Here is a 56,756-nt window from a genome sequence, read left to right as displayed (position 1 = left end):
AAGCGAGAAAACAGATGCAGGAACTCAAGACATTCCGCGGGCCGGTCTTCCGGGTAGCCGGCTCGCCCGAGGCGATCGGCCGGCAGCTAGGCGCACACGTGAAGCCGATCTTTGCCGACTACATGGCGCAAAGCAGCGCCTGGCAGGCGGTGAGCCTCTGGCGCGGCAGTGCATTCGCGCAGCAGTTGCGCGCCGCAGCCACACACCATTTCGCGGCCTATGTCGCGGAAATCGACGCAATGGCGCATGCGCTGGACTGGTCCGCGGACGACCTGTTCCTCTGGAATTGCCGCGGCGAACTGATCCACAACGCGCCGGACGGCTGCACGACGCTTGCAGTGTGCACGCCGGACGCAGGCCTCATTGCGCACAACGAAGACGGCGACCCTTGGCTGCATGGCCGCTGCGGCCTGGTTGAGGTGCAACCCGAAGGAAAGCCCGGTTTCGTGAGCTTCTACTACCCGGGCTCGCTGCCTGGGCATACCTTCGCGGCCACGCGCGCGGGACTTGCGCAAGCAATCAACAACGTGCGCATTCGCGAACCGCGCGTGGGCGTGCCGCGCATGATTCTCGCGCGCGCCGTGCTCGATTGCGCGACGCTGGGAGAAGCCCTCGCGCTGCTGCGCGACACGCCGCGCGCGAGCGGCTTCCACCACACGATCGGTGGGACCGACGAGGCGGGCGAGGCGCGTGTATATAGCGTCGAAGCGACCGCGCAGCGTTCTTCGGCGCGTGAAGTGAGCACGCCCTCGGGACATGCGAATCACCTCATCCACACGGGTTGCGAGCGTGAGGTGCAGATCGTCACCGATTCGTCGCGCGATCGTCAGGCCCGTCTCGCCGAACTGTTGCCCGCGCTTGGCGCGCAGCCCGGCGGCGCGGCCTTCGTGCAGGTGCTGCAGGATCGCGCGGGCGCTGGCCTGCCGATCTTCCGCGACGACCCGCACGACCCCGACGGCGAAAACACGCTCGCCACCGCCTGCATGCGCGTCGAGCCGCGCGGCGTGGCGTTCGACGTCTGGCAGGGCGGCGAGCGCACGCTCGGCCGCTTTATCGATTCGAACGCGCGCCATGTAGACGGCGCGACTCGTTAATCATTCACGGACTTGATCGAGGACACATATGACCAAGGTGTTTCACCGGTTGCCAAAGCTTACCTTGCCCGTCGCGGTCGCGGGCGAAGGCATCGAAATCATCGATTCCGGCGGCAAGCGCTACATCGATGCAAGCGGCGGCGCCGCTGTCTCATGCCTCGGCCACAGCAACCAGCGCGTGATCGACGCGATCAAGCGTCAGGCGCAGCAACTGCCGTACGCGCACACCTCGTTCTTCACGACCGAGGCCTCGGAGCAACTGGCAGATCACCTCATCGCCGCCGCGCCCAAAGGGCTCGACCATGTGTACTTCGTGTCGGGCGGTTCGGAGGCGATCGAGGCTGCGCTCAAGCTCGCGCGCCAGTACTTCGTGGAGAAAGGCGAACTCGCGCGCCGGCACTTCGTCGCGCGCCGCCAGAGCTATCACGGCAACACGCTCGGCGCGCTCGCGATCGGCGGCAATGCGTGGCGCCGCGAGCCGTTCCTGCCGATCCTGATCGAATCGCATCACGTGAGCCCGTGCTATGCGTACCGCGAGCGCAACGAGGACGAAACCGACGAGGCCTACGCCCAGCGTCTTGCCGACGAACTCGAGCAGAAGTTTCTGGAACTCGGCCCGGAGACGGTCGCGGCTTTCGTCGCGGAGACCGTGGTGGGCGCAACGGCCGGCGCGGTGCCGCCCGTGCGCGAGTACTTCCGCAAGATCCGTGCGGTGTGCGACCGCTACGGCGTGCTGCTGATCCTCGACGAGATCATGTCGGGCATGGGCCGCACCGGGCATCTGTTCGCCTGCGAAGAGGACGGCGTTGCACCGGACCTGCTGACGATCGCGAAGGGCCTGGGCGCAGGCTACCAGCCGATCGGCGCGGCGCTCGTGAGCCAGCGCATCTACGAGACGATCGTGGGCGGCAGCGGCTACTTCCAGCACGGCCACACCTATATCGGCCACGCCACGGCATGCGCGGCGGCGCTCGAAGTGCAGCGCGTGATCGCCGAAGAGAAGCTGCTCGATAACGTGCTCGCCCGTGGCGAGCAACTGCGCGCGCGTCTGCGCGAGCGTTATGCGGACCATCCGTACGTGGGCGATGTGCGCGGTCGCGGCCTTTTCGTGGGCGTCGAGCTGGTGAGGGACCGCGCCACGAAGGCGACCTTCGACCCGGCGCTCAAGCTGCACGCGGCGATCAAGCGCGAGGCGTTCGCGCGCGGCCTGATGGTTTATCCGATGGGCGGCACCGTGGACGGGCGCAACGGCGACCATGTGCTGCTCGCGCCGCCTTACATCTGCACGGAGCAGAACATCGACGCAATCGTCGAGCGGCTTGCCGCCGCGCTCGACGGTGCGCTCGACGCAACGGGTGTGAAGCGTCCGGCATAAGCTTTGCCATATGGCATTGAAGTGCAACTAACTGTCAGCCGCGCGCGGCAACCGCAGTCGCGGCGACCGCAAACGGTCGCACGCGACCTGCCATGACCTCCAACGGAGTCCTTCCATGACGCAAAATCCGACCTCGCGGCTTCCCGCATTCGACGCTGCCCAGGCTTCGCCGGGACAGAAGGCGGTGCTGGACGAGATTCTTTCGGGTCCGCGCGGCAACCTGAACGGCCCGTTCCTGGGCTGGATCCACAGCCCGGAACTGGCGCAGCATGCGCAGCGCCTTGGCGCGTTCTGCCGCTACCAGACGGGCCTGCCGCTGCGCCTTTCCGAGCTGGCGATTCTCGTCACGGCCGCGCGCTGGCAGGCGCAGGCCGAGTGGTACATCCACTATCCCATTGCGCTGAGGGCGGGCGTGCCCGGGGCGCTGGCCGAGCAGATCCGCATGGGCGTAACGCCCCAGTTCGACGAGCCCGACGACGCGCTGATCTATGCGTTCACGACCGAGCTGTACGACGCGAAGCGTGTGTCCGACGCGACCTATGCGCGTGCCGTCGAGCGCTTTGGCCACGAAACCACGATCAATCTGGTCGGACTGCTTGGCTACTACGCACTCGTTGCGATGACGCTCAACGTCTTCGGCATGCGCGCCGAAGGCCAGACGACGTTGCCGTTTGCCGAATAAGCGCGGCCGACCGCGCCCTGCACACGCGCCGCCCCATCCGGTTTTGCCGGATGGGGCTTTTTTTGCACTGCAATTCCATTTAAGTAAGTGACAGCCGTATTTCAACCGCATGAATTTTGCGGCCACCGGGTAAAACATGAGGATTTGCCCGCAGACAGGCAGTTCGAGTGCGGCGCGAGCGAATTAATCGAACGGACGGTTTATTGGTGCAGAAAACGTTTCCACTCGCTGTGACCGGGCTTACGGGTTCTGGACGAAATCGTTAATGCAATCGCCGCATGCCATGTTTATTGCCGCTGCATTGCGGTATTTTGTGGCCGAGGATTCGAAATAATATGACTGTTTCGTGGAGAAACCTTGCCCGGTAGCTTTTGCCAGCCATGTGCGGCTTTCCGCGTAAATTGTGCGGGACGGGATTAAACGGCTGTTTCACCGTGCGTCGAATAACAGGGTTTTCAGCAGGTTTAATGAAAACCACTTGCGCGCATTAATTCGAGTTGTTAGTCTTGCCAAACTTATTAATGACCGCGCCATTCTCATTATCGAAAGGGCGGTAGGAAGCCGGGGTGCTAACCCGCGCCCGGTTTTTTTCTCTGTGCGACTTTTTTAACGGGGAACATCATGCTTGATACGACCATCGACGTAGCCGAAAAGCCGCTCGCTGCCATGGCCGGAATTGGCGACGTTGTCACCCTGAAATCGGGCGGCCCGCGCATGACCGTCATGTATGCCGGTCCGGTTGGCTTTGCCAGCGGTCACTGGCTGATCTGCCAGTGGTTCGACGAGCACGGCGAACTGCGCCAGGACATGTTCGCTCAGGACATGGTGCAGATCGAGCCGCGCTCGATTCCTGCGGCGTTCGTCAAGATGCGCAGTCCGGCTGGCGGAAGGGCCGTCGGCGGGATCTGAGGCAGACCCCGAGACGGACCTGCGAACGCGCGCACGCGTCGCAGGCGTGCCAAATACGGACAGAGGCAGACGAACCAGCGGCCGGGCCAGAAGCGCCCGGCCGTTTGCTTTATCGCTGGCCTTCGGCGGCGATACGCACGGCGAGTCCGGCCAGCACCGTACCCATGAGCCAGCGTTGAAGCTTGAGCCAGCCCGGCCGGTTGCCGAGAAACGTTGCTATCGTGCCCGCCGTCATCGCAACGGCTGCATTCACGCTGATCGAAAGCGCGATCTGCACGCTGCCGAGCGCGATGGACTGCGCGAGCACGCTGCCGTGCTGCGGGTCGATGAACTGCGGCAGCAGCGACAGATACAGAATCGCGATTTTCGGATTCAGCAGGTTCGTGACGAACCCCATCAGAAAGAGCTTGCGCGGGCGGTCGGCGGGCAGCTCGCGCACCTGGAACGGCGAGCGGCCGCCGGGCTTGAGCGCCTGCCACGCAAGCCAGAACAGGTAGAGTGCGCCGCCCAGGCGCAGCGCGTCGTAGGCGAACGGCACGGCCATGACCAACGCGGTAATGCCGAAGGCGGCGCACAGCATGTAGAAGACGAAGCCGAGCGCGACCCCGCCCAGGGAAATCAGACCTGCCTTGCGGCCCTGGCAGATCGAGCGCGAGATCAGGTAGATCATGTTGGGTCCGGGCGTGAGCGCCATGCCGAGTGCGACGGCGGCAAAGGCGAGCAGCGGGGCGGCGTGTGGCATGACGGGGCTCCGTGTCGAGGGTTGCTGGGGTTGCTGTCAGGTGCAGGGTGACTCGAGCTGTGGGTGCAGGCTTGTGCGCTTCAGCGTCACATTGCGCGATTAAAGCGGCGCCGCCAATGCAGCTTGATTCCCGGTGATTATTTCATGCGACGGCGGCGCTTGCGCGCCATGGCCTGCAACGTTGGCCAAACGGATAAGCCGCGACAGCCTCAATGCGGAGAACGCTTGCTTTCGGCGGCGCGCGTTTCACGCGCCTGGACCCGATCGTCGAGCCGGCGCGAGAAGAGCAGCATGCCTAGCCGGCGGCTGCGCACCCTGGTCTGGCCGCCGAGATCCTTCGGCGGATTCGGCTGAAGCGACCAAAAGAGCGCCAGCAGCCAGCCGAGCAGCGTCCATCCGAGCACGGCATTGAAGACCGCGATGACCAGCAGGTCGTGACGCTGGCGCCTGTCGGCGATCAGCGCCGGGAGAAAGTAGAGCGCGACCACCGCTGCGAGAACGACGATCTCGAAGACGGAACGGCTCACCATATTTCCATTCTCCAGAAAAAAGGGCGGAATATGTCCGATTCATCATTGTCGCGCGGATTGGCCTTGAGCGCACGCCATGTCCTGGCCGAACGGCCGACGTTGGGCGCGAGGGCTGTCGGCGGGCAGGGGTTCGGGTCTATCATCGGGTTTTTCATCGCTGGGAACCCATACCATGATCACCGACTCGTCCGAGGCTACCCGCCAACTCGACCACGACGAATTGCGCGCCTTCGTCGAACGCAAATGGCATGACGAGATCGTGCCCGCGTTGACCGACTACATCGCGGTGCCCGCCAAGAGTCCGGCATTCGACCCGCAATGGGCGCAGCACGGCTATCTCGAGCGCGTCGTGCAGGAGGCCGCGAAGTGGGCGGAGCAGCAGCCGGTGCGCGGCCTGAAGCTGGAGATCGTGCGCTTGCCGGGCCGCACGCCGGTGATTTTCTTCGAGGCGCCTGCCACGCGCTCGGGAAGCAGCGAGACGGTCGTGCTCTACGGCCACCTCGACAAGCAGCCGGAATTCGCAGGCTGGCGCAACGACCTCGGCCCGTGGACACCGAAGCTCGAAGACGGCCGCCTGTACGGTCGCGGCGGTGCTGACGACGGCTACGCGATCTACGCGAGCGTCACGGCGCTCGCCGCGCTCGACGCGCAAGGCATCGAGCGTCCGCGCTGCGTGGGTCTCATCGAAACCTGCGAGGAGTCGGGCAGCTACGACCTGCTCCCTTATGTCGATGCGCTGCGCGAGCGGCTCGGCAACGTCGGTCTCGTCGTCTGTCTCGATTCGGGTGCGGGTAACTACGACCAGCTATGGCTTACCACGTCGCTGCGCGGGCTCGTGGCGGGCGACCTCGAAGTCGAGGTGCTCGAGGAGGGCATTCACTCGGGCTCTTATGGAGGCATTGCGCCGTCCAGCTTCCGCGTGATGCGGCAGCTCTTCGAGCGTCTCGAAGACGCCGCGAGCGGCACGCTGCTGCCCAAGGGTTTCCATTGCGCGATTCCCGCGCAACGCTTGAGCGAAGCCGAGGCCACGGCGAAGATCCTTGGCGAGAGCGTCTGGAAGGGCCTGCCTTGGGCATGCGGCCAGGACGGCCGGCGCGTGTTGCCCACCACCACGGACCCGCAGCAGGCGCTGCTCGATTCCACATGGCGGCCCTCGCTTTCGGTCACGGGCGCGGCGGGCCTGCCGGCGCTCGCCGACGCCGGCAACGTGCTGCGGCCGCGCACGGCGTTCAAGCTCTCGCTGCGTTTGCCGCCGCTAGTCGAGGCTTCGAAGGCCGTGGCCGAACTGAAGGCGCTGCTCGAACTCGATCCGCCGTATAACGCGAAGGTCACCTTCAAGCCCGACGCGGGCGCGGCCAACGGCTGGAGCGCGCCGGAACTCGCGCCGTGGCTCACCGAAGCGCTCAACGCCGCCTCGCGCACGCATTTCGGCGCAGACTGCGCTTATCTCGGCCAAGGCGGCACGATTCCGCTCATGAACGTGCTGCAGGCAGGGTTCCCCAAGTCCCAGTTCATGGTGTGCGGCGTGCTCGGCCCGAAGTCCAACGCGCACGGGCCGAACGAGTTCCTGCATGTTCCCTATGCGAAGAAACTCACGGCTACGGTGGCCGAAGTGATCGCCGCGGCGCCTTGACTGGCCCTTGACTGGCCCTTGAGCGGCTAGTGGCGGTTAGGGGAAAAGCGCGCCGTCTGCAGGCGGCGCGTCCTGTGCAGCGTGGCCGTCGCCATGGCATGAGCAGCTTTCCTCGTCGATAGGCTGTTCGAGGCTCTTCATGATCCCGCACTCCGCGCTGCTGCTCTGGTGGGCATGGCAACTCTCGCGTAGCGAGCGCAATTGCTGCTCGAGTACGCGCATCGCTTCGATCTGTTGATGAATGCTCTCGATCTGGCTGTCGATCAATTCGTTGACTTCGTCGCAGGGCTGGCTGGGATCGGCCTGGAAGCGGCGCAGCATGCGGATGTCCGCGAGCCCGATGCCCAGCGAGCGGCAATGGCGGATGAAGCTGAGTTGCGTGGCGTGCATGGCCGTGTAACTGCGGTATCCGTTGGTTTCGCGCGCGGGCTCGTCCAGCAGGCCTTCGCGCTCGTAAAAGCGCACCGTTTCGACGTCGCAGTGCGCGCGGCGCGCCAATTCACCGATTCGCATGGTCGCGGCTCTCCCAGATGACTTGACCCTGTAGTGGCTACAGGCTGTCCAATGATTGTGTCATTTTTGGGAGAACCCGGCTATGAACCAGAGCAACGCGTCGCGGCCCGGCATTGCGCAGCGCCTGCGCGCGCGTGACGAGGAACGGACGGTGGGCGGCGCTCACGGGGCTGGCGGCGTGGAGAGCGCGTGCGGCGGTCATGAGTGTCAGCACGAGCACGACCATGGCACAGATCAACGACACGCCCATGACCACGGACACCATGGACAACCTGGGCCGGAAGGTCACGCACACGCTCACGGTTGCTGTCACGGCGGCGCGGCGCACAGCACTCCGCCGCACGGTCGGCGCAATGCGGACCCGGCGCCCGAGGGCACGCGCCGCGCGCGCTGGCGCATCGAAAACATGGATTGCCCGACCGAGGAGCGTCTGATCCGCAACCGGCTCGAGCCCATGCCGGGCGTCGTGCGCCTCGACTTCGACCTGCTCGCGCGCGAGCTGACCGTGCATCATCGGCTCGACGATACGCAGCCTGTCGTCGCCGCGCTGCGCGCGCTCGACATGGCGCCGCGTGCGCTGGACGACAGTACATCCGCGCAAGCCGCCGCCCCTGCGCCGGCCGGTCTCGCGCTGCGCCAGAAGCTGCTGCTGGCGGTGAGCGGCGTGGCAGCCGCAGGCGCCGAGGTGCTCGCCTGGAGCACTGGCCGGGAAACCAGCCTGCTGGTACTCGCCTGTGCAGTCATCTCGATCGTGTGCGCGGGTTTGCCCACGCTGCGCAAGGGCTGGATCGCACTGCGCAATGTCACGATCAATATTTATTTCCTGATGTCGCTTGCGTTGATCGGCGCCGTTGCCATCGGCAAGTGGCCTGAAGCGGCGATGGTGGTCTTCCTGTTCGCCCTCGCGGAGGAAATCGAGGCGCTGTCGCTCGAACGCGCCCGTCAGGCCATCCGCTCGCTGACCGCGCTCGCGCCTGAAGCCGCCGAAGTCTGGCAAGCCGGCGATGGCGCACCCGGGCAAGGCCAATGGCGCGAATCCGCCGTGGGCGAAGTGGCTGTCGGCAGCCGTATTCGCGTGCGTACCGGCCAGCGCGTGCCGCTCGACGCGCGCGTGATCGCGGGCCGGGCCGCGCTCGATCAGGCGCCGATCACGGGCGAAAGCCTGCCCGTCGACAAGGAGACCGGCGCGGTGCTGTACGCGGGCAGCATCGTCGTCGATGGCGTGGTCGAGGCGCTCGTCACCGCGGGCGCGAAGGACAGCACGCTCGCGCGCATCGCCGCGGCGGTGCAGGAGGCGCAGGCGCAGCGCGCGCCCACGCAGCGCTTCGTCGACCAGTTCGCGCGCTACTACACGCCGGCCGTGGTCGTGCTCGCCGTGGCGGTGGCGCTTGCCGGGCCGCTCGTGTTCGGCGGCGCGTGGAGTGCGTGGCTCTACAAGGCGCTCGTGCTGCTCGTGATCGCCTGCCCGTGCGCGCTCGTCGTCTCGACGCCGGTGACGGTCGTGAGCGGCCTTGCCGCCGCCGCGCGCCACGGCATGCTCGTGAAGGGCGGCGTGTGGCTCGAACGCGGCCGGCTGCTCAAGGCCGTCGCGCTCGACAAGACCGGCACGCTCACGCGCGGCGAACCTGTCCTGACCGACTCGCTCGCGGCGCCCGTTCGGGTGCTGGCCACCGCTGGTCAGTCCTGCGAGGCGCCGCTTTCGCCGCAAGAGGCGCTGCGCATTGCCGCGAGCCTGGACGATGCAAGCACGCACCCCGTCGCCCGTGCGGTGGTCGAAGGCTGGCGGGCGAGTGCGCCCAACGCGCGCTTGCTCGCGGTCGATCAGTTCGCTGTGCTGAACGGCCGCGGCGTGCAGGGCCGCATCGACGGCACGCTCTGGAGTCTCGGCAATCATCGTCTGGTGGAGGAGCTTGGTTTGTGCTCGCCCGAACTCGAAGCCCAACTGGCAACGCTGGAACGGGCGGGCAAGACGGCGATCGTGCTGTGCGCGCCGCAGGAGGCCGTCGCCGTGTTCGCCGTGGCCGACGCGCTGCGTACGGAAAGCGCACCGGCCGTGCGCGCCTTGCGCGCGCTCGGCGTGACGCCCGTCATGCTGACCGGCGACAACGTGTCGACCGCGCGGGCGATTGCCGGTCAACTCGGCATCGACGACGCGCGCGGCAATCTGCTGCCTCAGGACAAGCAGGACGCGATCGCCGCGCTCTCGAAGCAGTACGGCATGGCGGCAATGGTCGGCGACGGCGTGAACGACGCGCCCGCGCTCGCGCGCGCCGATATCGGCTTCGCGATGGGCGCGGCGGGCACCGCGACCGCACTCGAAACCGCCGACGTTGCGATCATGGACGACGATCCGCGCAAGATCGCCGCGTTCATCGGCCTCTCGCGCAAGACCGCCGGCGTGCTCAAGCAGAACATCGCGCTTGCGCTCGGCATCAAGGCCGTATTTCTCGTGCTCGCGATGGCGGGCGAGGCTACGCTCTGGATGGCCGTGTTCGCCGACGTCGGCGCAAGTCTGCTCGTCGTGGCGAACGGTCTGCGCGTGCGCCGGCATTTCGACGGCACGCGCAACGTGATGAAGCCTTCCGCGTAAGTGCGTAACGCAACTAACTGCCAACCCCATCCGCGCTCGTCCAGCGCGCTTCACCAGGGTTTGGCGAGCCGCGCGCGGAGTTCGGCGCGCGTGCTCTCGTCGAACTCGCCGAGAAAGCCGAAGCGGCCGGCAATCAGGGTGGCGGCCGGCATGCCGTCGCGGAACACGATGCGGTTGCCGGCGAGCGCGGGCACTTTCTCGCCGGGCAGCAGCGTGCCGAGGAGATTGAGCGGATCGGCGGCGCTCACGCAGACGAGCACGCCGCCTTCGCCTTCGCCTTGCGCCGCCGCGCGCCGCCGCACGTCGCGCAGCAGCGCCACGGCTTCGGGCAGCGCGAACTGTTCGCCCGAAATTCCGGTGACGAAGCGTCCGCCTCGCACCTCGCCGCGCGCCTCCATGCGATGCAGCACGCGCAGCAGATCGCGCCAGGGCGGCAGCCACGCGGCCTCTCGACCGAGCAGGTGCCAACTGACCACGCCGTAACGTCGCAGCAGCACATTGGCGACGTGCTCCAGCAGATCCGGGGCGGCGGGCGGGCGGCGCGCGGCGCCGGCGGCCGTTTGCCTTGCACGCGCAAGCGCCTGCGAGCGCGAGCCCGCTGCTGCGCCCGAATTCGATACAGCCGATCCCGTCTCGACGAGCGCGGCTTCATCGTCCAGATCCGCGAGCGGAGCGGCCAACGAACTGGCCAACGAATCGGCCAACGAATCGGCCATCGCATCGGCCTGCGGATTGGCCCGCTCGACGCGCCGCAGCGTCGCCCAGCGCCCCGCGTCGGCCATGCCGCCCGCGAGCGGCCCGAAGCCGCGCGGCCGGCGTCTGCCGTGATGCGCGCTGCGCTGAGCCGCCGGTTTCACGAGCGCGCGCAGCCCGGCAAAGCTGTCTGCGTTGACGAGGCCCGCCGCCACCAGTTCGCCGAGCGCGTTCTCCAGTTCGACGCCTAGCAAGTGCGCGTCGGCGGCCAGTTCGTCGAAGAACATCGCCCCGTGCCGCAGCAGGGCCTCGTAGACGCGCTGCGCGCGCGCCGACAGACCGGCCGTGTCGGTCGTTTCGACGAGCGCCATCCAGCGCGCCAGCTCGCGGCGCGCGAGCAGCACGACCGGTGTGCTGCGCACCGTCGACGCGGCCCCCGCGCGCGCCGGCAGGCGCGCCCAGGCGAGGCGCCCGGAGCGGCACAGCTCGTCGAGCAGCATGGGCGTGTAATCGTCGATGCGCGCCGGCAGGATTTCGTCCTCCCACGCGAGCGCCGAGGCTTCCCAGCCTTCGAGCTGGTCGAGCACGGCGGCCAGCGCGTCGCGGCCCGAGCCGCGCGCGCCGGGCGCCACGCGCTGCCATTCGAACAGGAAGCGCATGAAGTCGTGACGCTCGACCGGCTCGATTTCGCGCCGCAGCTTGCGCACCGTGTAGCGGTGGATGCGCGCGAGCAGATGGCGTTCGCACCATTCTTCCTGGCCGCCGCCCATCGCTTGCGGCGTGAAGCGCCCGCGCATCACGGTGCCTTCGGTTTCGAGGCGCGTGAGCGCGAGCGCCGCCACGCTCGCCTCCAGCGCGAGCGGCCGCGCCACCTGCGCGACCGTGAGCGGCCCGAAGCCCGACAGGCGCGCGCGCACAATCTCGACGAGCGCCGCGTCCTCGGTCCACGTCTCTGCGTATTCAGGCGGCGGCGTGAGCGGCGGCTCGCACCGCGCCTGCGGATAGATGGCCTGCACGCACGCAAGCCGCTCGATGCCCACCCACAGCGCGTCGCGGTCCGCAACCGGCAGCCGCGTTGCGCGGCCCGCCGCCGCCAGATCGGCGAGCCATGCGAGCCACTGCGGCTCTTGCTGCGCCTCGCTTTCGGCCAGCGCGCCGAGGCTCGTGAGCGCGTCGTGCATTTCGTCGGCGTCGCGCACTTGCGGCCAGGCTTCTTCGCGCACGCTCGCAATCGCTTCGGGGTCCAGCGCGCCGAGATCGTCGGTGGATTCGGGGTCGCTCCAGCGGCGCGACAGCACGGCCTGGGTGCGGCGTTCTTCGATTGGGGCGTCGTCGAGGAACGCATACGGGCGCGCGGTGAGGATTTCGGCCGCGAGCGGCGAGGGCGCGGGCAGTTCGCGCACCACGAGCTTCAGGTCGCCCGCCTCGATGCGGCGCAGCAGCGCGACCCATGCTTCGGTATCCATGGCATCGTGCAGGCAGTCGTCGAGCGTCTGGTCGACGAGCGGATGGCGCGGCACTTCGCGCTCGCCCGCGATGTTTTCGACGCACGCCACCTGGTCGGGAAACACGGCCGCGAGCAGGTCTTCGCTGCGCATGCGCTGGATCTGCGGCGGCGTCTTGCGCCCGCCGGTCTGACGCGGCAGCGCGAGCGACGTGGTCGCATTCCAGCGCCAGCGCACGCCGAACAGCGGCGCGTCGAGCAGCGCCTGCACGAGCAGATGCTCTGCGGAGTTCGAATGGAGATAGCGCCACACCTCGTCCAGCGCGAAACTGTGTGCGCCGGTGAGCGAGAGGATGATGGCGTCCTCGGTCGCGGCCGCCTGCAATTCGAAGTTGAACTGACGGCAAAAACGCTTGCGCAGCGCGAGACCCCACGCGCGGTTCAGGCGGCTGCCGAACGGCGTGTGGATCACGAGCTGCGTGCCGCCCGCCTCGTCGAAAAAGCGCTCCATGACGAGCGTGTCCTGGGTGGGCAGCACCGTGAGCGCGGCGCGGGCGCGCGCAAGATATTCGACGATCTGGCGTGCGGCGGCATCGTCGATCTCGAGGGCAGCGGCGAGCGCCGCCGTGGCGCGATCGACGACGGCGCTCGCCGCGGCGTCATCCGTCGCGCCGGCGTTTGCGCCCGCGTCGATCAACGCGGCTTCCACCTGCTTGCGCAGCCGCGAAATCGCGAACGAAAGCTCGTCGCTGCGGCCCGGCGCCTCGCCGAGCCAGAACGGAATGTTGGGCGGCTGCCCCTGGGCGTCCTCCACGCGCACGCGGCCCGCCTCGATGCGCAGGATCCGGTACGAGGCGTTGCCGAGCTGGAACACATCGCCCGCCAGGCTTTCGATGGCGAAGTCCTCGTTGACGGTGCCGATCTGCACGCCCTGCGGTTCGAGCAGCACCGAGTAGTCGGCGTTGTCGGGAATCGTGCCGCCCGATGTGAGCGCGATGAGCCGCGCACCGCGCCGCGCGCGCAGCGTGTGGCTCACCACGTCGCGATGCAGGTAGGCGGCGCGCGGCCCGTGACGGCTCGTATAGCCCTCGGCGAGCATGCGCAGCACGGCGTCGAACTGCGCGCGCCCGAGCGCGGCCCACGGCGTCGCGCGCTTCACGAGCGCGTAGAGCGCATCTTCCTCCCACGCCTCGCAGGCGACTTCCGCGACGATCTGCTGCGCGAGCACATCGAGCGGCGCCTGCGGTAGTGCGAGACGATCGAGTTCGCCGCGCCGCACGCTATCCAGCAGCGCCGCGCATTCGATCAGGTCGTCGCGCGATGTGGGGAAGATCCGTCCTTTCGGCACGCCGCCGACCTGGTGGCCGGAGCGCCCGACGCGCTGCAGGAAGGCTGCGATCGAGCGCGGCGAGCCGATCTGGCACACGAGGTCGACATCGCCGATATCGATGCCCAGTTCGAGCGACGCCGTCGCCACGAGCACGCGCAGATCGCCGCTCTTGAGCCGCTGCTCGGCGAGAAAACGATGCTCGCGCGCGAGGCTGCCGTGGTGCGCGGCCACGGCTTCGGCGCCCAGACGGTCGGTGAGATGGCGCGCCACGCGCTCGGCCATGCGGCGCGTGTTGACGAACACGAGCGTCGTGCGGTGCATGGCGACGAGTTCGGCCATGCGGTCGTACACGCGCTCCCACACGTCGTTCGCCATCACGGCTTCCAGCGGCACGGGCGGTATTTCTATCGCAAGGTCGCGCGTGCGCGTATGGCCCACATCGACGATCTCGCACGCGGGTGGGTTCGCGTCCCGATCCTGCGCCGCGTTACCCATGCCCACCAGAAAGCGCGCGACGGTCTCGATCGGCTTTTGTGTGGCCGACAGCCCGATGCGCAGCAGGCGTGAGCCGCACAGCGCGTCGAGCCGCTCGAGGCTCAGGGCGAGATGGCAGCCGCGCTTGTTGCCCGCGAGCGCGTGAATCTCGTCGACGATCACGCTGCGCGTGCTCGCCAGCATGCGGCGGCCCGATTCGGAGCCGAGCAGCACGTAGAGCGATTCGGGCGTCGTGACGAGAATGTGCGGCGCGCGTTTTCGGAGCGCCGCGCGCTCGGGCTGCGGCGTATCGCCAGTGCGCACCGCGGTGCGGATTTCGACTGGCGGCAAGCCAAGTCGCGCGAGTTCCTCGCCGATACCTTCGAGCGGCCGTTCGAGATTGAGCCGGATGTCGTTGGAGAGCGCCTTGAGCGGCGACACGTAGACGACGAGCGTCGTGTCGGGCAGCGCGCCGCCGTTCGCGAGGCCTTCTCGCACCAGTTCGTCGAGCGCGGCGAGAAAGGCGGTGAGCGTCTTGCCCGAGCCGGTCGGGGCGGCCACCAGCGTCGCGCGCCGGCTCGCGATGAGCGGCCACGCGGCGCATTGCGCGGCAGTGGGCGCGTCGAAGCTGCGCCGGAACCAGCCGGCCACGGCCGGATGGAAGCGCGCGAGCACGCCGCTTTGCGCGCCGTCGGGATTGGCGGCGGCTTCAGACGCTTGCGGATCGGATGCGGGCGAAGGCGTTGTCATGCGGGCGGTGTGCGGCAAAAAAAGCGGCAGAGAAGGCGGCATTGCACGTCTGCCAGTCTCGCAGCTTTCGTGCGCGTCTGCCTGGCGCGGGGCGGGCCGGGTGCGGGCGTTGCGGTGCGCAAGCAGGAAGGTACGGCCGCCTTGCGGCGTTTCAAGCCGTGGCGGCCGTCGGGCAGGCGCGGCGCGAACGCAGTATCCTCGCCGCGTTGGGCTTTCCCTCGAACCACGACGGAGTCACACCATGCGTTACAACCCCCTGGGCCGCACCGGCCTGTTCGTTTCCGAACTCTGCCTCGGCACGATGACCTTCGGCGGCGGCGCCGGCATCTGGAACCAGATCGGCGATCTCCAGCAGTCCGACGCCGAACGGCTCGTTGGCCGCGCGCTGGATGCAGGCGTCAATTTCATCGATACCGCCGACGTCTACTCGCAAGGCGTTTCCGAGCAGATCACCGGGCAGGCGCTCAGGAACCTCAAGATCCCGCGCGAGCAGGTGGTGATCGCGACCAAGGTGTTCGGCGAAATGGGCGCGTCGCCGAACGAGCGCGGCGCCACGCGCTATCACATCATGGACGGCGTGAAGGCGAGCTTGAAGCGCCTGCAGCTCGACCATATCGACCTCTATCAGATTCACGCCTTCGACCCCGTCACCCCGATCGAGGAAACGGTGCGCGCGCTCGATACGCTCGTGCAGCAGGGACATGTGCGCTACGCCGGCGTTTCGAACTGGGCGGCCTGGCAGATCGTGAAGGCGCTCGGCATCGCGCAGCGCGAAGGGCTCGCGCGCTTCGAGTCGCTGCAAGCCTATTACACCATCGCCGGGCGCGATCTCGAACGCGAGCTCGTGCCGATGCTGGAAAGCGAGGGGCTCGGCCTGATGGTCTGGAGTCCGCTCGCGGGCGGGCTCCTGAGCGGCAAGTACGGACGCGACCAGCAAGGCGAGGCGGGCAGCCGCCGCACGACGTTCGATTTTCCGCCCGTGAACCGCGAGCGCGCATGGGACTGCGTGGACGCGATGCGGCCGATCGCGCAGGCCAAAGGCGTGTCGGTCGCGCAGATCGCGCTCGCCTGGCTGCTGCATCAGAAGGCGGTCACATCGGTGATCGTCGGCGCCAAACGCGTGGACCAGCTCGACGACAACATCGCCGCGACGAAAGTCAAGCTCAGTGCCGAAGAGCTCGGCGTGCTGGGCGAGGCGAGCGGACTGCCCGCGGAGTATCCGGGCTGGATGCTCGCGCGCCAGGGCGAGCAGCGGCGCGCGCAGCTCAGACAATTGCGGCAGGAAGAGGTGTGACGCGGGAATGAGGCAAGGACGGAGAGGGGGATGAGAAGCGCCGGCGGTGAAAGCCGCCGGCGCGGTCTGGCCTGAGGCTGGATCGATCCGGTTGCCGGCGGACCGGTCAGCTCGCCGCCGAGACTTTCAGATGGTTCTTCACCGAGGTCACGCCCGAGACGCCTTCCACGACCTGTTTGGCGTTGTCGCGGTCCTCGGCGCTCGGCACGGTGCCGGTGAGCGAGACCACGCCCTTACGCGTCTTCACGTGGATGTGCTCCGACTTCACGTTCTTCGCGCCGAGCAGTTCGGCCTTGACCTTGGTCGTGATGGTTGCGTCGTCAACGTGCTGGCCCACGGATTCCGAACTGGCCGCAGGCGCGGAGCCGTTCGTCGTGGTCTGCGCACCGGCGACCAGTGCGAACGTCATGCAGGCGGCGCCAGCCGCGGTCTTGAGGATCAGGATGCGCTTCATGGTGACTCCCTTTCTGGTTGTGGTCGCGGCATCTGTCCGCAAGATGCGTACCTCGCCGCGTCCGTGCTCGCTGCGCGCAACGTTGAAAGCCTGCTGGAAGCCGCTTGCGCGCCCACTATGCGGGATCGCGGCCGATTCTCGCGGCCACGGTTTTCCCGACCGGCACGCGCAAAATTTTTTCCGCACCGTTGTAAAAATCTCCACGGTGGGGTCGGAAAAGAGGCTCGTGTAACCTGCGTTGCAAATGCCGATCCCGTTTCAAAACAGTGCGTTGTAAAAACTGGCATGGCTGTTGCATGAGGGGGTTACCACTCAATTCAACAAAACGGGATTGCCATGCCTTCCATCGCGTTACACGCGCGCCAGCATCTGGCGCTCACGCCGCGTCTTCAGCAAGCGGTGAGGCTGCTGCAACTGTCGTCGCTCGAATTCCAGCAGGAGCTGCGCGAGGCGCTCGACACCAATCCGTTCCTCGAATATGTCCCGCCTGCTTCGGAGACCGGCGAGGCTGCCGAAGCGGCCGACGGCGCGGCGGGCATCGGCACCGCGGCTTCGCCCGCGGGCGAAGCCCCCGCCATGGCGGCGGAAGGCACGGGCGAGTCCGGCCTCGATGCCGGCATGGCGCAGGAAACGTCCCCCTACGCCGAGAATTCGTACGCCGAGTCCAGCTACAGCGACGAAGGCTCGGGCTATACCGCCGAGATGCCAACGCCCGGCGCGTTGCGCACGTCGAGCTATCGCGGCGGCGAGGACGGCGATTCCGAGGCCTCCGACTGGGTGCGCGTGCCGGTCACGCTGCGCGAGCAGTTGCATGAGGCGCTGCGCCTCTCGCCGCTCGACGACCTTGACCGGATCGCAACGCAGATCGTCATCGAGGCGCTCGACGACGACGGCTACCTGCGCCAGGACCTCGCCGATCTCGCCGACGGAGAGGGCGCGGGCGACACGCCGGGCGAAACGCTAGACGAAGACCGCCTGCGTGTGGCGTTGCGCGTGGTGCAGACGCTCGATCGCCCCGGCATCGGTGCACGTTCGCTTTCCGAATGCCTCGCGCTTCAGCTCGAGGCGATGCCGCACGACACCCCGCATCGCGAACTGGCCATGCAGATCGTCTCGCAGCATCTCGAACGCCTCGCGCGCCGCGAGCACGGCGAGCTGCAGCGCCAGCTCGGCTGCGACGCCGCCTCCCTGCAAGCCGCGAGTGCGCTCGTGCGCCGCCTCGATCCGAAACCGGGCAATCACTATGGGCGCGCGGACGGCGGCTATGTCATTCCTGACGTGATCGTGCGCCAGGTGCGCGGCAAGTGGGTGGTGAGCGTGAACCCGGCCATCGAGCCGCGGGCGCGCATCCACAAGCTCTATGCGGAGATGTTCGCGCGCTCGGATCAGACGAGCCGCTCGCCGCTTGCCCAGCAGTTGCAGGAAGCGCGCTGGCTGATCCGCAACGCGCACAAGCGCTGCGAGACGATCCTGCGCGTTGGCGAGTGCATCGTCGCGCGTCAGAAGGCGTTTTTCCAGTACGGCGAAATCGCGCTGCGGCCCATGCTGCTGCGCGACGTCGCCGACGAACTGGGCCTGCACGAGTCGACCGTCTCGCGCGCCACGGGCAACAAGTACATGGCTACGCCGCGGGGCATCTTCGAGTTCAAGCGCTTCTTCCCGCGCGAGCTGGAGACGCGAACGGGCGGCACGTGCTCGGCGGCTGCGGTGCGCGCGCTCATCAAGGAAATGATCAACGCCGAAGATCCGCGCGATCCGCTTTCCGACGTCATTCTCACGCAGGAACTCGAAAAGCAGGGCGTGCAGGTGGCGCGCCGCACGGTCACGAAGTATCGGCAGATGATGAAGTTGCCGGCGGCGGAAATGCGTCGGCAGATTTGAGGCACGCTTCAAGGCGATTTCCGGCGCGCGCGGCTAGTTCGCGCCGATGCGTTCGATCAGCGCCATCGCTGCCGCAGGGTTGCGTTCCTTGAAGCCGCTGATGACGTAGAGATACACGTCCCGGCCGGCTTTCCCGGCGAGCGGTTGCGCGTAGGTGGCGAGATCGTCGGGTGTTTCGCCGCGCGACCAGGCGAGCGCGCGCGCCGCCCAAAGGTCGAGGTCGGCGGGAGCATAGCCCTGCGGGTGATCCTGCGCGGTTCCCATGATGCGGGCGTAGACGAACGGCGCGCTTGCATCGCCGATCAGCGGGTAGCCGGAATCGCCGCTGACGACGATCGCCGCCTTGTGCTTGCGCGCGAGCGCGACGAATTCCGGCGTGCAAAAGCTCTTGTCGCGCACTTCGAGCGCATGGCGCAGCGGGCGGCCTTCGGCCTCGTCTGGCAGCAGTTCGAGAAATCGTGCGTAGTCCTCGGGATCGAAGCGCTTGCCTGGCGTGAGCTGCCAGTTGATCGGCCCGAGCTTGTCGCGCAGGTTCAGCACGCCGCCACTCAGAAAGCGCTCGATCGTGGCCCCGGCTTCGGCCAGCACACGGCGATTCATCGCAAAGCGCGGGGCTTTGAGCGAGAACACGAAGTCTTCGGGGGTTTCGTCGTGCCAGCGCGTGAAGCTTTCCGGGCGCTGTGCGCCGTAATATGTGCTGTTGATTTCCAGCGTCGAGAGATGACGGCTTGCATATTCCAGTTCGCGGCGCTGCGCAAGCCCGCCGGGATAGAACGCGCCGCGCCACGGCGCATAGATCCAGCCGCCCACGCCGACGCGAATCCGGCCGTGCCGGGCTTTTGAAGTGGATGAAGGCGCCATGGGAAATCCGCCGTCGAAGCCTGAATCGCGCAGTGTAGCGCAGCACCGGCTGCGGCCGCGGGTTAGCGTGCGGATTCCGGACTCGCGAGTTCATCTCGATTTTTAGGCATAGTCCGATATTTTCTTGTTCGTTGTGAGGCTACTTTAGTCCTTTCGTGTCAGATAACCTCACAGGGACCATCAGATGTCTTCCCGCATATCTCCGGAACTCACCGATGCACAGTGGCGCAGCATCGCGCCCATCTTTCACGAAATCCGCGTTGACGGTCGTCGCGGTCGTCCGGCGCACAATCCGCGTCACGTTTTCGCGGGCATTCTTTGGATTCTGGTCACCGGTTCGGTCTGGTCGAAGCTGCCCGAGCAGTATCCCGATTTCCGCACCTGCCATCGCCGCTTCAAGCTGTGGTTCGACGCCGGTCTCGTGCATCACGCCATGGAGCGTCTGCACGGCGAGCAAGGCCTCGCCCTGTGCGCGGCCATGGCCGCACGCATGCAGCCGTGGCGCGCGCCGGCCGGCCGCAAGCCGCGCTTTCCGGTGGCGTCCTCGCTGCGCTGGCCGCTCGCGCGGCCTTTCGTGGAACGGTGAGCGGGCACGCAGATTTTTCGCGGCCGATCACGTGTGCGCCGCAGAATCAGATCTCCCCATCCTCCCCACGCATGCGTTCGAACAGCGGTGCCCACCATCGCTCGCGCGAGAACGCCTCGATTTCCACGTCGGTATCGAGATCGACGGTGCGTTGCCGCTCTCGCGCATCGAGTGGATCCGCTTGCGCAAACTGTGCGGCGAGCACGTCGGCACCGGCGTCGGAAGCGTCGCGCGGCCCGTGCTCGCGGGCATCGACACGTTCTGCGAGCCGCGCTTGCGGCGCGTGGAAGTTCAGGATCAGCATTGGCCGGTTCAGCTCACGCGCGAGCGCCGCGAAACGTGCGCGATGCGCCGCCTTGAGAAACGTCGCATCCACTAGCGCCGTATAGCCCGCGTTCAGCACGTCGCGCACATCGGCGACGAGGCGTTCGTAATGCGCGTCGAGCGCGGCTTGCGTGTAGGCGCTTGCCGGCAGGGCGTCGAGCGAGGGTGGCGCGAAGGGTTCGAGCCGCTTGCGTTCGAGGTCGCTCGACACACGGATCGCCCCGCTCAATTCGGCGAGCGCGCGGCTCGCAGCCGACTTTCCCGACCCGGAAAAGCCGTGGCACAGCAAAAGCCAGGGCGCGGGCTCGCGCATGGCGCGCGCTTCGCTGGCCGCGAGCGCCAGGTAGCGCGAAGCGGTGCCTGCGCTCGCTTGCGCGTCGGACCGCGCGGGCGAGTGCGCCTTGAGCATCGCTACCAGGGCCCGCACCAGCGCGCGATAAACGATATAAAGCCGCAACGCAGCGAGCCCCGTGAATTCGCCTGTCGCGTCGAGGTAGCGATTGAGCAGACGGTGGGCATATGCCGCGTGGCCACGCGCGCGCAGATCCATCAGCAGGAACGCAAGATCGCAGGTCACGTCGATCCAGCGCAGTGCGTCGCTGAACTCGATGCAATCGAACATCAGCGCGCGCCGCCCGTCCCGCACGATGTTGTCGAGATGCAGGTCGCCGTGGCAGGCGCGCACGAATCCGTTTGCGCGGCGTGCGTCGAGGTGTGGCGCGAGACGGGCGAGTTCGCTTTCGCAAGTTGCGCGCAACGCGGCGCTTTCCACCGCGTGCGCCGTGCTCGGATCCGCTTCGAGGGGCGCGAGCGCCGCGAGCACCTGTTCGCGCAGCAGTGCTGCCGAGCCGAGGCGCGCCGCGGGTGCCGTCGGCCCGCGTCCGGCCCGGCGCGCATGCCGATGGCTCGCGGCGAGGCTGACTGCGGCCGCATCGATATCGGCCGTGCCCAGTTCGCCGTGCGCGAGCAGGTTCGAGAACAGCAGACGCTGATCGAAGCGGCGCATACGAACCGCGTAGTCGATGACGCTGGCGTTGCCGCGCCCGCCGCGCCTGAGCCTGCAGCGCCGACCGTCAATCAATAGTTCGCTGGTGTCGCGATAAATCGATCCCGCGAAGGGCGCATTCAGACGAATCTCGGCTTCGCAGCAGCGGCGCCGGGCATCGAGCCGCACAAAATTGACGAAGCCGAAATCGACGGGCTTCATGATCTTGTACGCGTACCGCCCGGCGAGAAACACCACGGAAATATGGGTTTCGATGCGCACGATGCGCCCGGCCGGGTGCGCGTAAGTGCAGGCGCGCGAGAGCGCGGCGTCCACGAGGCGGCTGTGGCGGCGCGCCGCGCGCTGACGGTTGAGGACATGGCGTGAGGTCGGCGTTTCCGGCATGGCTATCGTGGGAATCGTGGGCTACGGGGCGATACGCATGAAGGCCAGCATAGCGCGAGCCAGCGCGGGAAGACCGTTGCGCGGCATGTCAAGGCCCTGATCGAAACGGCCTGCATGGGCCTCGGCGGATTGCACGTTTTGTGTAATCCACCGAGGCTGCGCGATACTGTCATGTTCAACCCAATGGAATCTCGGAGACATGGCGCATTTCGACGTATTCAACGGCGACGCAGACGGCATCTGCGCGCTGCATCAACTGCGGCTTGCAAGGCCGCGCGAGGCGACGCTCATCACCGGCGCGAAGCGCGACATCGCACTCGTCGAGCGCGTGAGCGCCCAGCCAGGCGACTCGCTCACGGTGCTCGACATTTCGTTCGACGTGAATCGCAAGGCGCTCACCGCGCTGCTCGCGAAGGACGTCGCGATCGAATATTTCGACCATCACCACGCCGGCGATCTGCCTGTGAACAGGAATCTCGTCGCGCACATCGACACCACGGCGCAGGTCTGCACGAGCGTGCTCGTCGACCGGCATCTCGCCGGCCGCTACCGGCCGTGGGCGATTGCGGCGGCCTGGGGCGACAATCTGCGCGACACGGCGCAGGCGCTCGCACAGCAGGCCGGGCTCGACACCGCGCAGGCCGGACAGCTGCGCGAGCTTGGCGAGTCGATCAACTACAACGCTTACGGCGACTGCGTCGAAGATCTCATGATCGCGCCGCTCGATCTGTACGCGGCGATGAAGCCTTATGCCGACCCGTTCGATTTCATTGTGTCGGAGCCCATCGTCGGGCAGCTCGCCCGTTGCCGTCACGGCGATCTCGAACTGGCCCAGGCTATCGCGCCGCTCGTCGCGCTCCAGTACGGCAGCGTTTGCGTGTTGCCCGACGAGCCATGGGCGCGCCGCGTGCGCGGCGTGTTCGCCAACGTGCTCGCGAACGAGGAACCCTCGCGCGCTCACGCGGTGCTGAGCGTGAACGGGGACGGCAACTACGCGGTGAGCGTGCGCGCGCCGCTCGAGGCACCGCGCGGCGCGGACGAACTCTGCCGCGCGTTCCCTGGCGGAAACGGCCGGGTAGGCGCGGCGGGCATCGACTGTCTCGAATCGAACCGGCTCGACGCGTTCGTCACCGCGTTCGCGCGCGTGTTCGGGCGCGCGAAGCCGGCTTCGGCATGAGCGGCACAAGGCGCGGTTAAGCCGTTTCGCCTGAGCCCTGCGCGGCGCGCGGCGCCGGCCAGCGCCAGTTACGGATTTCGGGCATGTCGTCGCCGTACTCGTCCACGTAGCGGCGGTGCGCGGCCAGCTTGTCGTGCAGTGTCTGGCGCAGGTGCGCCGCGCGCTGCGCGAGGCCGTCCACGCGGTCGATCACGGCTTCGCACAGGTGGTAGCGATCGAGCCGGTTGAGCACCGTCATGTCGAACGGCGTGGTCGTCGTGCCTTCCTCGATGAAGCCGTGCACGTGAATGTTCGCGTGATTGGCGCGCCGGTACGTGAGCCGGTGGATCAGCGAAGGATAGCTGTGGTGCGCGAAGATGACGGGCTTGCCGGTCGTGAAGAGCGCGTTGAAGTCGGCGTCCGGCAAGCCATGCGGATGGCGGTCGGCGGGTTCGAGCGTCATCAGGTCGACCACGTTCACCACGCGGATCTTCAGGTCGGGCAGGCAGGTGCGCAGCAGGTCCACGGCGGCTAGCGTCTCCATGGTCGGGACGTCGCCGGCGCAGGCCATGACCACGTCGGGCTCGCCGCCGTCATCGTTGCTCGCCCATTGCCAGATGCCGATGCCGTCCGCGCAGTGGCGAATGGCCGCGTCCATGTCGAGCCACTGCGCCTGCGGCTGCTTGCCTGCCACGACGATGTTGATACGGTTCCACGTGCGCAGCACGTGGTCGGTCACGGCGAGCAGCGTGTTGGCGTCGGGCGGCAGATACACGCGCACGGTGTCCGACTTCTTGTTCACCGCATAGTCGATGAAGCCCGGGTCCTGATGGCTGAAGCCGTTATGGTCCTGGCGCCACACGTGCGAGGTGAGCAGATAGTTGAGCGAGGGAAGCGGCCGCCGCCACGGAATCTCGCGGATCACCTTCAGCCATTTCGCGTGCTGGTTGAACATCGAATCGATGATGTGGATGAACGCCTCGTAGCACGACATGAAACCGTGGCGGCCCGTGAGCAGATAGCCTTCCAGCCAGCCCTGGCAGGTGTGCTCGGAGAGGATTTCCATCACGCGGCCGTTGGTGGCGAGCTGGATGTCGTCGGGCGTGACCTCCGCGAGCCAGGTGCGCGACGTCACGTCGAATACGTCGCTCCAGCGGTTCGACGCGGTTTCGTCGGGCCCGAAGATGCGGAAGTTGTGCGTGGCGTCGTTCACACGCATCACTTCGCGCAGGAACGCGCCCATCACGCGCGTGGCTTCGGCGTCCACCTGGCCGGGTGCGGGCACATCCACGGCGTGGTGCTCGAAGGGCGGCACGCGCAGCTCGCGCACGCGGCCGCCGCCGTTCGAGCGCGGGTTCGCACTCATGCGCTTTTCGCCTTGCGGCGCGAGCGCGGCGATGTCGGGCACGAGGCGGCCTTGCGCGTCGAAGAGTTCCTCGGGCTTGTAACTGCGCATCCAGCTTTCCAGCAGCGCGAGATGCCCGGGCTTCGAGATGTTGGCGAGCGGCACCTGGTGCGAGCGCCACGAGCCTTCGGTTTTCTGGCCATCCACGGTCTTCGGGCCCGTCCAGCCCTTGGGCGTGCGCAGGACGATCATCGGCCAGCGCGGGCGCACGTAGCCGGGCGGCAGGTTGCCGTGTTCGTCCGCGAGTTCGCGTGCAGTCTTCTGGATGCGCGCGATGTCGTCGAACGCCGTGTCGAACGCGGCGGCCATCAGGCGATGCGCCACGTCCGGCTCCTCGGCCTCCACGAAGATCGGTTCGTGGCCATAGCCCTTCATGAGCGAGGCGAGTTCGTCGTCGCCGATACGCGCAAGCACGGTCGGCCCCGCGATCTTGTAGCCGTTCAGATGGAGAATGGGCAGCACCGCGCCATCGGTGGCGGGATTGAGGAACTTGTTGGAGTGCCAGGCGGTGGCGAGCGGACCCGTTTCGGCTTCGCCGTCGCCCACCACGCAGGCGACGATCAGATCCGGGTTGTCGAACACCGCGCCGTAGGCATGCGAAAGCGCGTAGCCGAGTTCGCCGCCTTCGTGGATGGACCCCGGCGTTTGCGGCGCGACGTGGCTCGGAATACCGCCCGGAAAGCTGAACTGCTTGAAGAGCGCGGCCATGCCCTCGACGTCCAGCGGCACGTTCGGCCAGGTCTCGCTGTAGGTGCCTTCCAGCCAGGTGTTCGCGACGACGGCCGGCCCGCCGTGGCCCGGCCCCGCGAGAAACAGCACGTCGAGATCGCGTGCGTTGATGACGCGGTTCAGGTGCGTGTAGAGGAAGTTCAGGCCCGGCGTGGTGCCCCAGTGGCCGAGCAGGCGCGGCTTCACGTGCGCGAGTTGCAGCGGCTCGCGCAATAGCGGATTGGCGAGCAGATAAATCTGGCCAACCGAGAGATAGTTGGCCGCGCGCCACCAGGCGTCCATGCGGCGCAGCAGGTCGTCGGAGAGCGGCGGGTAGGCAGGGGTGTCGGCAGCGTTCATGCGGGGCTCCGGTTGCGCAGCGGCGGAAGGCGGACCGAGGCGGACTGCGTGCGCGGCGCGACGGCGCGCGTGGCGCGAGCGAGCGGCCCGCACGGCGGACGTACTCCGCACGCGTGGCCGGGCGGCAGCCCTCGTGGTCCTGTGGGATGTCTTATGGTGCCACGATCGCGCGGCGCGCCACGCGTGGATGTCCTGCGGCCGTGAGTCACATCGGGCCGTGGGCTGCCGTGTCGCTGCGCCGCAGCGCGCAATGCACGGCAGCGCGCGGCCCGATTGCATAACATGGCTTTATGCTGATCGATGCGGCGCGTCAGCCGCGTTCTGACGAGGAGGATGGCGATGCGGGCAATGCTGTTCGATGGCGAGAATCCGCGGCTGCGCGAAGCCGATCTGCCCGACCCGGCGCCGGGCGCGGGCGAACTGCTGATCGATGTGCGCGCGTGCGGCGTGTGCCGCACCGACCTGCACGTCGTGGACGGCGATCTCGATCACCCGAAAAGGCCGGTCATTCCCGGCCACGAGATCGTCGGCACCGTCGCCGCGATCGGGGCGGGCGTGACGGGTTTCACGCCCGGCGACCGCGTGGGCGTGCCGTGGCTCGGCCATACCTGCGGCCATTGCCGCTTTTGCGCCGACGGGCGCGAGAACCTCTGCGACGCGCCCGGCTTCACCGGCTATACGATCGACGGCGGCTATGCCACGCGCACCGTCGCCGACGCCCGCTACTGCTTCCATCTGCCGCGCCAGTACAGCGACGTCGAGGCCGCGCCGCTCCTCTGCGCGGGACTCATCGGCTATCGCTCGCTCGCGATGGCGGGCGATGCACGGCGCATCGGCATCTACGGCTTCGGCGCGGCGGCGCATATCGTTGCGCAGGTCGCTCGCCACCAGGGGCGCACGGTCTACGCCTTCACGCGTCCGGGTGACGCTGCGGCGCAGCAGTTCGCGCGGCGTCTCGGTGCAACGTGGGCCGGCGGCAGCGACGAGCGCGCGCCGGAGGAACTCGACGCGGCCCTGCTGTTCGCGCCGGTCGGTGCGCTCGTGCCCGCGGCGCTGCGGGCGCTGGCGAAGGGCGGCACGGTCGTGTGCGGCGGCATCCACATGAGCGACATTCCTTCGTTTCCTTACGCATGGCTGTGGGAAGAGCGGCGCATCGTCTCCGTGGCGAATCTCACGCGCGAAGACGGCGCGACCTTCATGGCGATCGCCGCGCGACACAAGCTCGAAATCGAGACCACGCCGTACCCGCTCGCGCGCGCGAACGAGGCGCTGGCCGATTTGCGCGAGGGACGGCTCACGGGAGCGGCGGTGTTGACGATGCGCTGAACGGGTCAGGTGGATCACGCTGCCGGCGCCGGGGAGACAACGGGTCGCAATGACGAAGGCGCGCATCCGTACCCAAATGCGCTACAACGATTTATGTAGATAGCGCGCGCCGGGAGCCGGTGCGCGCCCCGCAACGGCCGGCTGTCCGCCGCGCGCGACGCTTACCCGGCACGCGCGCGGCAATCATGCCGCGCAACATGGGCAACGCCCGGGAGGTCCATGATGTACAAGCAGATTCTGGTAGCGGTCGATGGCAGCCGCAGCGGCCGGCGCGCGCTCGAGGAGGGCGTGAAGATCGCGAAGGCGACGGGCGGTGCCGTTCAGGCGCTGTGTGTCGTGCGGCATCCGGCGCGGCTCGTGGACGTGAGTTCGGGCTTCGCCGAGGAGCAGGCGCGCCACTCGGCGGAAAACGACGCGGCCACGGCGGCGCTCGAAGAAGCGAAACGGGTGTTCGCCGAGGCTCAGGTGCCGGGCTCCACGCGCGCAGCGGATGCGAGCGGCGAGGAGATTGCCGCGGTGATCTCGCGCATCGCCGCCGAGGACGGCGCGGACCTCGTCGTGATGGGTACGCGTGGTTTGTCGGGCATGAAGCGCCTGTTGCTCGGCAGCGTGGCCGAATCGTTCCTGCGCATGGCGGACCGGCCGGTGATGCTGGTGCGCGACGAAGAGGCGCCTGCCGCCTGACCGGGGCGCCCCGGTTCCAACGGCCGGTCAGCGGCGAGGGCGCGATCGGGCGACCCGCGCTCCCGCCCCTACCGCCCTTAGGATACGTCGCGAAATACCCGCAATAGCAGGCCTGGTCTTGATTCGCTGCGCATCAACTATCTCGAAATGTGACGCCGATCAAGCGGCAAAATCGCCCATTCGTCGCGCGGCAGGCCGTCTTCCTGCCTATGATGTTGGCTTGAGCCGGCTGTCTTGCGAACACACGGCACTCCGAAGCATCCCGTTCTCCATCGTCGCGCGTGAAGCGCTCTCATTTCGCTCGCCGCAGCCCGCGTCCCTTCGCGGTCCACCGCGGTCCCTTTGGCAGCAAACGTATCCGGCCGCGCCGGGCGAAAGCTACATAAGGAGGAGATTGACCATGGCAACCGCTTCCCATCCCTCATTCGATGCCGTCTCGCCAGGCAACGCGGTGGGCGCCTCTTTCGACGCGTACCGTGCCAACACGTCGGCTGCGCTGCGCTTGCTCGTCGGGCAGCAGCAATGGCGCGAGCAGCTGTTGAAGCTGGAGCAGCGCCGCGTCGCGCGTGACCGCGAGGCGGTCGAAGGTCTGCTCGAATCGCTGCGCACCGCGCGCGACTGGACCGACTTCGCGGTCGCCACGCAATCGGTCTGGCGCGACTATCTCGGCGCGAGCACCACGCTCTGGCAAGAAGGTGTCGCGGCGGCGATCCAGGGCGCGAGTACCTGGTCCGACAGTGCGCGCGACTTCACTCAGCAGTGGCAAGAGGCCTGCGCGGGCGCGCAAGCCGGTGCGTCCAGGGCGCCTGGCGCACTGCCGATGCGCGAGTGGATGAACGCCTTCGAACGTGCAATGAGCGGCGCCGCCAACGGCGCCGCTCATCCGGGCAAGGCGGCGGGCGCAGCCCGCGCGCAGGGCGCGAGCGTGGGCGGAGGCCAGCATGGCCACTAAGCGCGTTGCTTTCGTCACGGGCGGCATGGGCGGACTAGGCGAGGCGATCAGCCGGCGCCTGCACGACGCGGGCATGACCGTCGCGGTTTCCTGCTCGGCGGCGAACACGCGCGCCGATGCCTGGCTTGCAGCCGAACGCGCGGCGGGCCGCGACTTCGGCTGCCACCAGATGAACGTCGCCGATTGCGACGCCTGCGAGCGTGCGGCGCAGCAGGCGCTCGACGATCTAGGCCACGTTGACGTGCTCATCAACAATGCGGGCATTACGTGCGACCGCAGCTTCGTGAAGATGTCGAAAGCCGACTGGGATTCCGTGCTGCGCACGGATCTCGACGCGCTCTTTAACGTCACGAAGCCGTTTTTGCCCGGCATGATCGAGCGCGGCTTCGGGCGCATCATCAATATCGGGTCGGTCAACGGCTCGCGCGGCGCTTTCGGGCAGACCAACTATTCGGCGGCGAAAGCGGGCATGCATGGCTTCACGAAGGCGCTCGCACTGGAAGTGGCGAAGAAAGGCGTGACAGTGAACACCGTGTCGCCGGGCTACCTCGCCACGCAAATGGTGGAAGCCGTGCCGAAAGACGTGCTGGATGCGCGCATCCTCCCGCAGATTCCGGTAGGCCGTCTCGGCCAGCCGAACGAGGTCGCGGCATTGGTGGCGTTCCTCTGCTCGGACGACGCCGCGTTCATCACCGGCGCCGATATCGCGATCAACGGCGGCATGCACATGCAATGACCCGCCGCGCTGCGACACAAAAATTTCGCACGCGGAAAAAAAGGGTCTTGCAAACGCGCGAGGCGCCTTCATGTTGGAACGGTAAGCGGCAGCGACCGCGCCGCGCGAGCGGCGCGCTTCGTTACAGGCCATTCTCCGTCGTAAGCCGCAGAGGCGTCATGCATCTGCACCGACTGGCGGGGAATTTAGGAATCCCACGCAATATCGCCATTGCGTGGATACGCAAAACGTTCAGCCCATGGAGGCATCAATGAGCACTATCTCGCGTTACGATCCGTTTTCGATTGAAGGTGTGCCCGATCTGTTTCACGGGCTGTTCCGGCCGGTGCGTGCTGCGGGCGGCGTGCAAGGGCAGGCGGCCAGTATCCGGATCGACGTGACGGAAGACGAGGCCGGTTTCACCGTGAAGGCTGAAATGCCCGGCATCGACCGCAAGGACATCGACGTGAAAATCGATGGCAATCTCGTTTCGATTGCCGCGAAAGTCGAGCGCGGGAGCGAGTTGAAGGAAGGCGAGCGCGTGGTGCGTCGCGAGCGCTATGCGGGCAGCGTGAGCCGCGCGTTCACGCTCGCCGCGGAAATCGACGATGAAAAGGCGAGCGCGCAATACAAGGATGGCGTGCTGACGCTGACGCTACCGAAGCGCGCTGCAGGCGCGAGTAAGCGCCTCGAAATCAACTAAGGCTGAAGAGGGGGGTGAGCGAGCGGTGCGCAAGCTGCACATCGTGCAGTTGCGCACCGCTTTTTTGCTTCAGATACCGCACGTAACACAGCGAAACACGACTGTAGCGAAACTGTACGATTGACTCGCTATGCTGGGGTGACTCAAGCCCACGGCCCTTCGGTCGATTGCTTTTCGGGCATGTGGCCGGAATCGGCGCCCGCGCCTCGACTCCGGCCAACAACTGGAGAGACCTGATGCTCAGCCACCACGAACTAGCGACATTGCTCCTGATCCGTGATACAGATGCGCCGATTCAGATGCTCGATTCCGATTTCCGGGCGCTTCAGCACTACCGTCTCGTCGAAATGGACGAGGCGGGCGGCGACCCCACGCTGCGCCTCACCACCCGAGGTCGCGAACTGCTGCGCCGTCTTACGCACGAAGAGGGGGGCGAACCCGCCATTTGAGCGGCCGCCGCGACCCGGTCTTGTGCAGCAGGGCTGTCAAGAGCGTTTTATCGGGCGCTACGTCCGTTACATCCGTGTAATACGCCGCGGAACACTCTGCGATACAGTGCTGGCTTTTGATTTCACCCACCGCTGTTTTCACACGCAAGAGCCGAGTCATGAACGCCGTCATCAAGCCCGTTGTCCGCCTGTTCGCCCTGATTTCCTGCGCCGCGCTTTTCGCGCCGCTCGCTGCTGTCGCCCAGCCGTATCACCACGAGGTGTGCCACATCGAGCACGTTCACCATCACGCTGAGCGCGTCTGCCACCACGTGCGCTGATATTGCGCCGATTGCGAAGCAGGCTGCAGGAAAACGCCGCACTTTTTGTGCGGCGTTGCTTTTTTTATCTCCTAATTAGGATGGCGAAATAAAGACCGGAAATTTATGCTGCGCCATCCCGTAATTAATTGAAAGAGCGAGGTCACGCGTTATAGCCGCGATACGGACGTGATCCTGGGTGGTATCGGCTATCGGTTCTGAGCGACGGTGACGTAGCCAGCGCAGGCATGCCGTGACCTGGCACGACTTGCCCGCGCGCGAGTCGCGACGTTAGCTACCCTGAGGCGGACGGCCACCACCTGGGCCACCGCCACCACCTGGGCTGCCACCGCCACCAGGGCCACCACCACCACCAGGGCCGCCACCGCCGCCACCGCCTCCCTGCGGTCGATTATTCCCGCCACCGGACGGTCGCCCGCCGCCTTGCCCCTGCGGCCGGCCGCCGCCTTGGCCAGGCGGACGTGCATTTCCTTGGCCAGGCGGCCGGGCATGTCCTTGTCCCGGAGGCCGTGCGTTCCCTTGTCCGGGCGGCCGCGCGTTGTTGTTGGGCGGGCGGTGCCCGCCGCCCTGGTTAGGCGGCCGTGTGCCGCTCGGCGGACGACCGACGGGCGGACGCGGCCGCACGGGCGGCGGCGGCACGGGGCGCGGCCCTGGATGGCGCGCCCAGCGCGATTGATTGGAATACCACGGCCGGTCGCGGTAATGAAGGCCCCAGTACGTACCGAGCGAGAACGTGACGATGGGCAGACCGATGCGTGGGCCATAGCTCATGACCGGCACACGCTGTCCTTGCCATGGATAGCTGATGAAGGTGCCGTAGACCCAGCCTCGCAGACCCGGAAAGCCGATATCGCACCAGCTAAAACCGGCGACGCAGCCCCACACTGTGACGGCCACGCCACCCGGTATCTGGGCGACGATAGGGAAATCGGCGGCCGGCCCGGCGTAGAGATTGACGGTCTGATTCGTGAATGCCTGCGACTGCGCGTGCGCGGGCGGCGACACCACGAATATGCCGGCTAGCGCGGCGAGCACGACACCGAGAAACTGCTTGCGCATTGCTGCCTCCCGCTGGGCGGAACCACCCGGAGATTTATTGAGATAGCAACCGTAACGGTAGCAGATAAGACTTTTTAGGGCGCGTAGAGGTATGTAACGGCTTATTTCGTGCGGGCGCACAATCACCGGTCGGGCGTGACGTCCAGCGTGCGTTCGGCGCGCATTCGGCAAATTGCCGGCGGGGCGCACGCATTGTGCCGCGCTGTGCAAGAATCGCGGCCTCGGTTCGCAAAGAAGAAAACAGGCGGCCGATTCCGTATCAGCAGACGAGGAGCAGACCACCGTGATTCAGCGTATTTCCCAATTCTTTACCGGCGTAGTGCATCGGATCTTGCCGGACCCGCTCATCTTCGCCATTCTCCTCACCGTCGCGACCTTCGTGCTGGCGTTCGCGCTCACGCCGCAGCCGCCCGAAGCGCTCGTCATGATGTGGGGTTCGGGCTTCTGGAACCTGCTCGCGTTCGCGATGCAGATGGTCCTGATTCTCGTGACCGGCCACGCGCTCGCCAGCTCCGGCCCGGTCAAGCGCATGCTGGTCGCGCTGGCGAGTTGCGCGCGCACGCCGGCCCAGGGCGTGATGCTGGTTGCGTTCGTGGGCGCGATTGCCTGCGCGATCAACTGGGGCTTCGGCCTCGTGCTCGGCGCGATGTTCTCGCGCGAAGTAGCGCGGCGGGTGCGCGGCGCGGATTACCGGCTGCTCGTTGCCGCCGCGTACATGGGCTTTCTCACGTGGCACGGCGGCCTTTCCGGCTCGGTGCCGCTTGTCGCGGCCACGAAGGGCAACCCTATGGAAAAGGCCGTCGGCCTGATCCCGGTCTCGCAGACCATCTTCACGGGCTATAACGCGTTCATCACGATCGGCCTGATCGTGCTGCTGCCGATACTCGTGCGTCTCATGATGCCGAAGCCCGAAGATGTCGTCTCGGTCGACCCTGCGCTGCTCGAAGATCCGCCGAGCGTCGAGCGCAAGCTCGGTCCGGGCGCGACCTTCGCCGAGCGCATCGAGGAAAGCCGCGCGCTCTCGCTGCTCGTGGCGGCGCTGTGTTTCGTGTTCCTCGGCTTGCGCTTTCACACGAAGGGCTTCGCGCTCGACATCGACACCGTCAACCTCGTGTTCCTCGCGGCGGGCCTCGTGCTGCACAAAACGCCCATGGCCTACGCGCGCGCCGTGGCGGGCGCCGCAAAGGGCGCCTCGGGCATCATGATCCAGTTCCCCTTCTACGCAGGCATTCAGGCGCTCATGGACCACTCGGGTCTGGCGGGCGTCATCACGAAGTGGTTCGTCGATATCGCGAACGTGCACACGTTTCCGCTGCTCGTGTTTCTCAGCTCGGCGTTGATCAACTTCGCGGTGCCTTCGGGCGGCGGCCATTGGGTCGTGCAGGGGCCGTTCGTGATGCCGGCGGCGCAGGCGCTCGGCGCGGACCTCGGCAAGTCGGCGATGGCGATCGCTTACGGCGAGGCCTGGACCAACATGGCGCAGCCGTTCTGGGCGCTGCCCGCGCTCGCGATCGCTGGCCTTGGCGTGCGCGACATCATGGGTTACTGCGTGACCACGTTGCTGTTTTCGGGCGTGGTATTCGTCGCGGGAATGTATCTCTTCTGAGCCTGAAACGGGCGGCGCCCGCGCGCCGTCCACTCAATTGTGCTTCACGTGCTTCGCCAGATAGTCGCGCAGCACGATCGCGTGATTGCGCTCCGTGTCGTGGGAGCTATAGAGCAGGGTGATGTGCCCGTTCCCGGCCGCTTCGGCGAGCGGCCGCCAGGCGTCGGGATTGGCGTTCAGCTCGGCCAGATAGCGTTTCCTGAATTCGGTCCACTGCTCCGGGTCCTTGTGGAACCATTGGCGCAGTTCGGTGCTCGGCGCCACCTCCTTCAGCCATTCCACGTTCGCGAGCTTTTCCTTGCTCAGTCCGCGCGGCCACAGCCGGTCGACCAGATAGCAGTGGTGTCCATTTTCGGGCAGCGGTTCGTAGACGCGCTGGATATCGATTGCCGGTTTCGTCATCGTCGGCTCCGTTTTAGCGGTTTGCGCGTGGCGGCCCCCGGGTGCCAGCAACGCCTGCACGCGCTCCTGCAGCGCGGGCAGGACCTCGAGTTCGAACCACGGGTGGCGCTTGAACCAGGCCTGATTGCGTGGCGACGGATGCGGCAGCGGCACGAAATCGGGTGCGTAGTCGCGCCAGGCCGCCACCGTTTCGGTGAGCGAGCTACGGCGCTCGCTGCCCAGAAAATAGCGCTGGGCGTACTGGCCGACGAGCAGGGTCAGGCGGACGCCGCGCAACTGCTTGACGAGCCGCGCGTGCCACAGCGGGGCGCATTCCGGGCGCGGCGGGTTATCGCCGCCGCCGCCACGGCCGGGGTAGCAAAAGCCCATCGGCACGAGGGCGACCTGGGCGGCGTCGTAGAACGTTTCACTGTCGATGCCGAGCCACGCGCGCAGGCGTTTGCCGCTCGCGTCGTCCCATGGCACGCCCGAGGCGTGGACCTTCGCGCCCGGCGCCTGGCCGACGATCAGCAGGCTCGCCGTATCGCTCGCCTGCAGCACGGGGCGCGGCCCGAGCGGCAGCGCGTCGGCGCAGGCATGGCAGGCGCGGATTTCGGCGAGCAGCGCGGGAAGCGGGCCCGAGAGCGAAAGCGGCCCGCGCAGCGGATGGACATTCGACACGGCAAGGCGGGAAGGCGTGGCGGGAGTTCCAGTCTACCAAACGCCCTGGCGTGCCGCTGCGACTGGCACGCTGCGTGCCGGCCGCGGCAGGATTCAAACGCGATTCCGGCCCGCTTGAACCACGCCTGAGCCACGCTTGGACCCCATTGCGCGCTGCGTCATTCTCGTGCGGTCATTTACGCTTTTCCTGTAATCTCGCCCGTGGTCTGTCTGGAACGGAGCCGCAATGCCTGCCGAAGCCGAGACGTCAACCCGCACGACCCGCACTGAGCCCCTGCTCGTCGATCTCGCGCTGCAAGGCGGCGGCTCCCATGGCGCATACACATGGGGCGTGCTGGACCGCCTGCTCGAAGAGCCGTGGCTGCAGATCGAAGGCATTTCGGGTACCTCGGCGGGCGCGATGAACGCCGCCGTGCTCGCGAGCGGCCACGCGCTCGGCGGCGCGGCCGGCGCGCGCGAGGCGCTCGAGCGCTTCTGGCGCCGCGTGGCCGACGGCGCGCGCTTCAGCCCGTTCCGGCGCGGCCCCGTCGACATCCTGCTCGGGCGCTGGTCGCTCGATCATTCGCCCGTGTTCGTCGCGCTCGACATGATGGCGCGCGTCGTCTCCCCGTACGACCTGAATCCGGGGCGCGTGAATCCGTTGCGCACGATTCTCGCCGACACCATCGATTTCGACGCATTGCGCCGCTCGCGCATCAAGCTCTTCGTCACGGCCACGCGCGTATCCAACGGTCAGGCGCGCGTGTTCCGCAATGCCGACGTCACGCCCGACGCGCTGCTCGCCTCGGCCTGCCTGCCCACGCTGTTTCAGGCCGTCGAGATAGACGGCGAAGCCTACTGGGACGGCGGTTACGCGGGCAATCCCACGATTACGCCGCTGATTCGCGAGACCGATTCGATCGACACGATTCTCGTGCAGGTGAACCCCGTGGAACGCACGGGCACGCCGCGCTCGGCGCGCGACATCATCAACCGCGTGAACGAGATCGCGTTCAACTCGCCGCTAATCAAGGAGCTGCGCATGATGGCGCTGCTGCACAAGGTCGCCGACGCAGGCAGCGAGGAGGGCCGCCGCTGGGCGCATATGCGCCTGCATCGCGTGCATAGCGCGAAGCTCGTCACGCTGGGCTCGTCGTCGAAGCTCAACGCCGAGTGGTCGTTCATTACGATGCTGCGCGACGAAGGCCGCCGCGCCGCCGATGAGTTCCTCGCGCAGCACGGTGCGCATCTCGGCGAGGCGTCCACGTTCCATTTCGAAGCGCTGCTCGAAGGGGTGCTGCAATGAGCGCGGGCACGCTCGTTATCGGCCTCGGCGGCATGCTCGCGAGTCTCGCGCTGCTGATCTGGCTCGCGTATCGCGGCTGGAGCGTGCTGCTGCTCGCGCCGCTGTGCGCCATGCTCGCCGCGCTCATTTCCGGCGAACCGGTGCTCGCGCATTGGACGCAAACATTCATGTCGAGCACGGGCCGATTTCTTGCCCAGTTCTTTCCGCTCTTCCTGCTCGGCTCGCTGTTCGGCAAGCTGATGGAAGATAGCGGCTCTGTGGATGCCGTGGCGCGCCTCATGATCGACAAGCTCGGCACGCGCCACGCGCTCGTGGCTGTGGTGTTGGGCGGCGCGCTCGTCACCTATGGCGGCGTGAGCCTGTTCGTCGCGTTCTTCGTGCTCGCCCCCATGGCACAGGCGCTGTTTCGCTCCGCCGATATCCCGCGCCGCCTGATGCCCGCTGCGATCATGCTCGGCACGGCGACTTTCACGATGTCGGCGCTGCCCGGCACGCCCGCACTGCAAAACGCCATTCCCATGCCGTTCTTCGGCACGACGCCGTTTGCGGCGCCGGGCCTCGGCGTGATCGCAAGCCTCGTGATGGCGGGCTTCGGCCTCTGGTGGCTCGGGCGCGCGGCGGCGGCGGCGCGGCGCAACGGCGAGGGCTTCGTCGAACCTGACAACGGCGGCGCCGCTGACGAGGCGCGCGGCAAGTCCTCGCTCGTGCGCGAGCGCGCGAGTGTCGCGCAAGCCTTCGATCCCGCCGAGATCGGCAACAGCGCGGCGGCCTCGGACCATGCCGGGCCGCCGTCGCCCTTCGTCGCGCTCGCGCCGCTCGTGGTCGTCGTGGGGATGAACTTTGTGATGAACGTCGTGGTATTCCCGCGCATCGACGCCTCGTATCTCGCCGAGCCGCGCTGGGGCTCGACCACGCTTTCGGCGGTTGCGGGCGTGTGGGGTGTCTCGGTTGCGCTAGCGCTCGGCATTATCGTGCTGGCGGCGCTCAATCGCGGGCGGCTCGGCGCGCTGCGCGAAAGCGTCGATGCGGGCGCCAACGCGTCGGTCTTGCCGGTGCTGAGCGTGGGCAGTCTCGTGGGCTACGGTGCCGTGATCGCCGCATTGCCCGCGTTCGGGGCGGTGCGCGACTGGGTGCTCGGCATCGGCGGCGGACCGCTCGTCTCGCTCGCCGTGGCCACGAACCTGCTCGCCGGGCTCACGGGCTCGGCGTCGGGCGGGTTGACCATCGCGCTCGACGCGCTCGGCGGCACCTACATGCAGCTCGCCGCCCAGCATGGCATCGATCCCGCGTTGCTGCACCGCGTCGCCGTGATGTCGTCGGGCACGCTCGACAGCCTGCCGCACAACGGCGCCGTCGTCACGCTGCTGGCCGTGTGCGGCTCGACGCATCGCGAAAGCTACCGCGACCTCGTGGTGGTGAGCATCGTCGGCGCGCTCATCGCACTCGCCGTGGTGATCGTGCTGGGGTCGCTGTTCGGCAGTTTCTGAGCGTCGCTCCTGCGCGAGATACGCCGCGGGGCAGCGATCCGCCAACGCGCGTAGACTCTCGCGAAGCGGCGGTCCTTCGCAAGGAGGCTTCATGAAATTGCTTGCTGTCCACCCGAGCGGACTGATGTACACGCGCGTGTTCCTGCGGCTCGAGCCGCTGGGTCTCGAATCCGTGGCCGGCACGGCGCGCGAGGCGGGCCACGACGTGCGCCTGCTCGATCTGCAGGTCCAGACGCACCGCGACCTCATGCGCATGGTGCGCGACTGGCAGCCCGAGGCGCTCTGCTTTTCGGGCAACTATCTGGCCAACATTCCCGAGATCATCGACCTCGCGAAGGCCGTGAAGGCCGCGCTGGCCTCGTGTTTCGTCTTCGTGGGGGGGCACAGCGTGTCGTTCACGGCGCACGACTTGCTGCGCCATGCCGAAGGCGCGATCGATTGCGTGTTGCGCGGCGAGGGCGAAGCTTCGGTCAACGAACTGCTCGAAGCGGTGTCGCGCGGCGCCGGTCTGCTCGCGGTGCCCGGCGTCGTGACGAGCCGCGGATCGGGGCCGCCGCCACGCTTCGTCGAGAATCTCGATCCTGTGCGGCCCGCGCGCGACCTGCTGCGCCATCGCCGCAAATATTTCATCGGCACGCTCGATCCTTGCGCCTCCATCGAATTCGCGCGTGGCTGCCCGTGGGACTGCACGTTCTGCAGCGCATGGACATTCTACGGACGCAGCTACCGCACGCGCAGTCCCGAAGTCGTCGTGGACGAACTGGCGGCGCTGCGCGAGCCGGGCGTGTTCATCGTCGACGATGTGGCGTTCGTGCACGCCGAACACGGCATGGCGATCGGCGAGGCGATCAAGCGGCGCGGCATCGACAAGCGCTATTACCTCGAAACGCGCGGCGACGTGCTTCTGCGCAACAAGGACGTGTTCCGCCTGTGGCAGTCCATTGGCCTGAAGTACATGTTCCTCGGTCTGGAGGCGATTGACGAAGAGGGGCTCAAGGCGTTTCGCAAACGGATCAGCCTCGACCGGAATTTCGAGGCGCTCGAGTTCGCGCGTTCGTTGGGAATTACCGTCGCGATCAATCTGATTGCCGATCCGGACTGGGACCGCGAACGCTTCGAGACGATTCGCCAGTGGTGCCTGGAGATTCCCGAGATCGTCAATATCAGCGTGAATACGCCGTATCCGGGCACGGAGAACTGGCAGCGCGAGGCGCGGCGCCTCACGAGCCTCGACTATCGTCTCTATGACATCCAGCACGCCGTCGTGCCGACGAAGCTCCCGTTGCCCGAGTTCTACGCTGAACTCGTGCGCACGCAGCAGGTGCTCAATCGCAAGCACATGGGCTGGACCGCGCTGCGCGGCGCGGCGGGGCAGGCCACGCGCCTGCTGTTGCGCGGCCAGACCAATTTCGTGCGCATGCTGTGGCGCTTTAGCTCGGTGTTCGATCCGCGCCTGCAGATGGCCGACCACGCGCGCGAAGTCCACTACGAGATGACGCCGCCTCCCGGCATGAACGGGGCGTCGCAGGTCGATATGAAAACTGTCTACATTCATGGCCCCACCGGCCGCAAGGGCCGCAAGATCGACGACGCCACGGAGAAGTTCGTCGACGAGACGCGCGTGGGGCTCGGCTGATTGTCTGGCCTGCGCCGTCCTGATGCATACCGGTTGCGCACGCGTCCTGCCGTCGGGATTGGACGCGCACGCGCAGCAGGTTCACAATCCACCGGTTGCATCAAGACGAAAAAGCTATGGAATTGCGCCAGCTACGCTACTTTCTCGCCGTCGCGGAGTATCTGCATTTCAGCGAGGCAGCGGCCTTTCTCGGTATTGCGCAGCCGCCGCTCAGCCAGCAGATCCTCAAGCTCGAAAAGGAAATCGGCACGCGGCTCTTCATTCGCCACTCGCGGCGCGTGGAACTGACCGAGGCCGGGCGGCTCTTTCGGGAGCGCGCGCAACGCCTCATCGACGACGCGGATCTGGCGCTCGCGGAGGCGCAAAACGCGGGGCGCGGCGAGAGCGGGCGGCTCGTGCTCGGCTTCGCGGGCTCCACGGTGTTTCATCCGCTCGTTGCAACCGTGCTGCAACGCTTTCGCAGCGCGTACCCCGGTGTCGTGATCGGATGCGAGGAGAGCAACAGTTCAGTGCTGCTGGATCGCGTGAGCGAGGCGAAGGTGGATGCCGCCTTCGTGCGCCTGCCGCTCGATTGCCGCGGCCTCGCCACGCAGGTGCTCGTGGAAGAGGACGTCCTTGCCGCGCTGCCGCCGCGCCATCGCCTCGCGCGCCGCCGCCGCATCGATCTGGGCGATCTCGCGGGCGACCCGCTGATCCTCTTTCCGCGCCCGATTGGCCCCGATCTCTACGACTCGATCATCAGCGCGTGCCACGCGGCGGGCTTCAATCCCGTGATCAGCATGGAGTCGCCGCAGATTTCCTCGACGGTCAACATGGCGGCGGCGGGCTTCGGCGTCACGCTCATTCCTTCCTCGATGCGCCAGATCCAGGCCAAGGGCGTGACGTACCACGATCTCAAGGGCGGCACGCTGCACACGACCATTGCGCTCGTGCACCGTCCGCGCGAAAAGGCGCCTACGGTTCAGAACTTCACGCGCATCGTGCGCGATGCGTCGCGGCATGCGCCGCAGGGCTGATTCCCCGGCTTCAGGGGCTTATCCATATCTTTTTCGTCTTGATTTTGCGTGACCGCAATATTGGACGTAATAAATCTCGTGTTTTATCGTTCCGCGATCATTGTTTTCTGCAGGAGCCGTTCGCATGTCCAACACGTATTCGAGCGCCGCTCGCGAGCCGCTTGTCGCGTCGTTGCGAGCCGTCGTCGGCCGCCAGCACGTGCTCACCGGCGACGAAGCCACGCGGCGCTACCGCAAGGGCTTTCGCTTCGGCGAGGGCAGGGTGGCGGCGGTCGTGCGGCCCGGCACGCTCGTCGAGCAGTGGCGCGTGCTGCAGGCTTGTGTGGCCGCGAATGCGATCGTCATCTCGCAGGCTTCGAACACGGGCCTGACGGGCGGCTCCACGCCCGACGGCGACGACTACGACCGCGACGTCGTGATTGTGAGCATGACGCGCATGCGCAAGGTCTATGTGATCGATGGCGGCAAGCAGGTGGTTTGCCTGCCGGGCTCGACGCTCGATCAGCTGGAGCAGACGCTCAAGCCGCTCGGGCGCGAGCCGCATTCTGTCATTGGCTCCTCATGCCTCGGCGCTTCGGTCGTGGGCGGCGTATGCAACAACTCGGGCGGCTCGCTCGTGCGGCGCGGCCCGGCCTATACGGAAATGTCCGTGTTTGCACAGGTCGATGCGGCGGGCCGTCTGACCCTCGTGAATCATCTCGGCATCCGGCTAGGCGAGACGCCGGAAGCGGTGCTTGGCCGCCTCGATCGCGGCGAGCTGCCCGAAGCCGATATCCTCCACGACGCGGGCGCGGGTTCCGATCACCGTTACGCAGATCATGTGCGCGACATCGAAGCTCACACGCCTGCGCGCTACAACGCCGACCCGCTTCGTTTGCACGAAGCGGCGGGTTCGGCGGGCAAGGTCATGGTGTTCGCGGTGCGGCTCGACACGTTTCCCATCGAGCGCGGCGCGAAGGTGTTCTACATCGGCACGAACGAGACGGCCGAACTCACTGACCTGCGCCGCGACATGCTCGGCAAGTTCCCGAAGCTGCCGATCGCGGGCGAATACCTGCATCGGGACGCCTTCGATATTGCCGAGCGCTACGGCAAGGACATGTTCCTGCTGATCCAGCATCTCGGCACGCAGCGGCTGCCCGCGCTGTTCGCTTTCAAGAGCCGTTGCGATGCGCTTTTCGAGCGGCTGCCGTTCCTTCCCGCGCATTTCACCGATCGCGTGGCGCAGGCCGCGAGCCGGCTTTTTCCGGGCCATCTGCCCGCGCGGCTCAAGGACTACAGGCAGCGCTACGAACATCATTTGATGCTCAAGGTTTCGGCCGATATGGTCGACGAAACGCGTGCTTATCTGGACACGTTCTTCGGCGTGGCGAGCGGAGACTTTTTCGAATGCACCGACGAAGAAGGCAGCAAGGCGTTTCTCCATCGTTTCGCTGCGGCGGGCGCGGCGGTGCGCTATCGCGCGGTGCATGGCGACGAAGTGGAGGATATCGTCGCGCTGGATATCGCGCTGCGCCGCAATGATCGCGACTGGTTCGAGAAACTGCCCGCGGCGGTGGAGAAACCCATCGCGATCAAGCTCTATTACGGACATTTCTTTTGCCATGTGTTTCACCAGGACTACATCGTCCGCAAGGGCAATGATTGCCTCGCGCTGGAACACGAGATGTGGAAGCTGCTCGACGCGCGCGGGGCCGAGTATCCCGCCGAGCACAATGTCGGCCATCTCTATGTGGCGAAGCCTGCGCTGAAGTCGTTTTACGAAACGCTCGATCCGTGCAACTGCTTCAATCCGGGTATCGGCCATACGTCGAAGTTCGCGCGCTATCGCGAGCCGCAGGCGCAGTGCGACTCGCAGGCCCGGTAAACAAAAAGACGGCGGCGGTATCGAACCGTCGCCGGAAAGGGCATGAACCTTCGCGCTGCGCTGCGCACTTTCCCCCGTATCAGCTCTTCGCCGTCGTTGCGATCCAGCCGTTCTGCGTGCTGATCTGCGTGAGTGCCTTCGCGATCGAGCGGGCCAGCTTGCCGGCATCCGAGGAAAGCGTGTCGCGCTTCGCCTCCGAGGCGCCGTGCAGACCGCCGCCCACCACCGCCGCCGTCGCCACATGGCCGGCCGCCGCGCCCACGCCCGCCGTCTCGGCCATGCCGGGCATATGGCCGCTATCCGCCTTCGTTTCGAAGCTCAGGAGCGGTTGGGGTTCGCCGCCGCCGGCGGGCTGGAACAGCACCGCGATCGTCGCGCCCACTTCGCTCTTGCCCGCGCCGAGGCCGATCAGCATGCGGCGACGGCTGCTGCCCGCGTCCATCGTATCGATGCGGCCTTCCACAATCAGAGCGTTGCGGCCGGCGGGGGCGGGACCGTCCATGCGCACGGCGGGCAGGCCCATTTTCTGAAGTTCGCTCACGAGCTGATCGGCGAGATGCTCGCGCGTTTGCAGTGCGGCCTGTTGTTGCTGCTGCGCCGACGACTCGCCGCTCGTCATCGTCTTGAGCTTGTGCAGCAGGCCGGTGCTGTCGAGCTTCACCTGGTCGGCGGCGGCGTCGAACGTGTAGACGTAGACGACGTCGGCGTGCAGCTGCGGGAGCGGCCCGTTCGTCTGCACGACTGGCGCTGCCGATGCGCAGCCGCTCGCGAAGAGCGCGCCGGCGAGTAACGTGGCGCCCGCGATGCGCCGGGTCTTGTTGACGAGGAAGCTGATGATCGTTTGCATGTCGATGTCCTTTGCCTGAAAGAGTGTCTCGTGTCTGCCGATACTCGCAAATCATTAAGGATGGCGAACTATCGACCAGGGTGCTTCGACGTCTGGGCTCCGGTTGGCTTCTGTTCCGCTGCTCAGGCTCAGGCGCAAGTATGGGGGCAAGGGCGCGCGAAATCCACGCGCAAATTATGTCGCGTCATGTCACGCGTGCGCGGCCGGCAGCGCGCCGTTCTGACTCGACGAGGGACGCGTCAGCGGCAGGCGCACCACGGCTTCGAGGCCGCCGCCTTCGCGGTCGCGGAACGTGAGCGAGCCGCCGTGCAGCCGCGCGATGCGCTCGACGATGGCAAGCCCGAGGCCCGAGCCGCCCGAATGCGTACGGGCGTTCGCGCCGCGGCTGAAGGGCGATTTGAGGCGCTCCAGTTCCTCGGCGCGGATGCCGTTGCCGCGGTCGGCAACGATCACACAGGCGGTGTCGCCGTCGCGCCAGGTGCGAATCGTCAGACCTGTGCGTCCGTAGTTCACGGCGTTCTGCATGAGATTCATCAGCAGACGCATGACGGCGATGGGCCGGAACGCGAACACCGGCAACTCGCCTTCGTCAAACTCGAATTCATGGCCGAGCCCCGCGAAATCGGCGACGAGCTGGCCTGCGAGCGCGTTGAGGTCGCCCGCTTGCGGCGCTTCGCGCTCGCCGCTGCCGGCGTAGTCCATGAATTGCTGGAGAATTGTGTCGATCTGGTCCAGATAGCTCTCGGACGAGGCCACGAGTGCATCGTTGCTGCCGCGCGGCAGGGCCATCGCGATCGCGAGGCGCAGTTTCGTGAGCGGCGTGCGGATGTCATGCGAGACGCCGGCCAGCATCAGTGCGCGCGTGGCCTCGGCCTGCTTCAGCGCTTCGGTCATCTGGTTGAAGGCGCGGCTCACCTGGGCGATTTCGGTCGGACCGTCGGTCGGCAGCGGCGGCGGCGTTTCGCCGGCGCTCACACGCCGTGCCGCGCGCGCGAGCTGGCGCAGCGGCCGGTTGATGTGGCGCTGCAGCAGGTAGCCGGTGAGCGCGGCGAGCAGCGCCAGCACGGCGGAGAGGATCAACGCCGTGGTGATGCCGCTCGCGCGCGCGTCGGCGGTCATCGGCAGGGCGATCCAGACCGGTTCGCCCGCCGCGTGCAGACGGATCCACAGGCGCTCCTGCGCGGCTGCGCCAGCCGCCGCGGGCGCGTCGTGGCTCGCGTCCCAGCGCACTAGCAGCTCGGGCGGCAGATGGCGTTGCAGCGCTTCGACGAACACGTCGCGCTGCCAGGTGCGGAAAAAGTCGACGAGGCTCGGGTGGGTTTCGGCGGGCGTCTCCAGCGTGGGCGGCAGCGCCTTGTGCGCAGCGAGCCGCGCGGCCGCCGCGCGCCCTTCGTCGGGCGGCATGGACGCGAGCGTGGTGTCGAGCAGCTTGACGTAATCGGCGAAGATGATCGAGGCGCGCTCGATGCGCGGGCGCTGCACGAAGTGCAGCAGCACGGCGAGCGAGCAGACCTGCGAGAGCGCGACGAGCGCCACCAGCAGCGCGATGTTGCGCGAGAGCAGCGAGCGCGGCAGGCGCAAGTGCATTACGTTTCGACGCCGGCCACCAGCATGTAGCCGATGCCCCAGACGGTCTTGATGAAGCGCGGCTTGGCCGGATCGTCCTCGACGATCTGGCGCAGGCGCAGGATCTGCACGTCCACGCTGCGGTCGAGCGCGCTGTGGTCGCGCCCGCGCGCGCGGGCGAGCAGATTCTCGCGGCTCACGGCGCGGTTCGGCGACGAGCCGAGCGCGTGAAGCAGCAGCATCTGCGCCGAGTGGACCTCGACGGGCGCGCCGTCGCGGTAGAGCGTTTGTTTGCCAACGTCGAACTGAAAGTCGCCGAAGCGCAGCATTTGCGAGGTGACCGTGGGTTCGCCCGAGGCCATCTTCTGGCGGCGCAGCAAGGCGCGAATGCGCGCGACCAGCTCGTCGGGGAGAAACGGCTTGGCGAGGTAGTCGTCGGCGCCGGTTTCGAGTCCGATCACCTTGTCGGCGGCATCGCCCTTCGCGGTGAGCATGAGGATCGGCAGCGTCTGGCCTTCGGCGCGCAAGCGGCGGCAGACCGCGAGGCCGTCTTCGGGCTCCATCATGAGATCGAGCACGAGCAGGTCGTAGGGCTCGCGCTGGAGCAGGCGGTCGAGGCGCTTGCCGTCGGCGACGGCGCGCACCTCGAAACCCTGGCTCGAGAGAAAGCGCTGCAGCATGTTGCGCAGTTCGGCTTCGTCGTCGAGCACGATGATCCTGTTCGCCTGCTCCATGTGACGCCTCCGGCGTTCAACGGGCTGCTGCGCGCGCTCGCATGAAGTCCTCGATCTGCGCGAGGGTGACGAAGCCGGCCTTCTGCGCGTCGATTTCGTCGAAGTGCTGCGCGACCATCGGCATACCCGCCTGCGCCTGCTCGCGCGTGAGCTTGCCGTCATGCGTCGTGTTCGCGGCGGCGAAACGCCCTTGCAACTGCGCCATCATACGTTCGACGCGTGCGCTGCCGGTGGCGCCTGAACCGCCTGGCAAGGCCTGAGCCGACGCCGGCACGCAAACCGCTGCTGAAACGATACACAAAACGAGGGCGGCGATCATCTTCTTCATGGTGTTCTCCGTGAGGTGGCCGACGTAGCTCGCCGGCCGGTTGATCAAGCGAATGAGGCGGGCGGCTGCGAGTCATGCGAATGCGCAGCCGCCGGTGATGGTTCACGCCCAGTGGGCGGGGATCCACACGCGGCCGACCCAGTGGCCGGGAACCCACACGGCGGGGCGCGGGGCGATGTACACGGCGCGCGGCAGCGGCTGGCCCACATAGACGACCTTGGGTGCCGGAGGCGTCACATAGACGACCTTCGGTGCGGGTGCCGGCGCGACATGGACGGTTTTCGGTGCGGGTGCCGGCGCGACATAGACGGTTTTCGGTGCGGGCGGCGCGACATAAACCGTCTGCGGTACGGGTGCGGGTGCGACGACCACCGTCTTGGGGGCGGGCGGCGGCGGGGCGACATACACCGTGGTGCCGGGCGGCGGCGGCACGACGACGACCGGCGCGGGCGCGGGGGCCGGGGCGCCCACGACGGCGACCGTCGTGCCCGTGGTGGCGACCGTGCCGGCGGTCGAACCCGTGCCATGCACCACCGTCGTGCCGCCTGTGGTGACCGTGCCGCCGTGGACGACGGTCGTTCCGCCGCTCGTGGTCACCACGCCGGTTCCGACGCCCGTGGCGCTGCCCGAGTGGTAGACGCTGCCGCCCTGCGAGCCGGTGACGGTGCCCGACCGGTTGCACGTGTTGCCCGCACAGGTCGTGGACGCCGAGTGCCCGTACGTGTTGCCGTTGCCCGTCGTGACCGTGCCTGTCGACGAGTATTGGCCCGGCGCCGTGCGCGTCACGCTGCCCGAGGTGCTCGCGCTGCGGCCATCGGAGCCGTCGAGCGAGCCGGTGTGCGAGCAGGTGCCGCCCGCGCAACTGGTATTGCCCGAATGCTGGACCGAGCGGCCATTCGGGCCGTAGGCCGTGCCGCTGTTGCTGAACTGGCCCGGCGCGGTGCGCGTGACGGAACCGCTGTTGGTGGCGATGCCGCCCCAGGGACCGGCTACGCCGCCCGCATGCGAGCAGGTGCCGCCGCCGCAGGAACCGTAGTGCGCGCCGTTGTAAGTGCCGTGCGGCGTGTACGCCGTGCCGTGGCCTGACCAGCCGGCGAAGGCGGGGGCGCTGGCGAAGCCGATGAGCGCGGCGGCAACGAGGGGGAGCGTTTTCATCAGAGGTCCTTGCGGTTCGTTTCGGGGGGCACGCTGCGGCGTGTCAGCGGAACGAACTATAGGGCCGGGCTCTGCGCAAGTCGCGTCGTAAACCATGTCGCCGTGTTACACGTCGCGTTGCCTCTGGCGCGCGCTCCCCGCGCGCGCGGCGGGGCAGGCGTATTGGCGTGTTTGGCCCGCCGGGCGCGTGACATATCCCGACATACTTTGCGCGTGGTTTTTCCCGTGGCGCGCCACTACAGTGCCTTTCATCCGACGCGACGCCGGGATGCATCCGTGCAACACGCGTCTTTCTTCACCGCGCAAGACGCGCCTATTGCACACGATCCATCATGCTCACTACAGGAAAACTCGCGTTCTATGTCACGCTGTTCGTCGTTGCCGTTTCGCTGATCGAGGCGTGCGTCCTCACGTTCAGTAAGCGCCGCGAAACAGCGGGAGAGCCCGCTTTCGCCTGGTCTGAGGTTTGGCTTTCGCTCGCCGACCTCGCGGGCCGCAAGCTCTTCGCGCTCCTGCCGCTTTCGCTTGCCACGCCGATTCTCGATTTCGCATGGGAGCATCGCCTCTTCACGCTGGATATCGACACGGTTGCACTCGTGTCGCTGGTCTTCATCGGTCAGGAGTTCTGCTATTACTGGTATCACCGCGCGTCGCACCGCATCCGCTTCTTCTGGGCCACGCATGCCGTGCACCATTCGCCGAACCAGTTGACGCTTTCGTCTGCGTACCGGCTGGGATGGACCGGCAAGCTCACCGGCCCCGCCATGTTCTTCGCGCCGCTCGTGTGGCTCGGCGTGCGGCCCGAAGTCGTGCTCGCCATTCTCTCGCTGAACCTGCTCTATCAGTTCTGGCTGCACAACACGTGGATTCCGAAGCTCGGCTGGCTCGAGTACGTGTTCAACACGCCGTCCAACCACCGCGTGCACCATGCTTCGAACGTCGACTATCTCGATGCAAACTACGGCGGAGTCCTGATCATTTTCGACCGCCTGTTCGGCACTTATGTGCCGGAGCGTGCCGAAGAGCCTTGCCGCTACGGCCTCGTGACGCCCGTTCGCTCGCGCAATCCGTTCGTCGTCGAACTGGAACACTGGGCGACGCTCGCACGCGACGTCGTGACGGCGCAGAACGTCTGGACTGCCGTACGCTACGTTTTCCTGCCGCCTGGCTGGCGCGCGGACGGCGGCGGCGACACCACGGAGAACCTGCGCAAGCAGCGCGCGCTCGCCACGGTACGCGCCGACGCACGGCACGGACGCCCGAGCGCGGGTTGATGGCAGGCCGCACGTCGCGTAACGTGGCGCCAGCGGCGCCCGCACCGGTCGCGGGCCTCATCGAATCAGGTTAGCGAAGGAATGAGAGGAACAAGCGCATGGAAAACGGTATGAACGGTAAAGTCGTCGCGGTGACGGGCGGTTTCGGCAACCTGGGGTTGGTGACGGCGCTATTGCTGGCCGAACGCGGCGCCCGCGTGGCGCTGATCGGCCGGGGTGCAGCCCCCGCAGCGGCGGCGCTGCCCGGCGCGCTCGCGGGCGCGCTGTGCATGGGCGGCGTCGATCTCGTCGACGCGAACGCGGCGCAGACTGCGTTCAGCACGTTGCAGGGCAAGCTCGGCGGGCTCGACGCGCTCGTCAACGTGGCGGGCGCGTTCCGGTGGGAGACGATTGGCGACGGCGACGCGCGCACGTGGGATCTGATGTTCGATTTGAACGTGAAGACGGCGCTCAATGCCTCGAAGGCCGCGCTGCCTCATCTCGTGCAGAGCGGCGCGGGGCGTGTGGTCAACATCGGCGCGGGCGCGGGACTCAAGGCGGGGCTCGGCATGGGCGCGTATTCGGCGTCGAAGGCGGGCGTGGCGCGCTTGACGGAAGCGCTCTCGGAGGAACTGAAGGACAAGGGCGTGACGGTGAATGCGATTCTGCCGAGCATCATCGACACGCCGCAAAACCGCGCCGACATGCCGGACGCCGATTTCACGCGCTGGGTGCAGCCGCGCGAGATCGCGACGGTGATCGCGTTTTTGCTGGGCGCGGACGCGCAGGCGATTACCGGAGCGCTGATTCCCGTGAACGGGCGCGTGTAAGCGGGGCGCCGCGCTCGCGCGCACGGCACACGGGCCGCTTCAATGGAGCGGTCCCGCCGTGATCGCGTGGTGACCGGTTAGTGGCCGTGGCCGCCACCGGCTCCCATGCCACCGCCTTGCCAAGTGCCGCCACCGCCTCCATGCCAGCCGCCGTGCCCCCCGCCGCCGTGCCAACCGCCTCCATGCCCGCCGCCACCGTGCCAACCGTTGCCGTGCCAGCCATGGTGATAGCAGCATCCGCCGCCACCGCCCCAGATGGCGACGCCCCCGTAGCCGCCGCCGAAATAACCGGGGTAGTAGTCGTAACCGTAGGCGTACGGATAGCCCGAGTAGTAGGGGTAGCCGTAGTCATAGCCGTCATATCCCGGGTACCCGGGATAAGGCGCGACCGCGCAGCCTGCGAGCACTGCCGCCGCGCCCAGTGTCGAAATTAGCCGCAACACGATCGTCTCCGCATAGATACAAACGTTTGAAACCGTTTGGCGCAGCCAGGTTCAGACGCAATTGTGTCCGCAGATTACCGCAGGGCCGCCGATGCCGCCGATGCCGGCAGGACGACCGCTTCTAGGCGCGTCGGAAGGCTGCGCGGTCGAACAGCCAGACCGCCACGAGCGTCGCGCCCATCAGGGGAAACACGATGCCGAGCAGTACGAGACCGGTCTTCCAGGCGCGCAGCGGGGGCACAGCGCGCTCGCTTGGCGGCGCGGCGAGCATTGACGCGCCCTTCGCGCGCGCGGGACGGCGCATCCACCACATCACGAAGCCGGTTACCGCAAGCGCGCCAAGGCCCAGCGAGATCGCCGCGCAGATCAGCTGGTTCGCGAGGCCGAAATAGCGGCCCATGTGCAGCGACGTGCCATATGAAATGGCTTGCGAGACTGCGCCGTAATCCTCATAGCGAATGTCCCTGAGCACGGCGCCGCTGTACTGGTCGATATACACCGTGCGCTCCGCTTTCGGATCGGGCGGAAAGTACGAGACCGTGTAGACGCCATCGGGCGTGGCGGGCAGCACGATGTCGTAGCCGCCGCGCACGCCGAGATCGCGCATCTGGGCAACGACCTGAGCGAGCGTCCAGTGTTGCGGCGTGCTGGACGCGTCAGGCGAGTGCGGCACGGGAACCGCGCCGACCGCCCAGGGCACGAGCGGCAGCGGCAGGTCGTCCATCACCATGCCCGGCATCGACGCCATGTTGTGGCCCGCGTGCTCTGCGCTGTGTTCCCGGCGGTCGGCGTGGCCTGCGGGAGGGTTCTCCGCCGCGCCGCTTGCTGCTGCGGCGGCGGCCGGCGCACCCGGCAAGGCCGACTTCAGCGCGAGGCCGCCGCCCCAGGCGCCGCGCGGCGCGCCGAGGCTCGCGCGCGTGGCAAGCGCCTTGAACTGCTTGCCCCACGAGCCCGTCCACGGCAAGCCGCTCAGCACGAACGCGAGCGCGCCCACGGCGAGCCAGATACCGACGCTCGCGTGCACGCTCTTCCAGAATGGCCGTCCGCGCGTGCCGAAGCGAGGCAGCAGGGCGGCTGGCCACGACGCGCCCGCGCCCGGCCACCAGAGCGCAATGCCGGTGGCGAGCATCACGAGCGTCCAGCAGGCGGCCAGTTCCATGAGCAGCTCGCCGGGTTTGCCGAGCAGGAGCTTGCGATGCAGCATGCGGTCGACCTGCATGAAGCGGCGATCGACGTCGAGCGTGCCGAGCACCGCGCCATCATAGGGATTCACGTAGACGCTCTCTTGGGTCCCCGTTTTGGTCCCCGTTTTGGTCCCATCAGGCAGCGCGAAAACGAATTCGGCGCTGCGCGCGGGATCCGACTCGACGTGGGCGCGCAGGGCACGCGCGTCTGGCGGCAGCGCGGTTCGCGCGCGAGCCAGCAGCGCATCCACGGGCAGGCGCGGTGTAGCCGCGGGCGCGACCACCAGCCGATGCGGGTAAAGCAGCGGTTCGATCTGCGGCTGGAAGCAGTAGATCGTCCCCGTAATGGCGAGCACGAGCAGCAAGGGCATGACGAAGAGGCCCGCGTAAAAATGCCAGCGCCACAGCGTGCGGTAGCCGGGCTGCGCCGCGTGGGTGGGCGGTGCACACACCGGGTCGGATATCGTGGACATGGGGTACTCCCTGTCGAGCCGGCACGGCCCGACTACATGGATGATTGAAACGAAAAAGCGCACATGGAAACGAAGGCTGCGAGCGCGCCGCTCAAATGCCGAGCTTCGCTTCGAGGTAGTACGTGCGGCCGGGATACGGGTGATAGACGAAGTAGCGCGCGTCGAACAGGTTGTCGATGCCCACGCCTATCTCGCTCTTCTTCGTCGGCCGGAAGGTGTACTTCACGTCCGCGACCGTGTAGGTGCTCGTGCCGCCGAAGACGTTCGGGTTCGTGTCCGTGTTCGTGAGGGTGTTGTACTGGCGCCCCGAGTAGCGCGCGGCGAGCGTGAGCGCGGAGCGCGCATCGAAGCGCCAGGTTGCGACGAGATTCGCGCGCCACAGCGGAATGCGGTAGAAGGCCTTGCCGACGCTCGCCGGATTCTGCGCGTTCTCCCGTATCTTCGACTGCGTATACGCCACGCTCGCCTCGAGATCGAGCCCGCGCAGGATGACGTCTTCGCCCTGATAGCTCGTTTCCACGCCGCGCGAGCGCACCTTGCCGATGTTCTGGAAGTTCGTGACGTTCGGAATGACCGTCGTATCGGTCTGGCTGAAGATCGTGTTTTTGACGTCGTCCTGAAAGAGCGTCAAGCGAAAGAGGCCGTTCCAGTGCGCCCATTCGGCGCTCAGTTCCTTCGAGAGATCGTCCTCGGGGCGCAGGTTCGGATTGTTGTTGACGATGGACGAGCCGTTCACCTGCCCCTGGAACAACTCGCTCACAGTCGGGAAGCGGTAGGCGCGCGCAATCGATGCACGCAGCGTGAGGTCGTCGGTCACGTCGAACGAGAGCGAGGCCTTCGGCGAGAAGTGATGGTCGCCCACGCTCGCATAAGGCACGTTCACGCTGCCGAGCGCCTGATAGCCGTCGAAGGCGCGCCAGTGCTCGTAGCGCACGCCGTAGACGAGCTTCCAGCGCGGCAGGAAGCGCCAGGCGTCCTGCGCGTAGAGCGCCTGGGTTTCGGTCTTGCCCGCGAAGGCGTTGGCAAAACTGCCCGCGCCGCCGTCGCGCCACGCGAGCGTGTTGTACGTGCGGTTGTCGAGCGCGTAGTTGTCGTAGTGATACCCGAACGTGAGCCAGTGGGCGGCGAGCCCGGCGTCGCGCGCGGCGGGTGTCCACGTCGTCTTGAGGTCGAGCGTCTTCCAGCCGGTGCCGTCGCCGAGTGTCATGACGCCTGGGCCGTTGCCGGGTCCCCCCGCATTCGCCGTACGCGCCACGCTGTTGCTTACGTCGTAGTACGAAGCAATGGCTTCTGCATTCCAGCCGGCGGCCTGATGCGTGCGAAGTGTCGCGCCATACAGCCAGTTTTCGCTCCAGCCGCGGCTCGGTGCGAACGCGGCCGCGGGAAGGGTGTACTCGTAGCCATTGATCGACACCCTGCCGCTGTACACGGGGTTGCCGTTCGCATCGTAAAGGAAGGTCGAGGTGGCGTTGTTATAGGACTGGTGCCAGTAGCCGAGCGTCACGCCGCCTTGCACGGTGGGCGTGAAGTCGTACTGCATGCGCAGCTTGAACTGGTCCTGCACCGTGTGCTGCATGCCTTCGCCGTTCACGCCGGCCACGACCGTGGGCGTGTTCGTCTGGTTGTTATAGAAGTACGCGCCGCGCACGGGCACGTCGCCAGGCTGCGCGGGTTTCGTCGACTGCGCAAGCGTGGCGAACTGCAGCGGCTGGCTCGTGTTCTCCAGGTGATTCACGCCAAGCAGATACGAGAATTGGCCGATACGGTCGCCGATCGACGCGCTCATCTCGCTGCCGTTGAAGTTCTGGTTCACGCCAAAGAGGCTGAAGTGCTGCGTGAACGCCTTCACGTCCGCGTTCGCCTCGAACTGCTTCGGCATGCGCGTGGTGATGAGCACGGTGGCGCCGAGCGAGTTGCCGGGATAGAGCGCGGAATACGGCCCATAGATCACATCCACTTGCTGGATCTGGTCGGGGAACACCATCGACCACCGTGGCGGAAAACTGTAACTGTTGCCGAGCAGGTTCGAGAGCAGCAGGCCGTCGGCATAGACGAGGCCCCGTGCGCTTTGCGTGTTGCTCGTACCGCGCACGGCGATGATCGAGTTCAGGTCGCCCACGTAACGCTTGCGCACGGCGAGATTGGGCAGGTACTTGAGCACGTCCTCGGTGTTCACGACGTTCCAGTTCGCGAACTGCGCGGGCGTGACGGTTTCCACCGTCGCGGGCAGGTTGGCGTCGACGGCGTGCGCCGCGCCGCCGCTAGCGGTGGCACTGACCTTGACGGTGGGCAGCGTGGCGGACGAGGCCGCGTCGGCGGGCTGCGCCTCGGCAGCCTGGGCCGCGTGAACGACGATGGTTGCGACGATGGGTGCTACGAGAGGCAGCGGCAAGACGCGCGGCAGCATGGCGAGCGCGAGGCGCCCGGCGTGCCGCAGCGCGCGCGGCGCTGTGCGTTCGCGCGAGCGAACGCCAGCGCCACGCGTGGTGAGCGTGGACATGAGGTGCATTCCTGAAAACGGGAATCGAACAGCCGCGCGCGGCGTGCGCGCTCGTCGCGCACGCAATCAGATCGCGGTTGGCCGGCCGGTAAAGGCGTAACTCAGGAAAGGGCGGGCGGGGCGCGCGGCCTGCCCGAAGGGAAGGCGCCTAAGGGGAGGTCGGGCGTGACGGGCGGCGCGACGGTCTCGCGCGCGAGCACGAGGGCGGCAAGCGGGCCGGGCGCGGCGACCGAAGGCACCGCCACATGATGCTCGAGCAGATGGCAGTAGCCGCAGGCGCCGAATGCATCGTCGTGCGAAAGATGCGGCGCGCTACCGCCCTGGGCCGGCTGCATGGCCGAGCAGAGCGTGGCGTCCGGCTCGTGCGCGTGCTGCGCGGCGACGAGCTGGCTCACGAGCGGCGCAAGCACGATGAGCCACATGGCGACGAGGCCAAGCCATGCGGTCAGCAGTGAATGCTTGCGTGAGTTCATGAGAATGAGAATGATTGCGCGGCGGAGTCTAACACGGCCTTTCGTGTTTGCACACGCGTGGCGGTTGCGTCGCATCGAAACGCCCGGGCTGGGGATTTCCTTACATCTTCGCGCGAACTCGATGCCCGCTGCAGGGTCCTATCTCCCCAAGGACGAGCGGTCATGGCCGCCGCAGGCGGCCGGCTGCCCACGCGCCGGCTTGTGGTTGCCCGGCGACGGCCATGCGCGCTATCCTGTAGCGCTTTGCGCACGGCCCGGCTGTCGACGATCGGGCCGGCGCGGGCACCCGAAGCCCCATTTGCACAGGAAAACCACGTAATGCGCCGACGTCAATTTCTACTCAGTTCCAGTGCCGTTCTCGCCGCCGGCGGCCTCGGGCTTGCCGGCTGCACGACAACGCCGCTCGGCACGCAGAACAGCGCTTCGCAAAACGCGGCGAAGCGCAATTCGATCGACGCGGGCGTCGACGCCACGCTCTCGCGCCTGTTCAGCACGGTGAGCGGGTCGCAGGAACTGATCTCGAAGGCGAGCGGCGTGCTCGTCTTTCCGCAGGTTCTCTCGGCGGGCTTCTGGATCGGCGGTCAGTACGGCACCGGGGCGCTGCGCGTGGATGGCCGCACGACGGGCTACTACAGCACCATTGCGGGCTCGTTCGGCCTGCAGATCGGCGCGCAGTCCAAGGCCATCATCTTCGCGTTCATGAACCCGGTCGCGCTCAACGATTTCACGAGCAGCCAGGGCTGGTCGGCAGGCGCAGACGCCACGGTTGCGCTCGTCACGGTGGGCGCGAACGGCAACGTCGATACCTCGACCGCCACGAGCCCCGTGGAAGCGTTCGTGCTGACCAACGCAGGCCTCATGGCCGGGGTGTCGCTGGAAGGCGTGAAGGTGTCGCGGCTCGTGATTTGACGCTGCCGTGCGCAATTACCCGTAGTTTCGCGCAGTTACGATGAGGCATGAAAGGAGACACACGCATGGCGACGCCCACGTACCGCCGCAAACACAAGATTCACTTCTCGGAGTGCGATCCCGCCGGCATCGTGTTCTACCCGCAGTATTTCGTTCTCTTCAACGATCTCGTCGAGTCGTGGATCGACGAGTTGTTGCCGCAGGAGGGCTATCACGGCGTGATAAGCGCTCGCCGCGTGGGCATGCCGACCGTGCGGCTCGAAGTGGATTTCAAGGCGATCAGCAAGATGGGCGACGAGGTCTGGCTCTCGCTCGACGTCGAGCGCCTGGGCGGGGCGTCGCTCACGCTCGCGTGGGCGTGCACGGGTGTGGACGGCGTGTTGCGCATGGCGGCACGCCAGACCATCGTGACCACCTCGCTCGACACTCACAAGTCGATTGGCATTCCTGATGACATCCGCGAGGCGATCGCGCGGGCGATGGCGTCCGCCGCGCGCGCATAATCGCCGCAATCATCGGGCCACGTTCAGGCGGCAGCGCCCAGCGCCGCTTGCAACGTAGCGAACGTTTTTTCGTCGGTACGTTCGAAATGCAGCGGTGTGACCGAAACGCGGCCGGAGTTCACCACCGCTGTTTCGCTGTCGGGCCCGTTTTCGCGCGGGCCGCGATTGAAGCGCAGCCAATGGTAGTCCATGCCGCGCGGGTCGATCTGCGGCACGACGTCGATGCCCTGAACGAGCCCGACGCCCTGGCGCGTGACCGTGAGCGGCCCTGCGGCGCCCGCGTCGATATCGGGAAAATTCACGTTCAGGCAGACGGGCGCATCGTGCGCCACGGCAGCGAGGCGCCGAATCACGTCGGGTGCGAGCGCGCGTGCCGTGTCCCAGCGCACACGCTCGCGGTCACGGAAGGTCTGGCTCAAGGCGATGGACGGCAGGCCGAGCAACAGGCCCGTCATGGCTGCGCCTACCGTTCCGGAGAACATCGTCTCCACGCCCAGGTTGCCGCCGCGGTTGATGCCCGAGAGCACGAGCGAAGGGCGCACGTCGCCCATGAGCTGGCGCACCGCCATCACCACGCAATCGCCCGGCGTGCCGAGCACGCCGAAGCGCCGCTCGCCGCGCCGGGAGACGCGCAGCGGCGTATGCAGGCTGATCGAGTGCGAGGTGCCGCTCTGGTCGTGTTCGGGCGCGACGACCCAGACTTCGTGCGCGAGTTCGGCGGCCACGGCTTCGAGCACGGCGAGGCCGGGCGCGTCGATGCCGTCGTCGTTGGTGAGGAGCACGCAGGGCAGTTTCGTATCGGTTGCGGTCATGGCTGGCTCTTCTTCGTGGCGAGGTCGGGGAAAGGGCCATTATTCCAGAGTGCGTTCCGGGCGGCAGCCGTGCGGGACTTTTAAAAGGGATTCGTAGCCTATCCGATATAGACTAGCGCGTCGGCGCCGTGAGGCGCGCCCAGCCGTGAGGAGAAGTACGTGAAGCCGCAAGCCATGCCGGACCTAGCCCGCATCCTGTTCGTTGTTGCCATACTCTGCGCGCTGACGATCGGCAGCCTCTACGTCATGCGCCCGTTCCTCCCGGGGCTGATCTGGGCCACGACCATCGTCGTCGCGACCTGGCCGGCCATGAAAGCCATCGAGCGGCGCTGCGGCAACCGCCGCTGGCTCGCCACGCTCGTCATGCTGCTGATCCTTCTGGTCGTGATCGTGCTGCCGCTCTATGAAGCCATCTCGACGCTCGCGGTGCACGGCGGCGAGATCATGGAGCTGATCCGCAAGCTGCCCGACTATGCGTTGACTGCGCCGCCGCAGTGGGTCAGCGACATTCCCGTGGTGGGCGGGCGCATTGCCGGCAAGTGGCAGGAGTTTTCGGACGCCGGTCCGGGCGGTCTGCTCGCGCAGCTCGAACCGTACGTTTCGATCGCGGCCCACTGGTTGATCGGCCACGCCGCCTCGGTGGGCGTGTTCGTCATGCACATGTTCATCACCGTCATCATTACGGGCATTCTGTACAGCAACGGCGAGCAGGCCGCCGACTACGTCACGCGCTTCGCCATTCGCGTGGCTCCCGCTTACGGCGAGCAGGCCGTCAAGCTCGCAGGCGCTTCGGTGCGCGCGGTGGCGCTCGGCATCGTCGTGACGGCGGTCCTGCAGTCGGCGCTCGGCGGCATCGGCCTGTGGGTGGCCGGGGTGCCGGGCGCAGGCGTGCTCACGGCCGTGATGCTCATGCTGTGTCTCGCGCAGATCGGCCCGACGCTGCCGCTGCTGGGCGGCGTGATCTGGCTGTTCGTGCATGATGCGCATGTCGCGGCCATCCTGCTCGCGGTGTGGTCGGTGATGGTCGCCATGCTCGACAATCTCGTGCGTCCGGTGCTGATCCGGCGCGGCGTCAATCTGCCGATGCTGCTCATTCTCTCCGGCGTGCTCGGCGGCTTGTTCGCCTTCGGTATCGTCGGGCTCTTCATCGGGCCGGTGATCCTCGCCGTTTCGTCCACCCTGCTGAGCGCCTGGATACGCGACCCGGCTGCGCAAGCCCGCGGGGCGTCCAGCCCGGCCGCCCGCCAGGACGTTTGAGGGCGCGCAGGCGACGCCATCGATTAGCAAACGTCCCCTCTTGCCGACGCGCAGTTCGATTCGACGTTACGATGACGTCTGGACTTCGCTTCGGCATTTGTTAGAGCATTCATGCGGCGCCCGCGTGGGCATGCCTCGTGCCAT

Annotated in this window: 49 protein-coding genes and 2 pseudogenes; 29 read left to right on the top strand and 22 right to left on the bottom strand. The window is 67.1% G+C overall.

The window, feature by feature from the left end; all coding sequences use genetic code 11:
- Positions 1-14 precede the first annotated feature (14 nt).
- The 4 genes from C7411_RS14905 to C7411_RS14890 all read left to right on the top strand — a co-directional run bounded on the left by C7411_RS14905 (position 15) and on the right by C7411_RS14890 (position 4,060).
- Positions 15-1,094, top strand: a complete 1,080-nt coding sequence (locus C7411_RS14905) for a C45 family autoproteolytic acyltransferase/hydrolase (RefSeq protein ID WP_110385038.1) — start codon at positions 15-17, stop codon at positions 1,092-1,094.
- 28 nt (positions 1,095-1,122) lie between these two features.
- The gene (locus C7411_RS14900) at positions 1,123-2,469 is read left to right on the top strand and encodes an aspartate aminotransferase family protein (protein ID WP_110385037.1); all 1,347 of its coding nucleotides are present in this window, start codon (positions 1,123-1,125) and stop codon (positions 2,467-2,469) included.
- A 115-nt stretch (positions 2,470-2,584) separates the two neighbouring features.
- Positions 2,585-3,151, top strand: coding sequence for a carboxymuconolactone decarboxylase family protein (locus C7411_RS14895; RefSeq protein WP_110385036.1), 567 nt, complete (start codon positions 2,585-2,587; stop codon positions 3,149-3,151).
- Positions 3,152-3,772: 621 nt separating this feature from the next.
- Entirely contained in the window at positions 3,773-4,060 is a 288-nt protein-coding gene (locus C7411_RS14890) for a YodC family protein (RefSeq protein ID WP_110385035.1), read from the top strand.
- A 109-nt stretch (positions 4,061-4,169) separates the two neighbouring features.
- On the opposite strand, the gene C7411_RS14885 is transcribed toward C7411_RS14890, so the two are convergent.
- Together C7411_RS14885 and C7411_RS14880 are read right to left on the bottom strand one after the other, a co-directional pair.
- The gene (locus C7411_RS14885) at positions 4,170-4,802 is read right to left on the bottom strand and encodes a LysE family translocator (protein WP_110385034.1); all 633 of its coding nucleotides are present in this window, start codon (positions 4,800-4,802) and stop codon (positions 4,170-4,172) included.
- A 209-nt stretch (positions 4,803-5,011) separates the two neighbouring features.
- Entirely contained in the window at positions 5,012-5,332 is a 321-nt protein-coding gene (locus C7411_RS14880; protein WP_110385033.1) for a superinfection immunity protein, read from the bottom strand.
- A 172-nt stretch (positions 5,333-5,504) separates the two neighbouring features.
- Between C7411_RS14880 and C7411_RS14875 the strand changes: the two genes are divergently transcribed.
- Positions 5,505-6,965 carry a M20 family metallopeptidase gene (locus C7411_RS14875; protein ID WP_110385032.1) on the top strand — a complete coding sequence of 487 codons (1,461 nt, stop codon included), beginning with the start codon at positions 5,505-5,507 and terminating at the stop codon, positions 6,963-6,965.
- Positions 6,966-7,001: 36 nt separating this feature from the next.
- Here C7411_RS14875 and cadR read toward each other — a convergent pair whose 3' ends face one another.
- Complete coding sequence (cadR, locus tag C7411_RS14870) at positions 7,002-7,478, bottom strand: Cd(II)/Pb(II)-responsive transcriptional regulator (protein ID WP_110385031.1); 477 nt, start codon at positions 7,476-7,478, stop codon at positions 7,002-7,004.
- Positions 7,479-7,560: 82 nt separating this feature from the next.
- On the opposite strand from cadR, the gene C7411_RS14865 reads away from it, so the two are divergent.
- Positions 7,561-10,068, top strand: coding sequence for a heavy metal translocating P-type ATPase (locus C7411_RS14865; protein WP_110385030.1), 2,508 nt, complete (start codon positions 7,561-7,563; stop codon positions 10,066-10,068).
- 50 nt (positions 10,069-10,118) lie between these two features.
- On the opposite strand, the gene C7411_RS14855 is transcribed toward C7411_RS14865, so the two are convergent.
- On the bottom strand, positions 10,119-14,759 hold the full coding sequence (locus C7411_RS14855; RefSeq protein ID WP_165822810.1) for a DEAD/DEAH box helicase: 4,641 nt from the start codon (positions 14,757-14,759) through the stop codon (positions 10,119-10,121).
- Between the two features lie 241 nt (positions 14,760-15,000).
- On the opposite strand from C7411_RS14855, the gene C7411_RS14850 reads away from it, so the two are divergent.
- Complete coding sequence (locus tag C7411_RS14850; protein ID WP_110385029.1) at positions 15,001-16,053, top strand: aldo/keto reductase; 1,053 nt, start codon at positions 15,001-15,003, stop codon at positions 16,051-16,053.
- A 106-nt stretch (positions 16,054-16,159) separates the two neighbouring features.
- Here the strand turns inward: C7411_RS14850 and C7411_RS14845 are convergent, their stop codons facing one another.
- Positions 16,160-16,507, bottom strand: coding sequence for a BON domain-containing protein (locus C7411_RS14845; protein ID WP_110385028.1), 348 nt, complete (start codon positions 16,505-16,507; stop codon positions 16,160-16,162).
- Here C7411_RS14845 and C7411_RS37040 point away from each other — a divergent pair.
- Together C7411_RS37040 and C7411_RS14840 are read left to right on the top strand one after the other, a co-directional pair.
- Entirely contained in the window at positions 16,506-16,739 is a 234-nt protein-coding gene (locus C7411_RS37040) for a hypothetical protein (protein ID WP_133253658.1), read from the top strand. The genes C7411_RS14845 and C7411_RS37040 overlap by 2 nt on opposite strands.
- 104 nt (positions 16,740-16,843) lie before the next feature.
- A complete protein-coding gene (locus tag C7411_RS14840) occupies positions 16,844-18,388 on the top strand; it encodes an RNA polymerase factor sigma-54 (RefSeq protein WP_110385027.1) in 1,545 nt (514 codons plus the stop codon).
- A gap of 33 nt (positions 18,389-18,421) precedes the next feature.
- Here the strand turns inward: C7411_RS14840 and C7411_RS14835 are convergent, their stop codons facing one another.
- Positions 18,422-19,249: a DUF72 domain-containing protein gene (locus tag C7411_RS14835; protein WP_110385026.1), complete on the bottom strand. Its 828-nt coding sequence runs from the start codon at positions 19,247-19,249 to the stop codon at positions 18,422-18,424.
- Positions 19,250-19,433: 184 nt separating this feature from the next.
- Here C7411_RS14835 and C7411_RS14830 point away from each other — a divergent pair, with 184 nt between their 5' ends.
- Positions 19,434-19,835, top strand: a complete 402-nt coding sequence (locus tag C7411_RS14830; protein ID WP_110385025.1) for a transposase — start codon at positions 19,434-19,436, stop codon at positions 19,833-19,835.
- 46 nt (positions 19,836-19,881) lie between these two features.
- Here the strand turns inward: C7411_RS14830 and C7411_RS14825 are convergent, their stop codons facing one another.
- Positions 19,882-21,549, bottom strand: coding sequence for a bifunctional aminoglycoside phosphotransferase/ATP-binding protein (locus C7411_RS14825; RefSeq protein ID WP_110385024.1), 1,668 nt, complete (start codon positions 21,547-21,549; stop codon positions 19,882-19,884).
- Positions 21,550-21,748: 199 nt separating this feature from the next.
- Here C7411_RS14825 and C7411_RS14820 point away from each other — a divergent pair, with 199 nt between their 5' ends.
- Positions 21,749-22,726, top strand: a complete 978-nt coding sequence (locus C7411_RS14820; RefSeq protein WP_110385023.1) for an acetyltransferase — start codon at positions 21,749-21,751, stop codon at positions 22,724-22,726.
- Positions 22,727-22,742: 16 nt separating this feature from the next.
- On the opposite strand, the gene C7411_RS14815 is transcribed toward C7411_RS14820, so the two are convergent.
- A complete protein-coding gene (locus C7411_RS14815) occupies positions 22,743-25,178 on the bottom strand; it encodes a phosphoketolase family protein (RefSeq protein ID WP_110385022.1) in 2,436 nt (811 codons plus the stop codon).
- A gap of 339 nt (positions 25,179-25,517) precedes the next feature.
- Between C7411_RS14815 and C7411_RS14810 the strand changes: the two genes are divergently transcribed.
- The 7 genes from C7411_RS14810 (at position 25,518) to C7411_RS37520 (ending at position 30,327) form a co-directional block, all read left to right on the top strand.
- A complete protein-coding gene (locus C7411_RS14810; protein WP_110385072.1) occupies positions 25,518-26,504 on the top strand; it encodes a zinc-dependent alcohol dehydrogenase family protein in 987 nt (328 codons plus the stop codon).
- Between the two features lie 222 nt (positions 26,505-26,726).
- On the top strand, positions 26,727-27,188 hold the full coding sequence (locus C7411_RS14805; protein WP_110385021.1) for a universal stress protein: 462 nt from the start codon (positions 26,727-26,729) through the stop codon (positions 27,186-27,188).
- 400 nt (positions 27,189-27,588) lie between these two features.
- Positions 27,589-28,140 carry a hypothetical protein gene (locus C7411_RS14800; RefSeq protein WP_110385020.1) on the top strand — a complete coding sequence of 184 codons (552 nt, stop codon included), beginning with the start codon at positions 27,589-27,591 and terminating at the stop codon, positions 28,138-28,140.
- Complete coding sequence (gene phbB, locus C7411_RS14795) at positions 28,130-28,876, top strand: acetoacetyl-CoA reductase (protein ID WP_110385019.1); 747 nt, start codon at positions 28,130-28,132, stop codon at positions 28,874-28,876. Before C7411_RS14800 ends, phbB begins: the two co-directional genes overlap by 11 nt.
- A 250-nt stretch (positions 28,877-29,126) precedes the next feature.
- A complete protein-coding gene (locus C7411_RS14790; protein WP_110385018.1) occupies positions 29,127-29,558 on the top strand; it encodes an Hsp20/alpha crystallin family protein in 432 nt (143 codons plus the stop codon).
- A gap of 236 nt (positions 29,559-29,794) precedes the next feature.
- Entirely contained in the window at positions 29,795-30,007 is a 213-nt protein-coding gene (locus C7411_RS14785) for a hypothetical protein (RefSeq protein ID WP_110385017.1), read from the top strand.
- A 158-nt stretch (positions 30,008-30,165) separates the two neighbouring features.
- Positions 30,166-30,327, top strand: a complete 162-nt coding sequence (locus C7411_RS37520; protein WP_165822809.1) for a hypothetical protein — start codon at positions 30,166-30,168, stop codon at positions 30,325-30,327.
- Positions 30,328-30,515: 188 nt separating this feature from the next.
- Here the strand turns inward: C7411_RS37520 and C7411_RS38145 are convergent, their stop codons facing one another.
- Both C7411_RS38145 and C7411_RS38740 read right to left on the bottom strand, forming a co-directional pair.
- Positions 30,516-30,818, bottom strand: coding sequence for a hypothetical protein (locus C7411_RS38145; RefSeq protein ID WP_220025055.1), 303 nt, complete (start codon positions 30,816-30,818; stop codon positions 30,516-30,518).
- 325 nt (positions 30,819-31,143) lie between these two features.
- Positions 31,144-31,386 (bottom strand): annotated as a pseudogene (locus tag C7411_RS38740) (SH3 domain-containing protein); the annotation flags it as partial.
- Positions 31,387-31,669: 283 nt separating this feature from the next.
- Between C7411_RS38740 and C7411_RS14775 the strand changes: the two are divergent.
- Positions 31,670-32,992, top strand: coding sequence for a TIGR00366 family protein (locus C7411_RS14775; RefSeq protein ID WP_110385016.1), 1,323 nt, complete (start codon positions 31,670-31,672; stop codon positions 32,990-32,992).
- 33 nt (positions 32,993-33,025) lie between these two features.
- Here C7411_RS14775 and C7411_RS38140 read toward each other — a convergent pair whose 3' ends face one another.
- Both C7411_RS38140 and C7411_RS38135 read right to left on the bottom strand, forming a co-directional pair.
- On the bottom strand, positions 33,026-33,394 hold the full coding sequence (locus tag C7411_RS38140; protein WP_165822813.1) for a DUF488 domain-containing protein: 369 nt from the start codon (positions 33,392-33,394) through the stop codon (positions 33,026-33,028).
- Between the two features lie 42 nt (positions 33,395-33,436).
- Positions 33,437-34,036, bottom strand: a pseudogene (locus C7411_RS38135) (uracil-DNA glycosylase family protein); the annotation flags it as partial.
- A gap of 244 nt (positions 34,037-34,280) precedes the next feature.
- Here C7411_RS38135 and C7411_RS14765 point away from each other — a divergent pair.
- The 5 genes from C7411_RS14765 (at position 34,281) to dld (ending at position 41,345) form a co-directional block, all read left to right on the top strand.
- Positions 34,281-35,339: a patatin-like phospholipase family protein gene (locus tag C7411_RS14765; protein WP_181431341.1), complete on the top strand. Its 1,059-nt coding sequence runs from the start codon at positions 34,281-34,283 to the stop codon at positions 35,337-35,339.
- Positions 35,336-36,826, top strand: coding sequence for a GntP family permease (locus C7411_RS14760; RefSeq protein WP_110385014.1), 1,491 nt, complete (start codon positions 35,336-35,338; stop codon positions 36,824-36,826). Before C7411_RS14765 ends, C7411_RS14760 begins: the two co-directional genes overlap by 4 nt.
- Before the next feature lie 91 nt (positions 36,827-36,917).
- Positions 36,918-38,462, top strand: coding sequence for a hopanoid C-3 methylase HpnR (gene hpnR, locus C7411_RS14755; protein WP_110385013.1), 1,545 nt, complete (start codon positions 36,918-36,920; stop codon positions 38,460-38,462).
- 116 nt (positions 38,463-38,578) lie between these two features.
- Positions 38,579-39,478 (top strand): LysR family transcriptional regulator, encoded by a 900-nt coding sequence (locus tag C7411_RS14750; protein WP_110385012.1) that lies wholly within the window; start codon positions 38,579-38,581, stop codon positions 39,476-39,478.
- A gap of 124 nt (positions 39,479-39,602) precedes the next feature.
- Entirely contained in the window at positions 39,603-41,345 is a 1,743-nt protein-coding gene (dld, locus tag C7411_RS14745) for a D-lactate dehydrogenase (RefSeq protein ID WP_110385011.1), read from the top strand.
- 79 nt (positions 41,346-41,424) lie between these two features.
- Here dld and C7411_RS14740 read toward each other — a convergent pair whose 3' ends face one another.
- The 5 genes from C7411_RS14740 to C7411_RS14720 all read right to left on the bottom strand — a co-directional run bounded on the left by C7411_RS14740 (position 41,425) and on the right by C7411_RS14720 (position 45,975).
- On the bottom strand, positions 41,425-42,192 hold the full coding sequence (locus tag C7411_RS14740) for a DUF4410 domain-containing protein (protein ID WP_110385010.1): 768 nt from the start codon (positions 42,190-42,192) through the stop codon (positions 41,425-41,427).
- A 189-nt stretch (positions 42,193-42,381) separates the two neighbouring features.
- Positions 42,382-43,779 carry an ATP-binding protein gene (locus tag C7411_RS14735; RefSeq protein ID WP_110385009.1) on the bottom strand — a complete coding sequence of 466 codons (1,398 nt, stop codon included), beginning with the start codon at positions 43,777-43,779 and terminating at the stop codon, positions 42,382-42,384.
- Positions 43,779-44,492 (bottom strand): response regulator, encoded by a 714-nt coding sequence (locus C7411_RS14730; RefSeq protein ID WP_110385008.1) that lies wholly within the window; start codon positions 44,490-44,492, stop codon positions 43,779-43,781. The genes C7411_RS14735 and C7411_RS14730 overlap by 1 nt, the downstream gene beginning before the upstream one ends.
- A gap of 16 nt (positions 44,493-44,508) precedes the next feature.
- On the bottom strand, positions 44,509-44,820 hold the full coding sequence (locus C7411_RS14725; RefSeq protein ID WP_110385070.1) for an EF-hand domain-containing protein: 312 nt from the start codon (positions 44,818-44,820) through the stop codon (positions 44,509-44,511).
- Between the two features lie 102 nt (positions 44,821-44,922).
- Positions 44,923-45,975, bottom strand: coding sequence for a hypothetical protein (locus C7411_RS14720; RefSeq protein ID WP_110385007.1), 1,053 nt, complete (start codon positions 45,973-45,975; stop codon positions 44,923-44,925).
- A 332-nt stretch (positions 45,976-46,307) separates the two neighbouring features.
- On the opposite strand from C7411_RS14720, the gene C7411_RS14715 reads away from it, so the two are divergent.
- Both C7411_RS14715 and C7411_RS14710 read left to right on the top strand, forming a co-directional pair.
- Complete coding sequence (locus C7411_RS14715; RefSeq protein WP_110385006.1) at positions 46,308-47,249, top strand: sterol desaturase family protein; 942 nt, start codon at positions 46,308-46,310, stop codon at positions 47,247-47,249.
- A gap of 98 nt (positions 47,250-47,347) precedes the next feature.
- Positions 47,348-48,058, top strand: a complete 711-nt coding sequence (locus tag C7411_RS14710) for an SDR family NAD(P)-dependent oxidoreductase (protein ID WP_110385005.1) — start codon at positions 47,348-47,350, stop codon at positions 48,056-48,058.
- A 77-nt stretch (positions 48,059-48,135) separates the two neighbouring features.
- On the opposite strand, the gene C7411_RS14705 is transcribed toward C7411_RS14710, so the two are convergent.
- From C7411_RS14705 to C7411_RS14690, 4 genes are all read right to left on the bottom strand, one after another.
- On the bottom strand, positions 48,136-48,501 hold the full coding sequence (locus tag C7411_RS14705) for a hypothetical protein (protein WP_110385004.1): 366 nt from the start codon (positions 48,499-48,501) through the stop codon (positions 48,136-48,138).
- A gap of 121 nt (positions 48,502-48,622) precedes the next feature.
- Complete coding sequence (locus tag C7411_RS14700; RefSeq protein ID WP_110385003.1) at positions 48,623-50,158, bottom strand: PepSY-associated TM helix domain-containing protein; 1,536 nt, start codon at positions 50,156-50,158, stop codon at positions 48,623-48,625.
- A 91-nt stretch (positions 50,159-50,249) separates the two neighbouring features.
- Positions 50,250-52,658: a TonB-dependent receptor gene (locus C7411_RS14695; RefSeq protein WP_243413163.1), complete on the bottom strand. Its 2,409-nt coding sequence runs from the start codon at positions 52,656-52,658 to the stop codon at positions 50,250-50,252.
- A gap of 101 nt (positions 52,659-52,759) precedes the next feature.
- On the bottom strand, positions 52,760-53,131 hold the full coding sequence (locus tag C7411_RS14690) for a DUF2946 domain-containing protein (RefSeq protein ID WP_181431340.1): 372 nt from the start codon (positions 53,129-53,131) through the stop codon (positions 52,760-52,762).
- A 318-nt stretch (positions 53,132-53,449) separates the two neighbouring features.
- Here C7411_RS14690 and C7411_RS14685 point away from each other — a divergent pair, with 318 nt between their 5' ends.
- Both C7411_RS14685 and C7411_RS14680 read left to right on the top strand, forming a co-directional pair.
- Entirely contained in the window at positions 53,450-54,040 is a 591-nt protein-coding gene (locus C7411_RS14685) for a BPSL1445 family SYLF domain-containing lipoprotein (protein ID WP_110385002.1), read from the top strand.
- 65 nt (positions 54,041-54,105) lie between these two features.
- On the top strand, positions 54,106-54,543 hold the full coding sequence (locus tag C7411_RS14680; RefSeq protein WP_110385001.1) for an acyl-CoA thioesterase: 438 nt from the start codon (positions 54,106-54,108) through the stop codon (positions 54,541-54,543).
- 23 nt (positions 54,544-54,566) lie between these two features.
- On the opposite strand, the gene surE is transcribed toward C7411_RS14680, so the two are convergent.
- Positions 54,567-55,355, bottom strand: a complete 789-nt coding sequence (gene surE, locus C7411_RS14675; protein WP_110385000.1) for a 5'/3'-nucleotidase SurE — start codon at positions 55,353-55,355, stop codon at positions 54,567-54,569.
- Between the two features lie 174 nt (positions 55,356-55,529).
- Here surE and ydiK point away from each other — a divergent pair, with 174 nt between their 5' ends.
- A complete protein-coding gene (gene ydiK, locus C7411_RS14670; protein WP_042260553.1) occupies positions 55,530-56,612 on the top strand; it encodes an AI-2E family transporter YdiK in 1,083 nt (360 codons plus the stop codon).
- Positions 56,613-56,756: the final 144 nt, after the last annotated feature.

It is taken from the genome of Paraburkholderia silvatlantica (genome assembly GCF_003096715.1).
Lineage (GTDB): Bacteria > Pseudomonadota > Gammaproteobacteria > Burkholderiales > Burkholderiaceae > Paraburkholderia > Paraburkholderia silvatlantica.
The sequence above is the reverse complement of the archived record's forward strand: the minus strand, read 5'-3'. Positions and strand labels throughout refer to the sequence as shown.

Coding starts and splice junctions, on each gene's coding strand:
- C7411_RS14840 (WP_110385027.1), top strand. CDS start 16,844: ATGCCTTCCATCGCGTTACACGCGCGCCAGCATCTGGCGCTCACGCCG.
- C7411_RS14690 (WP_181431340.1), bottom strand. CDS start 53,131: ATGAACTCACGCAAGCATTCACTGCTGACCGCATGGCTTGGCCTCGTC.
- C7411_RS14760 (WP_110385014.1), top strand. CDS start 35,336: ATGAGCGCGGGCACGCTCGTTATCGGCCTCGGCGGCATGCTCGCGAGT.
- surE (WP_110385000.1), bottom strand. CDS start 55,355: ATGACCGCAACCGATACGAAACTGCCCTGCGTGCTCCTCACCAACGAC.
- C7411_RS14890 (WP_110385035.1), top strand. CDS start 3,773: ATGCTTGATACGACCATCGACGTAGCCGAAAAGCCGCTCGCTGCCATG.
- C7411_RS14845 (WP_110385028.1), bottom strand. CDS start 16,507: ATGAAGCGCATCCTGATCCTCAAGACCGCGGCTGGCGCCGCCTGCATG.
- C7411_RS14885 (WP_110385034.1), bottom strand. CDS start 4,802: ATGCCACACGCCGCCCCGCTGCTCGCCTTTGCCGCCGTCGCACTCGGC.
- C7411_RS14730 (WP_110385008.1), bottom strand. CDS start 44,492: ATGGAGCAGGCGAACAGGATCATCGTGCTCGACGACGAAGCCGAACTG.
- C7411_RS14810 (WP_110385072.1), top strand. CDS start 25,518: ATGCGGGCAATGCTGTTCGATGGCGAGAATCCGCGGCTGCGCGAAGCC.
- dld (WP_110385011.1), top strand. CDS start 39,603: ATGTCCAACACGTATTCGAGCGCCGCTCGCGAGCCGCTTGTCGCGTCG.
- C7411_RS14700 (WP_110385003.1), bottom strand. CDS start 50,158: ATGTCCACGATATCCGACCCGGTGTGTGCACCGCCCACCCACGCGGCG.
- C7411_RS14735 (WP_110385009.1), bottom strand. CDS start 43,779: ATGCACTTGCGCCTGCCGCGCTCGCTGCTCTCGCGCAACATCGCGCTG.
- C7411_RS14740 (WP_110385010.1), bottom strand. CDS start 42,192: ATGCAAACGATCATCAGCTTCCTCGTCAACAAGACCCGGCGCATCGCG.
- C7411_RS14805 (WP_110385021.1), top strand. CDS start 26,727: ATGTACAAGCAGATTCTGGTAGCGGTCGATGGCAGCCGCAGCGGCCGG.
- C7411_RS14830 (WP_110385025.1), top strand. CDS start 19,434: ATGTCTTCCCGCATATCTCCGGAACTCACCGATGCACAGTGGCGCAGC.
- C7411_RS14680 (WP_110385001.1), top strand. CDS start 54,106: ATGGCGACGCCCACGTACCGCCGCAAACACAAGATTCACTTCTCGGAG.
- ydiK (WP_042260553.1), top strand. CDS start 55,530: ATGCCGGACCTAGCCCGCATCCTGTTCGTTGTTGCCATACTCTGCGCG.
- C7411_RS14685 (WP_110385002.1), top strand. CDS start 53,450: ATGCGCCGACGTCAATTTCTACTCAGTTCCAGTGCCGTTCTCGCCGCC.
- C7411_RS14850 (WP_110385029.1), top strand. CDS start 15,001: ATGCGTTACAACCCCCTGGGCCGCACCGGCCTGTTCGTTTCCGAACTC.
- C7411_RS14875 (WP_110385032.1), top strand. CDS start 5,505: ATGATCACCGACTCGTCCGAGGCTACCCGCCAACTCGACCACGACGAA.
- C7411_RS14900 (WP_110385037.1), top strand. CDS start 1,123: ATGACCAAGGTGTTTCACCGGTTGCCAAAGCTTACCTTGCCCGTCGCG.
- C7411_RS14855 (WP_165822810.1), bottom strand. CDS start 14,759: ATGACAACGCCTTCGCCCGCATCCGATCCGCAAGCGTCTGAAGCCGCC.
- cadR (WP_110385031.1), bottom strand. CDS start 7,478: ATGCGAATCGGTGAATTGGCGCGCCGCGCGCACTGCGACGTCGAAACG.
- C7411_RS14880 (WP_110385033.1), bottom strand. CDS start 5,332: ATGGTGAGCCGTTCCGTCTTCGAGATCGTCGTTCTCGCAGCGGTGGTC.
- C7411_RS14715 (WP_110385006.1), top strand. CDS start 46,308: ATGCTCACTACAGGAAAACTCGCGTTCTATGTCACGCTGTTCGTCGTT.
- C7411_RS37520 (WP_165822809.1), top strand. CDS start 30,166: ATGAACGCCGTCATCAAGCCCGTTGTCCGCCTGTTCGCCCTGATTTCC.
- C7411_RS14800 (WP_110385020.1), top strand. CDS start 27,589: ATGGCAACCGCTTCCCATCCCTCATTCGATGCCGTCTCGCCAGGCAAC.
- C7411_RS14905 (WP_110385038.1), top strand. CDS start 15: ATGCAGGAACTCAAGACATTCCGCGGGCCGGTCTTCCGGGTAGCCGGC.
- phbB (WP_110385019.1), top strand. CDS start 28,130: ATGGCCACTAAGCGCGTTGCTTTCGTCACGGGCGGCATGGGCGGACTA.
- C7411_RS14750 (WP_110385012.1), top strand. CDS start 38,579: ATGGAATTGCGCCAGCTACGCTACTTTCTCGCCGTCGCGGAGTATCTG.
- C7411_RS14820 (WP_110385023.1), top strand. CDS start 21,749: ATGGCGCATTTCGACGTATTCAACGGCGACGCAGACGGCATCTGCGCG.
- C7411_RS14895 (WP_110385036.1), top strand. CDS start 2,585: ATGACGCAAAATCCGACCTCGCGGCTTCCCGCATTCGACGCTGCCCAG.
- C7411_RS14725 (WP_110385070.1), bottom strand. CDS start 44,820: ATGAAGAAGATGATCGCCGCCCTCGTTTTGTGTATCGTTTCAGCAGCG.
- C7411_RS14695 (WP_243413163.1), bottom strand. CDS start 52,658: ATGTCCACGCTCACCACGCGTGGCGCTGGCGTTCGCTCGCGCGAACGC.
- C7411_RS14865 (WP_110385030.1), top strand. CDS start 7,561: ATGAACCAGAGCAACGCGTCGCGGCCCGGCATTGCGCAGCGCCTGCGC.
- C7411_RS14825 (WP_110385024.1), bottom strand. CDS start 21,549: ATGCCGGAAACGCCGACCTCACGCCATGTCCTCAACCGTCAGCGCGCG.
- C7411_RS14835 (WP_110385026.1), bottom strand. CDS start 19,249: ATGGCGCCTTCATCCACTTCAAAAGCCCGGCACGGCCGGATTCGCGTC.
- C7411_RS14765 (WP_181431341.1), top strand. CDS start 34,281: ATGCCTGCCGAAGCCGAGACGTCAACCCGCACGACCCGCACTGAGCCC.
- C7411_RS14785 (WP_110385017.1), top strand. CDS start 29,795: ATGCTCAGCCACCACGAACTAGCGACATTGCTCCTGATCCGTGATACA.
- C7411_RS14815 (WP_110385022.1), bottom strand. CDS start 25,178: ATGAACGCTGCCGACACCCCTGCCTACCCGCCGCTCTCCGACGACCTG.
- C7411_RS37040 (WP_133253658.1), top strand. CDS start 16,506: ATGGTGACTCCCTTTCTGGTTGTGGTCGCGGCATCTGTCCGCAAGATG.
- hpnR (WP_110385013.1), top strand. CDS start 36,918: ATGAAATTGCTTGCTGTCCACCCGAGCGGACTGATGTACACGCGCGTG.
- C7411_RS14720 (WP_110385007.1), bottom strand. CDS start 45,975: ATGAAAACGCTCCCCCTCGTTGCCGCCGCGCTCATCGGCTTCGCCAGC.
- C7411_RS14710 (WP_110385005.1), top strand. CDS start 47,348: ATGGAAAACGGTATGAACGGTAAAGTCGTCGCGGTGACGGGCGGTTTC.
- C7411_RS38140 (WP_165822813.1), bottom strand. CDS start 33,394: ATGACGAAACCGGCAATCGATATCCAGCGCGTCTACGAACCGCTGCCC.
- C7411_RS38145 (WP_220025055.1), bottom strand. CDS start 30,818: ATGCCCGGCCGCCTGGCCAAGGAAATGCACGTCCGCCTGGCCAAGGCG.
- C7411_RS14790 (WP_110385018.1), top strand. CDS start 29,127: ATGAGCACTATCTCGCGTTACGATCCGTTTTCGATTGAAGGTGTGCCC.